The sequence below is a fragment of the Kitasatospora sp. NPDC056327 genome, assembly GCF_042261735.1.
Lineage (GTDB): Bacteria > Actinomycetota > Actinomycetes > Streptomycetales > Streptomycetaceae > Kitasatospora.
Window position 1 is genome coordinate 1 of record NZ_JBHJRC010000028.1, and the last position, 47,595, is coordinate 47,595.

Consider the following 47,595-nt stretch of genomic DNA (forward strand, 5'->3'; position numbering starts at 1 on the left):
GCACCGCACGGTGCGGGCCGTGGCCCGTTCGCGCGCCCCACGCCCGCCCGGCGGGGAGCCGCGCGGCCTCGCACGCGCCGGGCCCACGCGTCCTCGTCCTGGTAGTACCGGTCGCAGTCGGCCGAGAACCCCGCCACCGAGAAGCCCTGGAACGCGCCCTCCGCCCCGAGTCCGCGCAGCCGCTCCAGCGCAGCCGCCGCGGCCGGCGAGGGGTGGGCCGCGAGGTGGGCGGTGGTCGCGCCGGGCCCGTGGCCGAGCAGCAGCTCGGCCTCGATCGCGCAGGCCGCGTCGCAGCTCGCGTTCTTGGCGCTCCGGACGAGGAGGACGTCGTCCGGGCCGCCGCTGTTGAACAACTGGACGCAGCAGAGCCTCAGCAGCCCGGTGTCGCCCCCACCCTGGGTGTGCCGTTCACGTGCCGTGTGCTCGCCGAGCAGTGCGCGGATCGCGTCCAGGTCGGCCGCCGCGGGCCGGAGCCCGTAGCGGCGCAGGCTCGTCTCCTCGTCCATCGGGGTCCCCCTGGTCGTCCGGCACCGGTCGCGGCCGTCCTCCCCGACGCGCCCCGCGCCGGACTGCCCGGGGTGCGTCGGGGCGCTCCGGCGGCCGGGGTGCCGGCGGCGGGGTGCTCCGGCGGCCGGGTGACGGGTCTGCGGTCGACCGGTCACGGGGCGGTCCCGGTCCGGTCGGTGGCGGTTCCCGGGGCGGGCGGACGGGTAGTCCCGGGGCGGACCGGGGCCCGGCGGGACCGAGGAGGACCATGGCGCTCTTCTGCGAACTCTGCGGCAGCCGCACGGACGGTGCCGAGCGGCTCGCCGTCTACTGCCCGGGCGAGTACTGCGGCACCGACCTCCTGGCCGGGCCGGACGCGGGGGTCCGGGCCTGGTGCGAACCGCCGCGCCGGTTCGGGGCCGGCGGCGGCACGGTCACCCTGGACCTGCTCGTCCACAACGCCGGCCCGCGGGCGACCGGCTTCCGCGCCGAGCCGGTCGAACCCGTCCAGGGGCGGCTGGACTTCGACCGCAGGGCCCTGGAGGCGACGCTGGCCCCCGGGGCGACGCGCCGGATCGAACTGCGCTACACCGTGCCGTTCGACGCCGTCGGACCCGCCCTCGACATCGCCTCCCGGTTCGGCGTGCCCGGCGCCGCCGCGGCGGGTCAGGTGCAGGGTGCGCGGTACTCGCGGTTCGGGGTGGCACTGCGGGTCGCCGCGATCACGGCCCGCCAGGGGGCGGCCTGCGCGGCGTTCGCGGTCGACGTGCCGGGACAGCCCGCCGGCGACCCGGACGACGACGGGGAGCGGGACGGAACGCGGGCCCGGGAACGGGACGGCGGCGGCAGCGGCAGCGGCAGCGGCAGCGGCAGCGGCAGCGGCGGGGACGAACGGTACCGGGGCGGGCGCAGCCGCGGCCGGGAGACCCACGACGGCCGGACCCCGCCCCCGCCGGGCGGAAGGACCGGCGGCCGGACCGGCGGCGGCTGCGCGCCCCTGCTGGTCGCCGTTGCGGTGGCGGTCGTCGCGGTGCTCGTCGCGGTCGTCGTGGCCCTCGCGCTCGGCCGCGACGGCGGCACCTCCCCGGCCGGCTCCGGCGGCGCCACCGCCTCGCAGCCGGGCCCCGCCCCGGCGCCCACCCCGCCCACCGGCCCCGCGGCGGGAACCGCGACGGGAACCGGCCCGACCGACCGGCCCGGCGGGACCGGCACGTTCGGGGTCGGGAACGGGAACGGCGGCGGGGTGCGGCCCACCCCCGCACCGTCGACCCGCCGTTCCTCCTCACCCCCGCCCTCCCCCACGCGCTCACCTGCGCCCACGCCCACACCGACGCCGACGCCCGCACCGAGCACCTCCTCCCCCGTTCCCCAGCCGGTCGTCCTGCCGCCGTTGACCGGGCTCACCCAGGCCGCCGCCGTCGCGCGCCTCAAGGAGCTCGGCCTGCGCTCGACCTCCCGGACCGTCAGCCCCGGCAAGGCGCCCGCCCTCCAGGTCCTCGGCACCGATCCGGCCGCCGGAACTCCCGTCCCGGCCGGCAGTGCCGTCCTGCTGCAGGTCTCCGACGGCCTGTTCCCGGTGCCCGCCGTCGCCGGGCTCACCCGTGACGCCGCCGAGAAGCTCCTCCGGGACTCCGGCTTCACCGCCGTGACGTCCTCCGGCACCCCCGACCCCGCCGCCCCCGTGAACCAGGCCCTCCGCACGGATCCGCCCGCGGGCGCGGCGGTGGCCCCGGGGACCCCGCTCACCCTCTGGTACGCCGCCAGGCCGGTCATCCGCTGAACCGGCGCCCGCCGCCCCCTCGGTCCACCGGCCTTCGTGGGACCGGGGATCCGCCCCGCTCCCCGGACGCTAGGCTGCGCTCCGCGGATGATCACGGACCGAGGGGGCGGGATGCCGACGTACCAGGACCTGACCGGGCCGGAACAGCGGCTCTGGGACGCCTGCGCCACCGGCGCGGAGGTCGACCTGCGCAGCGGCGACCCCGGTGAGGACGACCCGGTCGGCGGCGCGGCGTGGGGCCCCGGACGGACGGTGCGCGCCGAGGTGATCACCTCCGCGCTGCTCGGCGCCGGAGGGGACGGCCCGGTGCGGGCGCTGCGTCTGACGGGTGCCCGCGTCACCGGCCGCCTCGACCTCGGCGGGCTGGCGGCGACCGGCGAACTGCGCCTGGAGGGCTGCCACTTCGAGGAGCAGGTGGTGCTGCGGGACGCGACGCTGCGGTCCACCGCCCTGGTCCGCTGCCGGATCCCCGGGCTCGACGGCTGGCTGCTGAAGGTCGACGGCAACCTCTTCTTCGAGGACTCGGTCTTCGACGGACGCCTGACCCTCACCCGGGCGCACATCACCGGCGAACTCCGGCTCAGCGGGGCCCGGATCACCGCCACCGAGCTGCTCGGCACCGGACCGCGGGGCGCCGGAGCACCCGCCGCCGGAGCACCCGCCGCCGGACCGCTGGAGTCCGAGGCCCCCGACCCGGCCGGCGCCCCGGGCGTCTGGGCCCTGTGGGCGGGCGGCCTGGTGATGGAGGGCGGCTGCTTCGCCCGCAAGGGCTTCCACGCCCGCGGCGGCCTGCGGCTGGTCGGCGCCCGGTTCGGCGGCGGGCTGTTCATGGAGCGCGCCCGCATAGACAACGCGGGCGGCGACGCGCTCACCGGCGACGACCTCACGGCCTCCACCCTCGTCCTCGCCGACGGCTTCACGGCCAACGGTTCGGTCCGGCTCCCCGGGGCGGCGATCCGCAGCAGGCTCTCGTTCGACGGCGCCGTCCTGAACGGCGGGGCCGCCGCGCCGGCCGCCGGATCCGTGGCGCTGGACGGCACCCGGCTGACCACCGGCGACCTCCACCTGACCCCCGCCGCCGTCCCGAACGGCACGGTCGACCTCCAGGACGCGCAGACCGCCGTCCTGCACGACAACGCGCACAGCTGGCCCGCCGACACCCGCCTCGACGGCTTCGCCTACACCTCCCTCCAGGGCCCGCCCGCCGGACCGGAGGCCGTCGCCGACCGTCTGGCCTGGCTGGCCCGGCTGCCCGGCTACTCGCCCCAGCCGTACGAGCAACTCGCGGCCTGGTACCGGAGGATCGGCCACGACGACGACGCCCGCCGGGTGCTCCTGGAGAAGCAGCGCCGGCGCCGGCGCACCCTGGGCCCGGCGGGCAGGGTCTGGGGGCGGCTGCTGGACGTCACCGTGGGGTACGGCTACCGCCCTTGGCAGGCTCTGCTGTGGCTGGCCGGGCTCGCACTGCTCGGCACGCTCGTCTTCCGCCACGGCGTGCCGCACGAGATCAAGCGCGGCGAGAGCGTCCCGTTCAGCCCGCTCGTCTACACCCTCGACCTGCTGGTCCCGATCGGCGGGCTCGGCCAGCGCACCGCCTGGTACTGGACCGGGCCGCAGCAGTGGTTCGGCTACTCGCTGACCGCCATCGGCTGGCTCCTCACCACCGCGGTCCTGGCGGGCATCAGCCGCACCCTGAACCGCAGCTGACCGGCCGCACGGCGTCAGCCCGGCAGGCCCGTGCGGCGTGCGGGCCCGGCGAACGCGGCGCGGCCCGGCGGGGAGATCCACCGGGCCGCGCCGCACCGTCCGTCCGACCGTCCGGTCAGCCCGCCGCCGGACCCGCCAGCACCCCGTTGACCAGGGTGCGCGCCTCCTCCTGGACCCGGGCCAGGTGCTCCGGGCCGTGGAACGACTCGGCGTAGATCTTGTAGACGTCCTCGGTGCCGGAGGGCCGCGCCGCGAACCAGGCGTTCTCGGTGCACACCTTGATGCCGCCGATCGCCGCGCCGTTGCCCGGGGCCTCGGTGAGCACCGCGGTGACCGGCTCGCCGGCCAGCTCGCCGGCCGTGACCTGCTCGGCCGACAGGCGGGAGAGCAGCGCCTTCTGCTCGCGGTCCGCCGGGGCGTCCACCCGGGCGTAGGCGGGGGCGCCGAAGCGGTCGGTGAGGTCGCGGTAGTACTCGCTGGGGGTGCGGCCGGTCACGGCGGTGATCTCGGCGGCCAGCAGGGCGAGCAGGATGCCGTCCTTGTCGGTGGTCCAGACCCCGCCGTCGCGGCGCAGGAACGACGCGCCGGCCGACTCCTCGCCACCGAACGCGATCGAGCCCTCCAGCAGGCCCTCGACGAACCACTTGAAGCCGACCGGCACCTCGGTCAGCTCGCGCTTCAGGTCGGCGGCGACCCGGTCGAGCATCGAGGAGGAGACCAGCGTCTTGCCGACGGCCGCGTCCGCGGGCCAGTCGGCGCGGTGGCGGTAGAGGTAGTCGACCGCCACCGCGAGGTAGTGGTTCGGGTTCATCAGGCCGCCGTCCGGGGTGACGATGCCGTGCCGGTCGGCGTCGGCGTCGTTGCCGGTGGCGATGGCGTACTCGTCGCGGCGCGCGATCAGCGAGGCCATCGCGGCGGGCGAGGAGCAGTCCATCCGGATCCTGCCGTCCCAGTCCAGCGTCATGAAGCGCCAGGTCGGGTCGGTGGCCGGGTTGACCACGGTCAGGTCGAGGCGGTGGGTCTCGGCGATCCGGCCCCAGTAGGCGACGGACGCGCCGCCCAGCGGGTCGGCGCCGATCCGCAGGCCGGCCGCGCGGACCGCGTCCAGGTCGAGGACGGCGGGCAGGTCCTCGGTGTAGGTGGTGACGTAGTCGTAGCGGCCGGTGGTCGGCGCGGTCAGGGCGCGCGCGTACGGGACCCGCTTGACGCCGCGCAGGCCCTCGCGGATCAGGGCGTTGGCGCGGTCCTGGATCCAGCCGGTGGCCGCGGAGCCGGCCGGGCCGCCGCTCGGCGGGTTGTACTTGAAGCCGCCGTCGCGGGGCGGGTTGTGCGACGGGGTCACCACGATGCCGTCGGCGAGCGACTGCGGGCTGCGCCGGTTGTGGGTCAGGATCGCGTGCGAGACCGCGGGGGTGGGCGTGTAGCCGTCGGCACTGTCCAGCAGGACGGTCACCCCGTTGGCGGCCAGCACCTCGACCGCGGTGGCCCGGGCCGGCTCGGACAGCGCGTGGGTGTCGACGCCCAGGAACAGCGGGCCGGTGATGCCCTCGATCGCGCGGTACTCGCAGATCGCCTGGGTGGTGGCGGCGATGTGGTCCTCGTTGAACGCCGCGTCCAGCGAGGAGCCCCGGTGGCCCGAGGTGCCGAACGCGACCCGCTGGCCCGGCTCCTCCGGGTCCGGGTGCAGCGTGTAGTACGCCGTCACCAGCCGTGCCACGTCCACCAGGTCGCCCGGCTGCGCCGGCTGTCCGGCCCGTGCGTGTGCCATCGTCTTCTCCCACTGGAATTCTCGCCGTGCGCCGGCCCGCGGCCCGGCGCTTCCTTGCCCCGTGCTCACCGATCGTAGCCAGTGCACGACCCGTCGCCGAACCGGGGCCGGAGCGCGTCGGGGCCCGGTCGGCGCCGCCGCGGGGACCGGCCGGGCCCGGGAGCGCTCCTCGGACGAGCCGTCCGGGGGCTCAGGCGGGGAGCTGCTGCCGGTGGTCCGCCAGGGCGGGGGCGACGGTGGTGGCGAGGAACTCCGTCACCCGGTACTCGACCAGGCCCTCGACGGCGAACGGGTCGGTCCGGACGATCGCCTCGACCGCCGCCCGGTCCTCCCCCGCGGCGATGATCACGCCGCCGTCGCGCGGCACCTTGCGCCCGGAGGCCAGGAAGGTACCGTCCTCGTAGTGGCGGCCGAGCCACCCGACGTGGGCGGGCAGCAGGGCGTCGATGCGGTCGAGCGGCGCGGTGTAGGTCAGCTCCAGTACGAACATGGGACGGAGCCTATCGGGGACGACGAAGCCCCGGACCACGCTCGCGGTCCGGGGCTTCCCGAGGGTGGGCGAGGGTGGATTCGAACCACCTCAGCCGAAGCGGGGGCTTTACGGGCCCTTGGGCTCTCCCGGGCCCAGCTCGCCCTCGGTCGTCGGTTCCCACTGCTGTCGTTCCTTGATCCCGACACCTCCACCCTCTCCTGGATCATCAGGGCGGACAACCGGGTTTCCGGTCACCGCGGCGCCGTTCCGGCACCCCGCCGGACGGCCGTTCCCCCTGGTCGGGGCCACGACGGCGGCTGTCCGCAACTGTCCGGATCATGCCCCCGGGCTCCCCATGAGGTATAGACCACTCGCCGATCGCGGAGACCGCGGCCGTCCCGACGGACCGTCATCGGACCGTTCTCGACCGGGCCGTTGCGCGAGCGCGCGCCGACTGCGATACAAACACTGCTCATATGACGATTGATCGGAGATTTCTGCCATGAGCCAGTCATCCCTGCCCCGCCGCAGCGTGCTCGCCGGCGCGGCGGCAGCCGTCGTCGGCTGGAACACCGTCGGCCGCGCCTGGGCCGTCGAGGCCCCCGCCGACGCGCCCGCCGGAGCCGCCGGGGCGTCGTCCCTCGCGGCGCTGCCCCCGCTCGACGGCACCGTCGTGACCGACGCCGGCACGCTGACCCGGTTCGGCGGGGACTTCGGCCACCTGGTGACGGCCGCCCCGCGCGCCGTCCTGCACCCCGGGTCGGTGCGCGACGTCGCCACCGCGGTCCGCTTCGCCCGCCGCCACCGCATCCCGGTCGCGATGAACGGCCAGAGCGGCACCGGCGCCGCCGCGGAGCTGGAGTCCCACTCCAGCTACGGCCAGGCCGGGGTGCGCGGCGGCCTGGCGATCGACGCCCGCGGGCTGGACCGCATCATCGGCGTCACCCCCGGCCGCGCCGTCGTCGAGGCCGGCGTCACCTGGGCGCAGCTGACCGACGCCGCGCTCGCCCAGGGCTGGATGCCGCCCTGCCTGACGGACTACCTGCACCTGACGGTCGGCGGCACGCTGAGCGTCGGCGGCATCGGCGGCGGTGTCCAGCGGTACGGCTTCCAGGTGGACACCGTCGAGTCGGTGGACGTGGTCACCGGCACCGGTGAGCTGGTGACCGCCTCGGCGCACGCCAACCGCGAGCTGTTCGAGGCCGTGCTGGGCGGCGGCGGGCAGGCCGGCCTCATCGTCCGGGCCACCCTGCGCCTGGTCCCGGCCCGCGAGCGGGCGCTGGTGGTCAACCTGTTCTACGACGACCTGACCGCCTACCTCGCGGACCAGGAGAAGGTGATGACCGAGCGGCGCTTCGACCTCCAGGTCGGCGACGTGGAGCGCAACGCGGCGGGCACCGGCTGGCGGTACAAGGTCGAGGGCGTCGTCCTCCACGACGGCGCCGACGTGCCCGACCGCGCGGCGCTGGTGCGCGGCCTGCGCTGCCTCGCCGCCGAGACGACGTTCGCGGACCAGACGGCGCGCGAGTACGCGTACCGGGTGGACGGCTTCGCCGGGTACCTCCGGGCGGCCGGCCTCTGGTCGCAGCCCAAGCCCTGGATGAGCCTGTTCCTGCCCGCCTCGACCACCGAAACGTTCATGCGCGAGGCCGTCGCGCTGCTGACCCCGGAGGACCTCGGTGCGGGCCTGCTGCTCTTCTACCCGTTCCGCACGGACGTGTTCACCCGCCCGATGACCGTGATGCCGCGGGAGCCGGTCGGCTTCCACTTCGACCTGCTGTCGTTCCCGTTCCCGGGCGCCGACCACGCCGCCGCGCTGCGGCGCAACCGCCGCCTGTACGACCGGGCCGTGGAGCTGGGCGGCAAGCGCTACCTGATCGGCGCGATCCCCGACGTGACGCGGGCCGACTGGCGCCGGCACTACGGCACCCGCTGGGGCCGCGTGGTGGCGGCCAAGCACCGCTTCGACCCGGCCGGCATCCTCACCCCGGGCCAGGGCATCCACTCCTGACGGCGGCCCGCCGCACCCCCGCCGCCCGGTCCGGGGTGCGGCGGGCGGGCCCGCGGCCGGGGGCCGCCCGGCGCGACCTACCAGGTGGCCCCGGCGGGCTGCCGGGTGGTGGCGTTCACCCGGTTGAAGAAGTTGGTCAGGCCGATCCACAGCACCAGCGAGGCCAGCTGCCGTTCGTCGAAGTGCGCCGCCGCCGCGTTCCAAACGTCGTCGGGGACGACGCCCCGGTCCGCGAGCCGGGTGACGCACTCGGACAGCTCCAGCGCGGCCCGCTCGGCACCGGTGAAGTACGGCGCCTCCCGCCAGGCGGCCACCGCGTGCAGCCGCTCGTCGCTCTCGCCGTTCTTCCGGGCGCTCGCGATGCCGCCGACCACGCAGTAGCTGCAGCCGTTGATCTGGCTGGCCCGCAGGTGGGCGAGTTCGAGGACGCTCTCCGGGACCCCGCCCTTCCTGGCCGCCCTGATGACGCCCAGGATCGCCGGCATCGCCTCGGGGATCACGATCGCCGGGTTGGTCATCCGCGCGTCGGTGTTCATGGGGTGCTCGCTTCCGTTCGGGTTCCTGTGGTGTTCCCACCGCACTGACGGAACCCGGCGGAGGAATGTGACGGCCGCCCGGCCCCGGGCCCGCCGCACCCGATCGCACCGAAGCCGTCCGAAGGCCAAGTCAAGCTCCCTGGCGATGATTTGACCGCGTCCGGCTTCCTCCGCCCGGCTGGGCGCTCCGGTCCTCCGGACGCATCCCGCCGACCCCCGCAGGACGACGCGCAGGGCGGCCGCGGATGTCATCGTGGTGACGACGGCCCGGCGCAGGGCCGGAAGGGGCGGAGACCATGACCAACATTCGGACTCGGGCACGGCACCGGCGCGGCCGGCTGGGGGCACGGCTCGCCGCCGTCACCCTGGCCGGTGCCACCGTCGTCACCCTCGCCCCGGCGGCGGCGGTGGCGGCCGGCAGGGACGAGGCGGCCGCGGCCGGGCCGGCGGGGGAACGTCGGCCCCGGGTCGACGGGCAGCTGGAGCTGCGCGAGCTCGTGGAGCACGGCGGGGCGACCGCCGCGCTCGCGGAGATCCGCCTCCCCGGCCACACCCGCTGGCGGGGCGCCGCCGGCACGTCCGACCTGGCCACCGGGCAGCCGGCCAGGCCGGACGGCCGGTTCCGGATCGGCAGCGTGACCAAGACCTTCGTGTCCACGGTGGTGCTCCAGCTCGTCGGCGAGGGCCGGCTCCGTCTGGACGACCCGGTCGAACGGCATCTGCCGGGCGTCGTCCCGAACGGCTCCGCGATCACGGTCCGGCAGCTGCTGAACCACACCAGCGGCCTGTTCAACTTCACCGAGGACGAGCGGTTCCTCGTCAAGAACCAGGCCGAGCTGGAGGACTACGCCTACGGGCGGTGGCGCTTCCGGAACTACCGCCCGGAGCAGTTGGCCGCCGTCTCCGCCGAGCACCCGCCCTACTTCGCCCCGGGCCAGGGCTGGAAGTACTCCAACACCAACTACGTCCTCGCCGGGATGATCATCAACAAGGTCACCGGCCGCACCTGGCAGCGCGAGGCCGAACGCCGGATCATCCGGCCCCTGAACCTGGACGACACCGCGTTCCCCGGCTCCGAGACCGGCCTCGGCGGCCCGCACGCCCACGCGTACGGCGACATGCCGGCCGGGCCGGCCGACATCACCCGGCTCAACCCGAGCGTGGTGGACGCGGCCGGGAACGGCATCTCCACCACCGCGGACCTCAACCGCTTCCACGCCGCGCTCTTCGGCGGAAAGCTGCTCCGCCCCGCCGAGATGGCCGCGCTGACGGACACCGTGCCGACCGGCGCCGAGGGCTCGGGGTACGGGCTCGGCGTGGTCCGGATCGATCTGGGCCCGGGCTGCGAGGCCGCCTGGGGCCACGACGGCGGCCTCCCCGGCTGGTCCACCCTGCTGCTCGGCAGCCGCGACGGGCGGCGGCAGTTCGCGCTGTCCCACAACCCGTTCGTGGGCAAGGACGACTCCGCGAGCGGACCGGCGATCGGGTCGCTGGTCGTCAAGACGCTGTGCGACCCGGCGACACCCGCGGGCGCCCTGGCCGGCCCCGTCGCGGGACCGGCCGGGATCCCGGTGAACCTCCCCCTCACCGGCCCGGACCTGCGGATCGGCACCTCCCCGGCCGGCCACTGAGCCCGGCCCCTCCCGCCGGGGGCGGACGGGCGCCCCCGAACGGTGATGTCGCGAAGCCGCCAGCCCCGCACCGGCGCGACCGGCTGGACTGGTCCGGCACCGCAGACCCGCTCACCGGACGGACTCCATGACCGCGACCACCACCGCCCCCGCACGCCCCGAGGGAACCGACGGAACCGGCGCCCCGGCCCGATCGGCCACGGTCCAGTGGCTGGCCGTGCTGTCGGTCATGCTGGGGATCTTCTCGATCGTCACGACCGAGATCCTGCCGATCGGCCTGCTCACCGCGATCGGGGCCGACTTCACCGTCTCCGACGGGATGGCGGGGCTGATGATGACCATGCCGGGGTTCCTCGCCGCGCTCGCGGCTCCCCTGGTCACCACCGCCACCGCGCGCGTCGACCGCCGGTCGGTGCTGTGCGCGCTCCTGCTCCTGCTGGCGGTGGCCAACGGCCTGGCCGCCGTGGCGCCGGACTACTGGCTGGTCCTGGTGTCGCGCGTCCTCGTCGGCGTCACCATCGGCGGGTTCTGGTCCATCGGGGCCGGGCTCGCCGGCCGCCTGGTACCGGCCCGGAAGGCGGGCCGCGCCGTCTCGGTGATCTTCTCGGCGGTCCCGCTCGGTTCCGTGCTCGGGGTCCCGGCCGGCACGTTCGTCGGCGAGGCCGCGGGCTGGCGGGCGGCGTTCGCCGTCATGGCCGCCCTCACCCTCGGGGTGCTCGTGCTGATGCTCGCCGTCATGCCGCCGCTGCCGCCGGGCGGCGCCACCCGGCCGGGCGTGCTCGGCGGTCTGCTCCGCACCGCGCGCACCCGCTCCGCGCTGCTGCTGACCTTCCTCGTCGTCCTGGCCCACTTCGGTGCGTACACCTATGTGACGCCGTTCCTCCAGCAGGTCACCGGCGCCGGGGCCGGGCTGGTCACCGTCCTCCTGCTGGTCTACGGCGCCGCCGGGATCGCGGGCAACTTCCTGGGCGGCGCCCTGGCCGCCCGGCACCCCCGGACCGGCCTCGGCGGCGCGGCCGCGCTGCTCGGCTGCGCCACCCTGCTGCTGCCGGTGCTGGGCGGCTCGACGGCCGGGGCGGCGGCACTGCTGATCGTCTGGGGCGTCGCCTACGGGGCGGTTCCCGTCGCGTCCAGCACCTGGTTCGCCCGGGCGGCCCCCGGTGAGCCCGAGGCGGCCTCGGTGCTGTTCACCGCCTCCTTCCAGGCCACCGTCTCGCTGGGCGCGCTCGTCGGCGGAAGCGTCGTGGACCGCACCTCGCCGTCCGCGGTCATGACGCTCGGTGGCCTCACGGCCGCCCTCGCGACCCTCGCCGTCGCGGTCGACTTCGCCATCGTCCGTACCCGGTCGCGGACCTGAGGGACTGTCATACTTTTGCGCCGCCGGGCTTGGCGGCGCACGGCCACGGGCAGCCTCCGGGCGGACCGTACGGGCACGACCAGGAGGAGCACCGCATGCTGCAGAACGAGGACCCGACCGCCGACGCCCCGGAGGCGGACCTGCGACGCTCCGCCGCCTTCCTCGTCGACGAAGCCCTCGGCTTCCTCTTCCCGGCCGCCCTCCGGGCCGCCGCCGACGTCGGAGTGGCCGACCACCTCGCGGCCGGGCCCGCCTCGCCCGCCGAACTGGCCGCCGCGACCGGGACGGACGCCCGCAACCTGTACCGGGTACTCCGGCTGCTCGCCACCCGGGGCGTCGTGGCCGAGGACGAGCTGGGCCGGTTCACGCTGACGGCGGCCGGGCAGGCGCTCCGGAGCGACGTCCCCTGCTCCGCGCGGGAGGCGGTCCGGATGCTCACCGACCCCACCATGTGGCGGCCGGCCGGAGAGCTGACGCACTGCCTCACCGAGGGCACCGCCGCCTTCGACGGGCTGTTCGGGATGCCGTTCTTCGACCACTTCGCCAAGGACGAGCGGACCGCCGCCGTCTTCCACGTCGGCATGGCGGCGATGTCCGACGGCGAGAACGCCCCCATCGCCGCCGCCTGCGAACTCCCGCCCAGCGGTACGGTCGTGGACATCGGCGGCGGTCACGGCGGACTGCTGCGGGAGGTGCTGCTGCGCAACCCCGGCCTGGAGGGCGTCCTGTACGACCGCTCCCACGTCCTCGCCGGGAACCGGCTGGGCGCGGACGAACGGATCGCGGGCCGCTGGACGGAGCGGGAGGGCGACTTCTTCTCCTCCGTACCGGCCGGGGACGTCCACCTGCTCAAGCGGATCACCCACGACTGGCCCGACGAGGACTGCGTCACCCTGCTCGGCCACTGTCGCCGCGCACTGCGGTCGGGCGGGCGGGTCCTGGTGCTGGACGCCGTGGTCCCCCCGGGCAACACCCCGCACCAGTCGAAGACGCTGGACCTCATGATGATGGCCTCGCTCACCGGCCGCGAGCGCACCGAGGCCGACTTCGCGGAGCTCTTCGCCCGGGCCGGCCTGCGGCTCTCCAGGGTGCTCCCCACCGCGACGGTCCTCTCGGTGGTGGAGGCCGTCGCGGCCTGAGCGGCCTGAGCCGTCCGCGCACGACCGTGCCCGGGACCGTCGGGACGGTCCCGGGCACAGTCACGGTCCGTCAGGCGAGCGCGAGGCTGATCTGGTCGCCGAAGAGCACCCAGTGCTGGCCGCGGTCGTTGACGTCGCACGGCTTCGTCGAGACGTTCGGGGTCCCCCACTCGTTCGCGAGGCAGTAGCCCGGCGCGAAGGTGAGGACGACGGCCTGGCCCGAGACGCTCCAGTACTGGCCCTGGCGATCGTCAACGAACCGGGGGAGCTGTGCGACGGATTCATCCCAATGGAGAGCCATCGGCCGGCGGTGCTGAACCGAACGGCCGACCGGACGTCAGTCCTCGTCGGTGAGGGCCAGCGCGTCGGTGATCAGACGGGTGGCGAACTCCTCGTCGTCACCGGCCATGCGGTTGATGTGCTCGGCGAGCAGGACCGAGGTCGCCTCCAGGGGGTTCATCTCGGCGCGGGTCCAGTCGCCGTACTGCGCACGCCACAGGTTGGGACTCAGACCGGTACCGGCGGCGATGAGCAGACCGGCCATGGTGGGGATCACCTCGGGCCGGAAGGTGTTGGGCATCATCCGCATGGTGGTGACGAGGGTGGGCACCACGTGGTCGATGACGTCCTTGTCGTGCCGCTCGCAGACCGTGCGCAGCCAGTCCATGTACATGTAGATGAGCGTGCACACCCCGTCGAGCAGCGCGTCGGCCTCCGCCCGACCCATCGAGGCGGCGAACTGGTCGGCCATCCGCCTCTGCTCCGGGTCGGTGCGGCTCTTCCCGTCGTAGATGGCCTTCAGCCGCGAGTCCATCACCATGACGGCCGTGCTCACGTCGCCGGCGGGAGCGTACGAGGGGTCACAGGGCGATGACATGGCAGTCCTCCTCAACCTGCCACAGTGGGTAGCGTGGCATATTCGAAGCGTAGACCAACTGAGCGTGCGCGTCCGGTGTTTCCGGGCAGCGGAGGACTGCTCAGCGGGTGGTCGTGCGGAGGTTCGCGAGCAGGGTGGTGCCGTCCGCGGAGGTGGCGAGGACCCGGCCGGAGCGGTGCCGGTAGGTGACGGCGTCGCCGTGCCGGCGCACGCCGACCCGGGGGCCGGTCGCGTCCGGGACGAGCAGGGTGAGCGCCGGGGCGGAGAGCGGCCCGGCGCCGGCGTGCGCGCGCAGGCCGTTCCCGCCGGCGAGCGGAACGGTGAGCGCCCGATGGTCGGCGCGCCCGGTGGTCAGCGGCCGAGGTCCGGCCGGCCCTCCCGGTTCGAACAGGACTCGTAGTCGTAGCGGGTGACGTGCTCCCGCTCCTCCCCCGTCAGCGCCTCCCACGCGTCCTCCTCGGCGCACAGCAGCCGCTCCCCGCTGCGGAAGGGGTGCGCGGCGAACCGCGCCGGGTCGGCGAGCACCCGCTCGTACGCGGCGCGGCCGGCGGCGACCACGGCGGCGCGGGCGTAGAGGAAGCCGTCGTCGCTCAGCGGCCGCGGCAGGTCGCCGGGGTCGTCCGGGTCCGCGGCCGACCGGGTCCCGTACTCGGCGCGGTCGAGGCGGTACGGGGCTTCGGTGAGGCGTTCGGCGAAGCCGGTGATCTCACCGGCCCCGCCGGCGACGAGTGCCCCGGTGAGCCGCCGGCGCCGCGTCGGTGGTGCTCATGGTGGTGCCGTCCGTTCCGTGCTCGGGTGCGATCGGAACGGATCCTGTCACGGACCACCGACAGGAGGCCCTCAGTCCTCGATCCCCTCCCAGCCGCGGCGGGGCGGGGCACCGGCGGGCTGGTGGGGGTCGCGGCTGCGGTAGACGATGTAGGGGCGGAAGAGGTACTGCACGGGGGCGCTGAACATGTGCACCAGCCGGGTGAACGGCAGCAGCGCGAACAGCACCAGGCCGACCACCGCGTGCGCCTTGAAGGCGACCGGCACGTCCGCCATCCGGCTCACGTCCGGGCTCAGGGTGAACAGGCTGCGGGCCCAGGGCGCGATGGTGGAGCGGTAGTCGTACCCGGAGTCGAGCGAGGAGTGCATCAGCTTGGCGACCAGGCCGAGCACGATCGCCGCCAGCAGCACCACGTACATCAGTTTGTCGTTCCGGGTGGTGGCGCGGAACACGGCCGGGGTGCGGCGGCGCCGGTAGAGCAGCACCAGGATCCCGGCGAGTGCCAGGAGGCCCGCCGCGCAGCCGGCGAACAGCGAGAGCAGGTGGTAGGCGTGCTCGTCGAGGCCGACCGCGTCGGTCCAGGAGGCGGGCACGAACAGGCCCATGAGGTGGCCGGCCAGCACGAAGAGGATGCCGTAGTGGAACACGGGCGAGGCGATGTTCAGCAGCCGGGACTCGTAGAGCTCGGAGGAGCGGGTGGTCCAGCCGAACCTGTCGTAGCGGTAGCGCCAGACGAGGCCGGAGACCAGCAGCGCGAACGCGACGTACGGCAGCGCGCCCCAGAGGAAGGTGTCCATCGGCGGTCTCCGGTCGCAGGGAGTGGGCGGTCTCAGGGGGTGGGCGGTCAGGTCGTGGACACCACGGGCAGCAGGCCCAGGTGTCCGTACGGCGGGGTGTCCAGGCCGACCTGTTCGCTCGGCGGGCCGCCGCGGGCGAGGGCCAGCGCGGCGGCGCGGTCCCCGGGCGACGGGCCCGGCAGGGTGGCGCAGACCGCGGCGAGCACGTCCGCGTACGGGGTGCCGTGCTCCGTCAGCGCGAGCCGCAGCAGTTCCAGGGCGGGCCGGTGCCCCCGCAGTAGCGAGTCGTCGCCGGTGGTGGCGGTGAACTCCAGGACGGCGGGCAGGAAGTCGGGCAGGTCCTCACCGGTGAACTCCAGGCCGTGCGCGCGGTAGGCGGTCTTGAAGCGCAGCAGGGCCTCGCCGCGCCGGCGGGTGTCGCCGTCGGTCCACCAGCTGAGGTGGAGGCTGTGGCGCTGCCGGAAGTCGAAGACCTCGACGTAGTGGCGGGCCAGTTCGCCGGCGGGGCGCCCGTCGGCCCAATCGAGGAAGGTGCGCAGCGGTGCGGCGGCGGCGTGCCGGACCGGCCCGAGCAGCGCGGTGAGGCCGCGCAGCGGCCCGGGGCCCTGCGCCGTGCCGGGGCCGTGCGCCGTGCCGGGCCCGGACGGGTGGCTGTCGGGGTAGCAGAGGCATTCGGCGGCGGCCCGGCGCACCAGGGCGCGCTCACCCTCCGCCCGGCTCGCGGGAGCGGTCTGGGCGGCGGTCACCGCGGTGGCTCCTCTCGGTCGGCGGTCTGGCGGCGGCGCATCGCGTGGAAGCTCTCGACGGTGACCAGCGGCAGCGACCGCCGTCCGGAGCCGGCGCCGAACGGACCGTCGGCGTCCCCGGGCTCCCCGTCCCCCTGTTCCAGACCGTGGTCCAGGCTGCAGCCGGTGGGCACCGCGGACTCCTCCAGGCGTTCGGCGTCGGCCCGGGCGGCGGTCGGGATGACGTACCGGTCCTCGTACTTGGCGATGGCGAGCAGCCGGAACAGGTCCTCGATCCGGTCGGCGTCCAGGCCGACCGACTCCGCCACCGCCGGATCGGGCGCCTGCCCGAGGTTGACCGCGCGCATGTGGGCGCGCATCGCGGCGAGCCGGTCGAGGGCGTCGCGCACCGGCCGGGGGTCGCCGGCGGTGAAGAGTTCGGCGAGGTACTCGACGGGGATCCGCAGGGCGTCGATCGCGCCGAAGAGGTTTCCGGCGTCCTCGCCGTCGTGGCCGCTCGCCGCGACCTCCTCGACGACCGGGGAGAGCGGCGGGATGTACCAGACCATCGGCAGGGTGCGGTACTCGGGGTGGAGCGGCAGCGCGACCCGGTAGGTGCTGACGAGCGCCCGCACGGGTGAGCGCCGGGCGGCCTCGATCCAGTCGTGCGGGACGCCGTCGCGCTCGGCGGCCCGCCGCACCTCGGGGTCCTCCGGGTCGAGGAGGACGCCCAGTTGAGCCTCGTAGAGGTCGTGCTCGTCCTCGACGGAGGCGGCGGCGGTGACCAGGTCGGCGTCGTAGAGCAGCACGCCGAGGTAGCGCAGCCGGCCGACGCAGGTCTCCGAGCAGACGGTGGGCAGGCCGACCTCGGTGCGCGGGTAGCAGAAGGTGCACTTCTCGGCCTTGCCGGTGCGGTGGTTGAAGTAGATCTTCTTGTACGGGCAGCCGGTGACGCACTGGCGCCAGCCCCGGCAGCCGTCCTGGTCGACGAGGACGATGCCGTCCTCGGTCCGCTTGTAGATGGCGCCGGAGGGGCAGGCGGCGACGCAGGCCGGGTTGAGGCAGTGCTCGCAGATCCGGGGCAGGTAGAACATGAAGCTCTGCTCGTACTGGAAGCGGATCCGCCGGCCCACCTCCTCGCGCATCCGCTCGACGTTGGGGTCGGCCGGCGCGTGCTCGGGGGCACCGCCGAGGTCGTCGTCCCAGTTCGGCGACCACTCGACGGCCATCGGGCGTCCGGTGATCAGCGAGTGCGGCCGGGCGACGGGGTAGTCCTCGCCGAGCGGGGCGTCGGTGAGCGCGCGGTAGTCGTACGTCCAGGGCTCGTAGTAGTCCCGGAGGGTCGGCATGACCGGGTTGGCGAAGATCGAGGCGAGTTTGAACGCCCGTCCGCCCTGGCGGAGCCGGAGCCGTCGCCGCCGGTCGAGCCGCCAGCCGCCGCGCCACTTCTCCTGGTCCTCGTAGCGGCGCGGGTAGCCGAGCCCGGGGCGGGTCTCGACGTTGTTGAACCAGACGTACTCGGTGCCCTGCCGGTTGGTCCAGGTCTGTTTGCAGGTGACCGAACAGGTGTGGCACCCGATGCACTTGTCGAGGTTCATCACCATGGCGAGCTGGGCCATCACACGCATCAGTACCGCACCTCCTGGCCGCGGCGGCGGATCACCGTCACCTCGTCGCGCTGGTTCCCGGTCGGGCCGAGGTAGTTGAAGGCCCAGGAGAACTGGGCGTAGCCGCCGATCAGGTGGGTGGGCTTGAGCAGCACCCTGGTCAGCGAGTTGTGGATGCCGCCGCGCCGCCCGCCGGTCTCGGCGCGGGGGACGTTGACGGTGCGCTCCTGCGCGTGGTGCATGTAGACGGTGCCGGGCGGCATCCGGTGCGAGACGACGGCGCGGGCGACCACGACGCCGTTGCGGTTGACGGCCTCGATCCAGTCGTTGTCGGCGGCGCCGATGGCGGCGGCGTCCTCGGTCGACATCCAGATCACCTGCCCGCCGCGGGAGAGCGCGAGCATGAACAGGTTGTCCTGGTACTCGGAGTGGATGGACCACTTGTTGTGCGGGGTGAGGTAGCGGACCGTCACCTCCCGTCGGCCGTCCGGGCCGAGGGCGGGCTCGCCGAAGAGCCGGCGGATGTCGAGCGGCGGCCGGTAGACGGGCAGCGCCTCGCCCAGTTCGTGCATCCAGTCGTGGTCGACGAAGAAGTGCTGACGGCCGCTGAGCGTGTGCCAGGGCTTGAGGTGCTCGGTGTTGAGGGTGAAGGGGCTGTAGCGGCGCCCGCCGGACTCGCTGCCGGACCACTCGGGCGAGGTGATGACCGGGGCGGGGGCGGCCTGGGTGTCGGCGTAGGAGATCCGGCGGCCCTCGTGCTCGGCGGCCAGGTGCGCCAGCTCCCGTCCGGTGCGGCGTTCCAGGGTGCGGAAGCCCTGGGTCGCGAGCCGGCCGTTGGTGGTGCCGGAGAGCGCGAGCACGGTGTCGGCGGCCTTGACGGCGGTGTCCAGGGCGGGGCGCCCGTCGGCCGGGCCGCCGCGGACCACGCCGTTCCTGGCCCGGAGCCGCTCGACCTCCTCGTCCGGGTGCAGCACCACGCCCTTGGCGGGCAGGCCGAGCCGTTCGACGAGCGGGCCGAGCGCCGCCATCTTCGCCGCCACCGCGGTGTAGTCGCGCTCGACGACGGTGAGGCCGGGCATGGTGGCGCCGGGGACGGGCTCGCACTCGCCGGCCCGCCAGTCCAGGTCGGTGCCGCCGGGCTGCGCGGTCTCGCCGGGGGTGTCGTGCTGGAACGGGGTGGCGACCAGGTCGTGGCGGGTGCCGAGGTGGTCGCGGGCCAGTTCGCTGAACCGCGCGGCGATCGCGTGGAAGGCGTCGAAGTCGGAGCGGGCCTGCCAGGGCGGGTCGACGGCGGGGGCGAAGGAGTGCACGTAGGGGTGCATGTCGGTGGAGGACAGGTCGTGCTTCTCGTACCAGGTGGCGGCGGGCAGCACGACGTCGGACAGCAGGGTGGAGGAGGTCATCCGGAAGTCCAGCGAGAGCAGCAGGTCGAGCTTGCCCTCGGGGGCCTCGGGGTGCCAGCGGACGTCGCGCGGGCGGGTGTCCTCGCCCGCCTCCCGGGCGCGCAGCGAGGAGTGGGTGCCCAACAGGTGCCTGGTGAAGTACTCGGCGCCCTTGGCGGAGGAGCCGAGCAGGTTGGCCCGCCAGAGGGTCATCACCCGGGGCCAGTTGGCGGGGGCGTCCGGGTCCTCGCAGGCGAACCCCAGCCGCCCGGCGCGCAGTTCCGCGACGACGTGGTCCTTCGGGTCGACGCCCAGGGCGCGGGCCTCGTCGGCGAGGTCGAGCGGGTTGCGGTCGAAGGTCGGGTAGGAGGGCATCCAGCCGAGGCGGGCGGAGCGCGCCAGCAGGTCGACGGTGGCCAGGCCCCGGAAGCGGCCGGTGCCCAGCGGGGAGGCGAGGACGTCGGCGGGGTAGGTGTCGTAGCGCCACTGGTCGGTGTGCAGGTAGAACCAGCCGGTGCCGATCGCCTGCCGGGGCGGGCGGGACCAGTCGCCGGCGCCGGCCAGGGTCGCCCAGCCGGTGACCGGCCGGCACTTCTCCTGGCCGACGTAGTGCGCCCAGCCGCCGCCGTTGCGGCCCTGGCAGCCGGTGAGGGCGAGCAGGGCGAGGAAGGTGCGGTAGATCGTCTCAGAGTGGAACCAGTGGTTGGTGCCGGCGCCCATGAGGATCATGCAGCGGCCCCCGGACTCCTCCGCGGTGCGCGCGAACTCCCGGGCCACCCGGACGGCCTGGGCGGCCGGCACCGAGGTGTGGCGCTCCTGCCAGGCGGGCGTGCCGGGGGTCTCCGCGTCCTCGTAGGAGTCCGGCCAGCGGCCCGGCAGACCGGCGCGGCCCACCCCGTACTGGGCGAGCAGGAGGTCGAAGACGGTGGTCACCAGCGGGCCGGTCCCGTCGAGGCGCAGGGCGGGCACGCCCCGGTGGACGGTCTCGCCGCGCCCCTGGCCGTGCTCGCCGCCGTCGGTGTCGAAGCGCGGGAGCAGCACCCCGACGGGCGTGGCGGCCGGGTCGCCGTGCAGGGTGAGGCGGGGGCGCAGGCCCTGGAGGTCGAGGTTCCAGCGTCCCTCGCCGGAGCCGGTCCAGCGGAAGCCGAGCGAGCCGTTGGGCACGGCGGGGCGGCCGGTCGCCTCGTCGAGGACGGCGAGCTTCCACTCGGCGCCCTCGCCGGTGTCGCCGAGGTCGGCCGCGCGGAGGAACTTCGCGGGGACGTACCCGCCGTCCCGCTCGGTCAGGGTGACCAGGAACGGCAGGTCGGTGAAGCGGCGGACGTAGTCGTCGAAGAACGGGGTGGTCCGGTCGACGAAGAACTCCCGCAGGATCACGTGGCCCATCGCGAGGGCGAGCGCGCCGTCGGTGCCCGGATGGGGGTGCATCCACTCGTCGGCGAACTTGGTGTTGTCCGCGTAGTCCGGGGAGACGGCCACCACCTTCTGGCCCCGGTAGCGGGCCTCGGCCATCCAGTGGGCGTCCGGGGTGCGGGTGACGGGGACGTTGGAGCCCCACATCATCAGGTAGGCGGCGTCCCACCAGTCCCCGGACTCCGGGACGTCGGTCTGGTCGCCGAACACCTGCGGGGAGGCCACCGGCAGGTCCGCGTACCAGTCGTAGAAGGAGAGCATCGCCGCGCCGATGAGGGAGTGGAAGCGCGCCCCGGCGGCGTGCGAGACGATCGACATCGCCGGGATCGGGGAGAAGCCGGCGATCCGGTCCGGCCCGTGCCGCTTGACGGTGTGCACGTGCGCGGCGGCGACGATCTCCACCGCCTCGTCCCAGCTCGTCCGCACCAGGCCGCCCTTGCCGCGGGCCTGCTGGTAGGCGCGGCGGCGCCGCGGGTCGTCCTGGATCTCCGCCCACGCCAGCACCGGGTCCCCCAGCCGGGCGCGCGCCTCCCGGTACAGCTCCAGCAGGACGCCGCGCACGTACGGGTAGCGGACCCTGGTGGGCGAGTAGGTGTACCAGGAGAAGGCGGCACCGCGCGGGCAGCCGCGCGGCTCGTACTCGGGGCGGTCGGGGCCGACGGAGGGGTAGTCGGTGGCCTGGGTCTCCCAGGTGATGATGCCGTCCTTGACGAAGACCTTCCAGCGGCAGGAGCCGGTGCAGTTGACGCCGTGGGTGGAGTGGACGACCTTGTCGTGGCTCCAGCGGTCCCGGTAGAAGGCGTCTGCCGCCCGGCCGCCGGTGCGGTGGACGCTGTGCAGGTCGGGCGCGGGGGTGCCGGGGCGGAAGAAGCGGCCGGCCCGGAGGAAGGCGGCGCCGGGCTCGCTCGTCGGGGCGGTGGGCGGCGGGGCGGTCCGTGCCGGGCCGCCGGGCGGTGGACCGGTCGGCGGCGGCGCGGCCCCGGATCCGTTCGTCGGTTCCCGCACGTGGCACCCTCCGTCTCCGGGCCGGACCGTGTGCCCATCGAAACCGCGCGCCCGCGCCGCCGCATCCGGACGGGACCTCCCGGGTGACCCCGCTCCCCCGACCGCCCCGGTCCGGCGGTCCCGGCTGGCCGGAGCGGGGTGCGGGCGGTCCGATGGAGCCATGGCAGCCAGGCACAAGCGCAGCGGCCCGCGGTGGGACGCCGTCCCGCCGGCCACCGGAGCGGCCGTGATGGCGACCGGCATCATCTCGATCGGCTTCCACCTCGCCGGGTTCGACGCCCTGTCGATCGCGGACCTCTGGATCGCCGGGCTGCTCTGGCTGCTGCTCGCGCTGGCCTTCGTCGCGCTGCTGGTCGGCGACCGGCGCGGCTGGACGGCCCGGTCGCAGACCCCGCCCGCGCTGACCGCGGTGGCCGCGACCACGGTGCTCGGCGTCCGCCTCGACCAACTGGGCTGGACGGGCGGGGCGGTGGCCCTGCTCACGGTCGCCGCCGTGGCCTGGCCGGTGCTGCTCACGGCCGTCCTGCGCCACCTCGGGCGGCGGCTGCCTGGCGCGGCCTTCCTGATCTGCGTCGCCACCCAGGGCCTGGCCGTGCTCGCCGCGACCCTCGCCCCGCACACCGCCGACTGGCTCGCCTGGGCGGCCCTGCCGGTCTTCGTGCTGGGCCTGGTGCTCTACGTGGACGCGCTGCTGCGCTTCGACCCCGGCCAGGTGACGGCGGGGGCCGGCGACCACTGGGTGGCGGGCGGCGCCGTGTCGATCTCCGCGCTCGCCGCCTCCAAACTGCTCGCCTCCGGGGTGTGGAGCGGGGGCGCGCACACCGTGCTGCGCGTGGTCACCCTGGTGCTGCTCGGGCTCGCGCTCGCCTGGTACGCGGTACTGGCCACCGCCGAGGTGATCCGGCCGCGCCTGCGCTACGACCTGCGCCGCTGGTCGACGGTCTTCCCGCTCGGCATGACGGCGGTGGCCTCGCTGTCGGCCTCGGCCGCCGCCCGGGTGGACGGGCTGGAGCCGCTGGGGCGGGCCCTGCTGTGGGTCGCGGCGGTGGTGTGGCTGTTCACCGCCTTCGGCGCTCTGCGCCGGGTGGGGCGCGGATCCGGCCGGGCCGCCGGCACTGCCGCCGGGCCCGCGGGGGCCGTCCCGGCGCGGGAGGACTGACGGCCCGGCGGCGCGGGAGGAGCAGCGGCACGGGAGGAGCAGCGGCACGGCGGCTCCCTGCGTGAACCACCCGTCCGGTCACGCGTGCACCGGGAGCCGTCCGCCGCCGGTCGCGTCGACGGCATGCGTCGACGGCGTGCGTCGGCGCCGGTGCCGTCGCGCCCGGGGCCGAACCCGCCCGCCCGGACCCACCGCACCGCCCCGCACCGGCCGCCCACACCTGCCGCCCGCCCCGTCACCCGCCCACCGGGAACCGTCCAGCCGTCACGTCGAAGGCGTGCGTCACCACCGGCACCGTCCCCGGGAGCAGCAGGGCGCGGGCCGCCTCCTCGTCGCGGCGGTCGCCGGCGGTGAGCCGCCCGGCGTGCTGCGCCAGGTGCTCCGTCCAGGACGGGACCAGGTACGTCTCGACGAACCGCTCGGGCTCGCCGCCGTCCTGGTAGAGACCCCAGGTGAGCGCCCCGGTACGGCGGCGCGAGCCGGCCACCCGGCGCATCCGTGCGGCGAAGGCGGTCCGGTGCTCCGGCGCGACCCGGTGGACGACGGTGACCAGGACCGGCCCGTCCGCGCCGCCCGGTTCGACCGCCAGGGGCGGTACCGGCCAGTGGGCGGAGGGCGTCGGGTCGACCCCGTCGGCGTCGTGCAGCGGCAGCCGCAGGGCCGCCGCCGCCCCGGCCAGCAGCAGGGCGCCGGCCGCCAGCAGCGCGGTGGTCGTCCCGGGACCGTCCGACAGCACGCCCCACAGCGGCGCCGTCACCGCCTGGCCGCCCTGGAACACCAGGAGGTGGACGGCCAGGGCGCGGGCCCGCACCCAGCCGGGCAGCCGGGTCTGCACCGCCGCGTTCAGGGTGGACAGCACCACGATCCAGGCCACCCCGGCGGGCAGCAGCACGAGACCGACCAGCCAGGGGACGCGGACCGTCGCGAGCACCGCCAGCACCCCGGCGAGCACGAGCGTGCCCGCGGTCAGGGTGCCGTCGGCGCCGAGCCGGCGGCGCAGCGCCGGCAGCGCGAACGCCCCGCCCACCGCGCCGACGCCGACCGCACCCAGCAGCAGTCCGTAGCCGCCCGGGCCGAGGCCGAGCGACCGGCGCGCGACCAGTGGCAGCAGCGCCCAGAGCGCGCCCGCGCCGGGCACGAACAGCGCGGTGCGGAGCAGCACCCGCCGCACGCCGGGCGCGTTGCGCACGTAGCGGCGGCCCGCCTGGACGGCGGCGAGCAGGCCCTCCTCGCGCGCCCCGCCCCGGCCCCCGGACCGACCGCCGGACGAGCCGCCCGTCGGGCCGCCGGGTCCGCCTTCGGGCACCGGTCCGCGCCAGCGCTTCAGGACGAGCGCGACGCCGAGGAAGGAGGCGGCGTTGAAGGCGAAGACCCAGCCCGCTCCGGCCGCCGCGACCACCGCGCCGCCGATCGCCGGCCCGACCGCGCGCGCCGTGTTCATGCTGACGGCACCGAGCGCCGCCACCTGACCCAGCTGTCGGCGGTCCACCAGCGAGGGCTGGACGGCCTGCCAGGCCGGGCCCATCACGGCGGTGCCGCAGCCGAGCAGGAAGGTCAGGGCGAGCAGCGGCCCAGGTGTCAGCGCACCGGCGAACGCCAGCACCGCGAGGGCGGTGGCGACGGCGGCCATCGCGGCCTGGGCGGCGAGCAGCACCGCGCGGCGGTCGTGCCGGTCGGCCAGGACGCCGGAGGGCAGGGCGAGCAGCACGACGGGCAGGCTCGCGGCGGTCTGCACCAGAGTCAGCAGCGCGGCGTCGTGCCCGACCAGCAGCCACTGGGCACCGACGGTCTGCATCCAGCCGCCGACGTTGGAGACGAGTTGCACGATCCACAGGGCGCGGAAGACCCGGGACGTGAGCGGGGCCCACGCCGAGTCGTCCGCCGGGCGTCGGGCGGGGGTAGTCGCTGTGCTCATGGTGGTCCGTCGCTGGGTGGGGGCGGTTCGGGTGCCGCCGCCCGCTCCCGGCGGACCGGTGGGCAACGGCACGACGGACGCTAGGCCCGGCCGGGCCCCTGCACGCGCCCGGGCGTGCACGGCCGATGGCCCCGCAGCGCACGGAGGGGCCGCCACGCCGGGCGCCGGACGTGCGGCGGGCCCGGCAGGCGGCGGGCCGTCACCCCCGGGGCCGATGGACGCGGTACCGGGGCGGCGGGGGCCGCCCGATCCCGGGGCCGGACGCCTACGGGGCCGGAAGCCTCCGGGCCGCCCGCGTCTACCGGGCCGGGGCCGGGCGGACCGGGTGCTTGCTCAGGATGGACACCCGGTTGAAGGAGTTGATGGTGATCGCCACCCAGATCACCGCGGAGATCTCCTCCTCGCCCAGGACCGCGCGCGCCACCCCGTATGCGGCGTCCTGGAGCGCGGCGTCCGCCGGGGAGGTGGTCGCCTCGGCGAGCCCCAGTGCGGCGCGCTCGTGCTCGGTGAACACCTCGGTGTCGCGCCAGGCCGCCAGCACGCCGAGGCGCTGGGACGTCTCGCCCTCGCGGATCGCGGCCCTGGTGTGCACGTGCAGGCAGTAGGCGCAGCCGTTGATCTGCGACACCCGGAGGTTGACGAGCTCGATCAGCCGCCGGTCCAGCCCCGCGGCGGCCGCCGCCTCGCGCGCCGCCTCGGCGGCGGCCAGCAGGGCCTTGTAGGCACCGGGGCTCTGCTTGTCGACGAACACCCGCCGGTCCGCCGGGACCACCGTCACATCACTCACCTGGACTCCTTGGGCCGATCCTGCTGTCGCCCGCCACTCTGTCACGCCCCGGCCCCCGGCCCCGACCCCGACCCCGGCACTCTGGCGGCACCGGGGGCGGCGGCCGGACCTTCCGCAGCGGGATCCCCGGCCCGGGCGGCGCGCCCCGGGACGGGCCGGAGCCGAGACGGTAGTAATGGAAGGCGGGGACCGGACCAGCGACGCGGAGGCCGTACATGCCGACGATTCAGCCGATCGAGCAGCAACTGCGCGACCTGCGGGCGGAGTTGACCCCGGCATCGGAAGCGCCCCCCGCCGTGGTCACGGAGTTCGCGGCGGGGCGGGGGCGACTGGCGACGCTCGCCGTCCTGGCGGCGCAGCAGGGCCGGGTCATCGTGTCCGACCGGAACAGTCTGCAACTGCTGGCCGCCCGGTCCACGGAGGCCCCACTGCGGCGGTGGTTCGCCGGGCTGGCCGACGGCGAGGGCGCCGCGCTGCGGACGCTGCCCGCCCTGGCGGACGCGTGCGGGCCGGCGGCCGGCCCGGAACCGCTGGCGGGGTGCCAGGCCTACCCGTCCTACCTGGCGTGGCTGGCGCTGAACGGCCGGCCGCCCGGGGTCGCGGCGGCGCTGGTCGCCAACTTCGCGGCCTGGGGCGGCTACTGCGCGACCCTGGCCGCGGCGCTGCGGCGGTTCCACGGTTTCGGGGAGGAGGCCTGCGCGTTCTTCGACTTCTTCGCGCAGCCCCCCACCGGTCTGGAGCGGGCGGCGGCCGAGGCGCTGGGACCGGAGGGGCTCTCCGGTCCGGACCTCGCCGCCGCCCGCGAGTACGGCCGGCTGCTGCAGGCCTACGAGCGGCTCTTCTGGAGCACGCTCGCCGGGCTGCCGCCCGGTGGGTCGCACTCCTGAGGTCAGGCCTGCCAGTGCGGCTTGCCGCTGACCATCCGGCAGGTGATCACCCGGCCGCCCGCCTCGTGGGTGCTCCTGCCGAGGTCGGCCTCGCGGCAGAACTGACCGGCCTTGTAGCAGTTTCCGGCGTTGGACTTGATCTCGCAGTCGCCGGTGGCGGCGGGCTTGCTCTCGGCGGGCGCGGGGTCGGGGTCGGCCGGCGGCTGGACGGGCGTCGGCGTCGTCCTGGGGGCCGGCGTGGCCTTCGTGGGCGTCGGCTGCGCCTTGGGGGTGGTCACCGGCGCGGCCGGGGCGGTGGGCTTGACCGGCTGGGCGGCCGACGGCTCCGGCACCGTGGTCGGCACGGGTGCGACGGTGGCGGGCGCGGGCGCCGGGGGCGGCGTCTGCACCGGCGTGCTCTCCGGCGTGACCGCGGGAGTGGGCGCCTGATCGGGTGCGGCCGGCGTGGGTGCGGTGGTGACCGCGGCGGCGGGCGTGGAGACCGCGGAGGTGGCGGTGTCACCCGTCGTGGGGTCACAACCGGTCAGTGCGAGGCCGACCGTGAAGACGAGTCCGGCGACGGCGGCCAGACCGCGACGGCCGCCGCGCATCCGTGAAGACATGGACGTGAACACTCCGTTCCGCTTGAAAGAGGTTCGTGAGTCAACCAGATCCGTCACACGATCTGTCCATACTTCAAGCACTTGTAAGCAGATCGAGATCTGGCGATCACGGAACGTCGATCAACGGACCGATGTGATCACCTACCGCCAAACCCGGTCACGGCCGCTCGGGATTCCCGGCAGTCTCACGGCCTCACGGCCTCACGGCGCCATTGCCTCACGGCGTCACGGGGATGTTGGTCAGACCGGCCGTCGCCCGGGTCACGGTGTTGGACGCGTACACCACGTTGGGCCGGCCCGCGCAGGCGGAGACCGAGGTGATCCGGATCGCGTAGGCGCCGACGCCGCCGAGGTCCGAGGTGTTGCCGCGCCACACGTTCCCGCACCCGTTCGGGAAGGACGGGGTGGTGGCGGGATTGTGGGTCTCGTACCCGTTGGCGAAGGTGCCGGGGGCGGCGAAGGTCCCCCGGTTGTCCTCGACGAGGTAGCCGCTGCCCTTGACGTCCACCCAGGAGTCGGCGGAGTTCTCACCGCTGATGCCGCGCCCGTCGAAGGTGTTGCCCCGGATCGTGCCGCCCGAGGTGCCCTCCTTGACGTCGATCCCCTCGGCCGTCACGTAGGGGCCGATCCGGTTGTTCTCCACCAGCACCCGGTCCGAACGGTCCGCGCCGCCGGTGTTGCCGTGGCATCCCCAGTTGGAGTTCGCCGAGCCGAGGTAGACCCCCTCGCCGTAGGCCGGCTGGACCCGGCCGGTGTACTCCACGACCGAGTTGCGCAGCACCCCGTCGGCCGAGGAGCGGCGGAAGTGCACGCCCTCGTCCTCGATGTGGTGCACGTACAGGCCGTCGATCACCACGTGCGGCGAACCGTCCAGCACCACGCCCTTCTTGGAGTCCCTGACGGTGAACCCGGTGAGGTTCCAGTACGGCGCCCCGGCGAGCCAGAGCCCGTAGCCGGAGTCCCACCCCGGGGTCGGCGCCGGACAGGACGGCGCGGACCCGGACGGGCCGTCGTTGACCAGGACGGCGGTGCGCGGCCCGGTGAGCGTGACGGGCTCCGCGGCCGTGCCGGCCCGCTGCGCGACGAAGGAGCCGCGGTACTCGCCGGGCGCCAGCCGGATCGTCCGCCCCGGCACGGCCGCCGCCAGCGCGGCCCGCAACTGGGCGGCGGTGGAGACGTCCACGGTCTGCGCGGCCGGGGCGGTGGATCCGGCGAACGCGGGAGCGGCGGGGGCGAGCAGGGCCGCCACGGCAACGGCGGCGGTGAGAGCGGAACGCGGGTGCACCGGACCTCCAGGGGTACGACGGTGATCTGGTAAGGATTCCTTACTTGATTCCCTCCGCCGCCGCCCCTCACTCCCCCGGGACCGGCCGCCCTCCGCGGGGGCCGTCGCAGCGCCGGCCGGCCGCGGCGAGGGCGCTCCGCCGGATGAGGCCGACACCCGGGCGGATCAGGACCCAGTAGGCCGCGAACCGGCGCCGGGCGCGGGCATCGGTCCCCTGGATCCGGGTCTCGGTCACCAGCCGCGAACCGGTGCCGTGCGCGATCACCTCGTGGGAGATCACCGCCTTCGCATAGCCGGGCGCGCCGAAGGCCAGGAAGCCCTCGCCGTCCCGCAGCGGCGCCGGCTCCTGCGGGACCGGGCTCCAGAAGCGGGCGACCCGGCCCAGCACCAGGATCCGGCCGGGCTCCTCGGCCAGCGTCACCCAGCGGTCGCCCCGACGGAACAGGTCGGCCAGCGGCACGGACCGGTCGAGCAGGTCCGGACCCCTGCCGCGCAGCCGGGAGGGCAGCGTCCGCAGCGCCAACAGCACACGGGGGAGCGGGAGATCGGCCAGCGTCACCGCGTTCAGCGCCGCCCACACCTCCTGCGGCGGCGCCGCGAGGGTGATGCCGTGGACCGTGCGGTGGCCGTAGGCGGGCAGGAACCGGTCGAGCGTCTCGTCCATCGGGAGCCTTTCCGGTTCCGGGTTCGATGACGGGGATCGGGGGCACCCCGGCGCCACCGATCCCCGGCCCGCCCGGCGAACCGTGCGGCGGCGACCAGCATCCCCGGCCGGCCTCCCCTCCCACCAGCCCCTGGAGGCCGAACACCATTGCTACTGAAGGGGGTTGACAGTAGGAGTCCGACCCTCCACCCCTGCCCCTCCCGCCCAGCTCCCTCCGCCCCGGCCCCTCCACCCCGGGCTCCGCCCGGCGGACCGGCTCCCCCCGGCTCCCCCGCGCACCCCCGTGGGACCGGGTCGCATCAGGTGACGGCGAGTGCGCCCGCGGGGCAGGTGCCGACGGCGAGACGGACGGCCGGGTGCGCCTCCCGCGGCGGGTCGGCGTCCAGCAGGACGACGAGGCCCTCGTCCTCGTCCTGGTCGAACACCTCCGGGGCGATCAGGGCGCACATCCCGGCGCCGATGCAGCGGGTTCGGTCCGCGTGCGGTTCCATGCGGCTCAGTCCTCGCCCCAGGCCACGGGCAAGCGGTGCACGCCGTAGATGTTCATGTTCGTGCGCAGCGGCACCTCCTCGGCCGGCACGGCGAGCCGCAGCGTCGGGAACCGCTCGAACAGGGCGGGCAGCGCGACCGTCAGCTCGACGCGCGCGAGCTGCTGCCCCAGGCACTGGTGGATGCCGTGACCGAAGCCCAGGTGTCCGGTCGCCCTGCGGCCCAGGTCGAGGGAGTCGGGATCGGGGAAGCGCTCCGGGTCGCGGTCGGCCGCCTGCAAGGAGAGGGTGACGCTCTCCCCCGCCCTGATCAGCCGGCCCGCCAGCTCGACCTCCTCCAGCGCGGACCTGACGCCGGTGTGGGCGACCGTCAGATAGCGCATCAGCTCCTCGACGGCCTGCGGCGCCAGGGCCGGGTCCCTGCGCAGCGCCTCGGCCTGGGCCGGGTTCTCAAGCAGGGCGAACGTGCCGTGGGCGATCATGTTCGCGGTGGTGTCGAGCCCGGCGGCGAGCAGGAAGCCTCCGAGGCCGACGAGTTCCCCGTCGGTGAGGCCGGAGTCGCGGGCGAGGTCACCGAGCAGGTCGTCGGTGGGCTCCGCGCGTTTGGCGGTGACGAGTTCCGCCATGTACCGCTCCAGCCCGGTCATCGCGGCGTACCGCTCCTCCGGCGCCGCGTCCGCGGTCAGGATGGTGTCGGCGTGCCCCTGGAAGCGCTCCCGGTCGGCATAGGGCACACCGAGCAGTTCACAGATCACCACCGCGGGGATCGGCCGGGCGAACACCTCGACCAGGTCGGCGCCCGGACCCCTGCGCTCCATCGCGTCCAGGCACTCGGCGGTGACCTCCTCGACCCGCTCGGTCAGCAGGCGCATCCGGCGGACGGTGAACCGGCCCGCCAGGAGCCGCCGGTAACGGGTGTGCTCCGGGGCGTCCATCCCGGTCATGTCGCCGACGGGGGCGGGCGGCAGCGGCTCCTCGGGGCCACCGGGGAACGGATGGTGCAACAGCTCGTAGCGGGAGCTGAAGCGGGGGTCGGCCAGGATCGCGCGGACCACGGAGTGACCGGTGGCCAGCCAGCCGGCATGGCCGTCCGGGTAGGTCATCCGCGCCAGCGGATCGCGTTCGCGCAACTCCGCCAACCCGGCAGGCGGGTCGAAGGGACACCCGGCGGCACGCCGGGTGGGGACCGTCACCGGCGGGACGGCCGCGCGGGCACCTGCCGCGCGGCCGTCGGCCGAGGAGCCGTCGGTGGAGCGGTGAGCGGTCGAGCGGTGAGCGGTCGAGGGGTCGTGCACCATGGGACCCTCCAGCGGGGAGCGACGTGCGGCCTGTCGCGGGCGAAATGGCACCATCGGCACCACAGATGGCGCCATCGCCCCACGGCGACGACACCACCACTCACCGGGCGGAACCGCCCACCCGGAAATCGCCCGCACACGCGGACGTCCACCCGGGCGACCGCCCCCGGAGAGCGCCCGCACGGGCCATCATGATGCCGCCATGGCACCATGGCAAGTCATTATTGGCACCGAATGACGCCACCGCGACATCGGCACGGCGCCGGCACGGCGCCGGGCGCCAGAACCCCGGCCGCGCCCGCCCGGACACCCCGCACCGGCACCCCGGAGCAACCGCCGGACCGGCCCCCGAACCGGCCCTCCCCCCTCGGTCAGTCCACCAGGGCCGAGCGGCGCTCGAAGATCTCGGGACGGGCACGGTCGAGAGCCGTGGCGACGGCACCGAGCAGGACGGCCTCCTCGCCGAGCCGGCTCGGCGCGAGGGTGGGCCGCATGGGGCTGAGGCGGTACAGCGCCTCGCCGAGCGGTTCGAGCAGCAGGTCCGCGCTGGCCCCGATGCCACCGCCCAGCACGATCAGGTCCGGGTCGAGGACGGCCGACAGCACCGCGAAGGCGTAGGCGAGCTGACCGGCCGCCCGCTGCACGGCGGCGGTGGCGACCGGATCGCCCGCCCGGGCCGCGTCGAAGACCTCCTTGGCCGTGACCGGACCGGTCATGCCGAGGTCGAGCGCGGTGCGGACGACGGCGTCCGCCGCGGCGGCCTGCTCGACGGTGCCGCCCGGGGTGCCGTCGGGGTGCGGCGGGAGCGGGACCAGACCCACCTCGCCGAGCGCACCGTGCGCGCCGACCAGCGGCTCGCCGTCCTTGACCACCCCCACCCCGAGCCCCGTGCCGACCAGCACGTAGGCGAACATCCGGCTGCCGCTCCCCCGACCGGCCCCCGTGGTGTACTCGCCGAGCGCGGCGAGGTTGGCGTCGTTGCCGACGGTGATCGTGGTCTCCAGCCCGGCCGCTATGCGGTCGAACAGGCCGGGTCTGCCCCAGCCGGGCAGGCTGGTGGCGTACCGCACACCGCGCCGGGCCTCGTCCCAGACGCCGGGCGTGCCGATCACCGCGTGGACGATGTCCGCGGCCGCGACGCCGGCCTCGGCGGTGGCCTCCCGCGCGGCGGCCACCACCGCGTCGGCCACCGCGTCGGCGGTGCGCCCCTGGTTGGGGATGTTCCGGCGGGCCACGACGTCCCCGGCGAGGTCGGCGACCGCGACCCGCAGCCGGGCCCGGCCGATGTCGACACCGAGTACGTGTCCGGCGAGCGGGTCGGGCTCGTAGAGGACGGCGGCGCGCCCGCGCTCGGGGATGAAGCGCCCGGCCTCGCGGGCCAGTCCGGCCTGTTCGAGGGCGGCCAGGGCGGCGGAGACGGTGGGCTTGGACAGGCCGGTGTCACGGGCGAGTTGGGCGCGCGAGGACGGGCCGCCGAGGCGCAGCCGTTCGAGCAGCAGCCACTCGTTGTTGCTGCGCAGCCGCTGCCGGTTCCACGGCTGCGCCGGCGCCGGGCCCGGCGGAACGGTGGTCGGCAGCTCGTCGCTCATGCGGGTCCTCCGGTCTGGGGCGCGGTCCCGGGGCACGCCGGTGCCCCGGCGCCCGGGCCCTGGGCATCAAGCCAGTATGACCGGTCGTCACAGCGCTCACCGGAGGGTTCTCGCCCGCGGTCGGACGGCGCCCGGGGAGGGAGGGAGTAGGGGCGGCAGGGGCGGTGGGACGTCACGCTCCTCTTGCCACTCTCAACGTATAGCGCACGGGGGGCCTTGCCGCAAGGCCCTGGTCCTGGCGCACAATCGTCGGCCTGAGCCGGAACCAGCCCACCCGGGAGTATGCGAAGTGCACCAGCTTGCGTCGGACGCCAGGACCGGATCCGCGGCCGTGAACCCCGTGACCACCAGCGTGTTCGATCTTCCCGACCGCCTCGCGCCCAAGGCCGACCCCGCGTTGACCGCCCAGGACGAACGGCACTTCGCGGCCGTCGCGAAGAGCCTGGAGCAGGCGGTCGCCGAGACCTCCGGCCGCCTCGACGCCGCCCGCCGGGCACCCGGGGGCGCCGGGCGGGCCGCGATGGACCGCGACCTGGAGGTCCACCGGCTGACCGGCCGTCTGCGCGCCCTGCGCCGCTTCGGCCTCGACCTGTGCCTCGGGCGCATCGTCCCCGCGCACGGGGCCACCGACGGGACCGCGAACGGCACCGGCACCGGAGAGGGGACCGGGGTGGGGACCGCCACCGGCGACGACGACAACGGCGGGCCGGTCTACATCGGCCGCCTCGGCCTCACCGACAGCGAGGGCCGCCGGCTGCTGCTCGACTGGCGCTCGCCCGCAGCCGCACCGTTCTTCGCCGCGACCCACGCCGACCCGATGGGCCTGGCCAGCCGCCGCCGGTACCGCTGGACGAACGGCCGGATCACCGACTACTGGGACGAGGTGTTCGCCGCCGAGGGCCTCGAAGGGCACGCCGCCCTCGACGACCAGTCGGCGTTCATCGCCACCCTGGGCGGCAGCCGCTCGGCGCGGATGCGCGACGTGCTCGCCACCATCCAGGCCGACCAGGACGCCGTCGTGCGGGCCGGTTCGCGCGGCGCCCTGGTGGTCGACGGCGGTCCGGGCACGGGAAAGACGGTGGTCGCCCTGCACCGCTCCGCCTACCTCCTCCACTCCGACCCGCGGCTCGGCCACCGCCGCGGCGGCCTCCTGTTCGTCGGCCCGCACCAGCCCTACCTCGACTACGTCGCCGATGTGCTGCCGAGCCTCGGCGAGGAGGGCGTGCGCACCTGCACCGTGCGGGACCTGGTCCCGGAGGGCGCGGGCGCGCCGGCCGAGAGCGACCCGGAGGCGGCCCGGCTGAAGGCGTCCGCGGACATGGTCCGGGCGGTGGAGAAGGCGGTGCGGATCTACGAGGAGCCGCCCACCGAGGGGATGGCCGTCTCCACCGACTGGGAAGACCTCTGGCTGAGCGCCGAGGACTGGGCCGAGGCCTTCGGGGCCCCCGACCCGGGCACCCCGCACAACGAGGCGCGCGAGCAGATCTGGGCGGAGCTGGCCGAGATCCTGCTGGCCAAACTGGACGGCGGCGAGGACATCCCGGTCGAGACCTTCCTGCGTTCGCTGCGCCGGGACGGCGACCTGGTCGACGCCCTCCACCGCGCCTGGCCGCTGCTGGAGGCCGCCGACCTGGTCGGCGACCTCTGGACGGTGCCCGCCTACCTGCGGCTGTGCGCGCCGTGGCTCGCCCCCGAAGACGTCCGCCGCCTGCGGCGCGCCGACCCCCGGGCCTGGACGGTGTCCGACCTGCCGGTCCTGGACGCGGCCCGGCGGCGGCTCGGCGACCCGGAGACCGCCCGGCGCAGGCGCCGCCAGGACGCCGCCCTCGCCGCCGAACGGGAGCGGATGGCGGAGGTCATCGGCGACATCCTCGCCGCCGACGACGACGGCGAGGGCGCGGTCACCATGCTGCGCGGCCAGGACCTGAAGGACACCCTGGTCGACGGGGGCGCGCTGCCCGCCGAGGACCCGGACCGGCTGGCCGGGCCGTTCGCCCACGTCGTCGTCGACGAGGCCCAGGAGCTGACCGACGCCGAGTGGCAGATGCTGCTGGCGCGCTGTCCGTCCCGGAGCTTCACCATCGTCGGGGACCGGGCCCAGGCCCGGGACGGCTTCGCCGAGTCCTGGCAGGAGCGGCTGGCGAGGATCGGCATCGACCGGAGCGAGGTTGCCTCGCTGAGCGTCAACTACCGCACGCCGGAGGAGGTCATGGCGGAGGCCGAGCCGGTGATCCGGGCCGCCCTGCCGGACGCCAACGTGCCCACGTCGGTGCGCCGCAGCGGGGTTCCGGTCACCCACGGGTCGGTCGCGGAGCTGGACGGCGTGCTGGACGGCTGGCTCCGGGAGCACGCCGAGGGGACGGCGTGCGTGATCGGCGACGCGGCGTTCACGGCGGCGTTCACGGCCCCGGCCGCGGGGAGCCCCGGGGCGGACCGGATCCGCGCCCTCACGCCGGAGCTGGCGAAGGGGCTGGAGTTCGACCTGGTCGTCCTCGTCGACCCGGCCTCGTTCGGCGAGGGGGTGGCGGGTGCGGTGGACCGGTACGTGGCGATGACCCGCGCGACCCGGCGGCTCGTGGTCCTCACCCCCGCCTGACCGGACCGCCGCCGGGTCGCGCGACGACCTCCGGCGCGTCCGCTCCCGGGCCGGGCGCACTACCGCAATCGCGGCGAAGGGTCAAACATTCACCCCTTCCCGGGCGAGCCGCGCCCCGGGGCGTGATCATGGGACCCATGCGGTCCCGGCACGACGGAGCAGGCGACGGCGGCACCCCCGCGAGCGCGGACGACACGGCGCTCACGGCGGCGGCCGCGGCGCTCGCCGGAAGCACCGCGGGCACCACGGACGGCGACGCCCCGGACCCGCTGCGTGAACTCCTCGACGTGCTCCCCACCGGGGTGGCCCTGCTCGACGCGGAGCTGCGCTGGCTCTACCTCAACACGGCGTTCGCCGAGGTCACCGGCGTGCGCCGGGCCGATCTGCTGGGCCGGCCGGTGGCGGGGACGGCGTTCGCGGGCACCGCCGGCACGCTGCGCCGCGTCCTGGCCGACGGACGCGACCGCGAGCGGACCGCAGGCGGGCCGGACGGGCCGGACGCCCCGGTGCCGACGGGCCTGCGGGTCCGCTACCGCGCGCTGACCGCCGGAGGACGCGTCAGCGGTGTGCTGGTGGTGGTGCCGGACGATCCCGACCCGGCCCGGGAGGCGCGCCGGGAGCTCGCGCAGGCCCGCCGGCGGCTGGCCCTGCTGGAGGACGCCGCCGAGCGGATCGGCACCACCCTGGACGTCGACACCACCTGCGCCGAGCTGGCCGCGTTCGCCGTGCCCCGGCTGGCCGAGCTGGCCACCGTCGACGTGCTGCCGCAGGACGCCCCCGACCGCGGCGGCCGGGCGACGGGGCTGCGCTTCCACCGGGCCGCGCTGCACTGCGCGGACGGCATCCGCCCTGCCGTCGGGGAGCTGGCCCGGCCCGGCGAGACGGTTCGCCACCGCGAGGGGTCGGTGGCGGCCCGGGCCCTGGCCTCCGGGGTCGCCGTGCTGATCGGGCCGCGCGCCGCCGGGGAACCGACCGGAGCCGCGGCCGACCCGGCCACCGCGGCCGCCTACCGGGCCGCCGGGGTGAACTCGCTGCTGGTGGTGCCGCTGACCGCGCGCGGCCGGCTCGCCGGGCTGCTGACGCTGGCCCGCACCGGGGCCTCCCCCGCCTTCGGGCCCGACGACGCGGTGCTGGTCGGCGACCTCGCCGCGCGGGCCGCCGCGGGCATCGACAACGCGCGCCGCTACAGCCGCTCGCAGGGCATCGCGCTCGACCTGCAGCGGGCCCTGCTCAGCGAGCCCCGCCGCCCCCACCAGAACCTCGGACTCGCCGCCCGCTACCGGCCGTCCGGCGCCAGCTCGGTGGTCGGCGGCGACTGGTACGAGATCGTCCGGCTGCCGTTCGGGCGGACGCTGCTGGTGATGGGCGACGTGATGGGCCACGGCGTCGAGGCGGCCGTCGACATGAGCGGCTACCGCTCCACGCTGCGCGACATCGCCGGCACGGACCTGCCGCCGCACCGGATCCTGCGCCAGTTGGACGCCGTCATCGCCGCCGACGAGTCCGCCCGCCCCGCCACCTGCCTGCTCGCCCTCGCCGACCCGGGCCGGGGCCGGTGGACCTTCGCCGGAGCGGGCCACCTCCCGCCCGCCCTGATCGCGCCCGGCCGGCCCACCGAACTGCTGCGGGTCCCGACCGGCCCGCCGCTCGGCACCGGGCTCGGCGGCTACGAACCGGTCACCCGCCGCCTGCGGCCGGACGAGACCCTGCTGCTCTACACCGACGGCCTGGTGGAACGGCGGGGCGAGGACATCGACACCTCGCTCGCCCGCCTCGCCGCCCTGCGCCTGCCCGCCACCGGGACGCTGGACGACCTGCTCGACGCCGTGCTGCACGCCCTCGGCCCGGCCCCCGGGACCCCGGCGGAGGACGACGTGGCCCTGCTGGCGGCGCGGCCCCGGGCGCGCTCCCGGACGTAGACCGCACCGGCTTCCCGACGCCCCGGTATCCCGACAAGCCGACATCCCGACAAACCGGCATCCCGACGCACCGCCACCCGACCGCGCCGAAGCGGCCCGGTCGGGCGCCGGGCAACGGTGCGCCCACGGACCGCACCGCCGCCGCCCCGCCCGGTTCCGCGCCCGGCGCGCCCGGCGGATGGCCGGAAGCCGCCGCGCTCCCCCGCCGCCCCGGAGGCTCCCGGACCACGCCGGTGCGGCCACCGCCACCGGGCCGAATCCGCTGCTCGGACGCCGTCCCTCCGGCGGGCCGGCGCACCGGCGGAACCGCCCGGCCGCCCCGGCCGGGGCGGCCGCGGCGTGGACCGGATCCGGTCGTTCCGCCGATCACGCTGCCAACCGGTCTGCCGGGCCCGACACTTGAGCCCGCAGCACGGGCCCCACCCGACCTGGGTCTGATGACGCGGCACCTCACGTTTCCACGTGTGCACCAACGTCATTGACGAGACAGGAGAATCCGGATGGCTCGCTCGCGCATTACCCGACCTGCGGCCCTCGCCGCCGCGGCGGCAACCGTCGTCCTCGTCGCGGGGACCGCCCCGGCGGCGGTGGCCGCCCCCGCCGACCGGCTGCCCGCGGCGCAACTGCTCCCGGTCCCGCAGGGGGCGCTGCACAGCCTCGTCTCGGGGCTGAACAGCGGCGGCACGGTGATCGGCCAGTACTTCCTGGAGGGTTCCGACGGTCCGCTCGCGGTCCGCTGGAAGGCCGGCCGCCCCGGCTACACCCGTCTGGCGCCGCTGCCCGGCGAGCAGTACAGCCGCACGAGCGCGCTCAGCGACTCCGGCACGGTGGTCGGACTGTCCTACAACAGCCTGCTCGCCTCCCACCCCGTCCGCTGGGCGCCCGACGGCACCCCGACGCCGCTGACGCTGCCCGCCGGGTCCAGCGGCGGCAACGCCTCCTCGGTCAACGACGACGGCGTGGCGGTCGGTGACGCCTTCGACGCGGGCAACCGCTACTCCCCGGTCCGCTGGCGGCCCGACGGCACCGGGACCGGCCTGCCGGCGCTTCCGGGCGACGACAGCGGGTCCGCCGCCGCGATCAACGACGCCGGCACGGCGGTCGGGTGGAGCGGCCGGCACGGCGCCGGCGGCACGGCGCACCCCGTGGTCTGGAACGCGGCGGGCCGGGTGCGCGCGCTCCCGCTCCCGGCGGGGATCACCGACGGCAAGGCGACCCGGATCACCGGGAACGGCGTGGTGCTCGGCCAGGGGCGGACCGCCGGGAACACCGAGTACGACCGGGTCCTGGTCTGGGCGGCCGACGGAACCGTCCGCGACGCCGGGTTCGGCCTGGCCCGCTCCGTCAACCGTCGGGGCACCGCCGTCGGCACCTCGCTCGAAGGCACCGTCTACGGCAACCCCGCCCGCTGGGCCGCGGACGGCACCCAGACGGTGCTCGCCAACCCGGCGGCCCCGGCCGGCGAGGCCCTGGGGGTCAACAACCGGGGCACCGCCGTCGGGTACGGCTGGCCTCCGGGCGACAACCCCGCGCTGGACAAGGCCCTGCTGTGGAAGCCCGACGGCACGGTCGTCCCGCTGCCGCCGTCGCCCCTCGGCCCCTACTCGGCGGCCACCTACGTCAACGACTCCGAGGTGATCGCGGGCGTCGCCGTCGGCACCGACGCGGCCGGCCGGGCTTCGGTCTGGCGCGCGGCGGTCTGGAAGCGCTGACACCCGCGCGAGCGGTCCGGCCGACGGGGAGGGCGCACCGCCGGCCGGGCCGTCCGGCTCTTAGCGCAGTCGCGGGCCCGGGCCGCGCCGGGCACCGCCGCCGCGGCCCCGCCGCCCGGGCGGGTCAGAGCTTGGCCAGGGCCTGCTCCAGGTCGGCCCAGAGGTCCTCGGTGTGCTCGATGCCGACGGCGATCCGCACGGTGCCGGGACCGATGCCGGCCGCCGTCAGCTCCTCGTCGGACAGCTGGCGGTGGGTGGTGCTGGCCGAGTGCAGGATCAGGGTGTGCACGCCGCCCAGCGAGGGGGCGAGCGAGGCCAGGCGGACCTCGCCGACGAAGGTGCGGGCGGCCTCCCGCCCGCCCGCCAGGTCGAAGGCGAACACCCCGCCCTGGCCGTCCGGGAGCAGCCGGCGGGCCAGCTCGTGGTCGGGGTGCCCGGGCAGCCCCGGGTGGTGCACGGTGCCGACCGCCGGGTGGGCCGCGAGCCGGCCGGCCAGGTCGAGCGCGGACGCGCAGTGCTGCCGGACCCGCAGGCCGAGGGTCTGCATCCCGCGCAGCGTCAGCCAGGCGGCGAACGGGTCGAGGGCGGCGCCGAGTTCCACCGAGTGGTGCCAGACCCGGTGGTACAGGTCGGCGTCGGCGAAGACGGCGACCCCGGCCAGCACGTCGGAGTGGCCGCCGAGGTACTTGGTGGCCGAGTGGATCACGATGTCCGCGCCGTGCTCGATCGGGCGGCAGAGCAGCGGGGTGGGGAAGGTGTTGTCCACCACGCTCAGCACACCGGCCTCGCGGGCGACCGCGATCAGGGCCGGCAGGTCGGTGACCCGGGCGACCGGGTTGGAGACTGTCTCCAGGTAGAGCAGCCGGGTGGTGGGCCGCAGTGCCTCCCGCACCTCCTCCGGGTCGTCACCGCCGACCCGGGTGACCTCGACGCCCCAGCGCGCCGCCAGGTCCGCGAGCGTCGCGAAGGTGCCGCCGTACAGGCTCCGCTGGGCGATCACGTGGTCGCCGGAGCGGAGCAGGCCGAGCAGAACGGTGTTGATCGCGCCCATCCCGGAGGAGGCGGCCAGCGCGGCTGCGCCGCCCTCCAGGTCGGCCACCGCGCGCTCCAGCGAACGGACCGTCGGGTTGCCGTGCCGGTTGTAGAGGAAACCCCGGTCGGGGCCGTGGAAGGCGTGGGCCAGGGCGTCGCTGTCGGGGAAGGCGAAGACGTGTCCCTGGTGCAGCGGCACGCCCAGTGGCCGGCTGACGGCCACCTCCTCGACGGACGGGTGGACGATCCGGCTCTCGGGGCGCAGCCCGCGGTGGAGTTCGCTCATGCCTCCCATGCTGGCCCGGGCGGCGGGCCCGGACCAGGTCCAATCGAAGGCAGGTGGCCTGCAACTCGGGGTCCGGCGTCGACCTCATCCTCGCCCGCCATGGCCCGGCCCGGGCCCCTCACGGCACGGCCCGGGCCCCTCGGTGGCACGGGCCGGCCCGAACCGGCCCGCCGGGCCCGCCGGGCGGCGGGGCATCAACGCCCCTGCCGCGGAAGGCGGACTCCCCGGCGCCGCCGGGCCCTACCGGCGACGCCGCCGGATCGCGACCGGGACGACCGCGGCCAGCGCGACGGCCGCCGGCGCCGGGGGCCCGCCGAGCGGGTCACCGGTCCGGGAGCCGGCACCACCACCGGAGGCGAGCCCCCGCTGGTCGAAGGTGTCGGGCACCGGCAGGGTGTCCCAGCGGCCCACCGGCCAGGCGATCACGAACGCCCGGCCTACCACGTTCTTCACCGGGACGAAGCCGCCGCCCGGCTCGGTGACGTGGAAGCGGGAGTCCCGCGAGTCGTTGCGGTGGTCGCCCATCACCCACAGGTGGTCCTTGGGCACCTTCACCTCGCCCACCGGCGCGTCGCCGCACGGCGAGGCGCCCGGGAACAGGTAGGGCTCGTCCAGCGCCACGCCGTTGACCTTGACCGGGCCGCTCTCGCGGCACTCGACCGTGTCGCCGCCGACCGCGATCACCCGCTTGATCAGGTCCTTCTCGTCGTCGGAAGGCAGCAGGCCGACGGTGCTGAGCACCGTGCGGACACCCTCGGCGAGGACGTTGCCCTTCTCCCGGGGCACCGAATCCAGCCAGCCGCCGGGATCCCGGAAGACCACCACCTCACCGCGCTCCGGCTCGGCGCCGAACCACGGTGTCAGCTTGTCGACCAGGACGCGGTCGTTCTTCTCCAGCGTGTGCTGCATGGAGCCGGAGGGGATCGAGAACGCCTGGACGAAGAAGGTCTTGATGCCCAGTGACAGCAGCAGCGCCACACCGACGAGGATCGGCAGCTCCTGCCAGAGCGGCCGTTTCCGCTTCACCGCTCTTCCCCCGGCCCCGGCGTCCCCGTCGCCGGACCGCGGGTCGCCCGCCCCCGGCGCGTCCACGTCCAGCACCACCGCGTCGCCCGTGCCACCCGGGTGCCCCGGCTGTCCCGGAGTCCCCGGACCACCCGCCGCACCGGAGCCCGTACCGACCTGACCGCTGCCCGCCGAACCGGCGGTCTCCTCCACGCTCATCCCTGGCCCCCTCCGGACGGCCCGGCGGGCCCCGCCGCGGGACCCCCCGTTGTCAGCTAACGAACGGTGGTTCCCGCCACCGGCCCGTCAGAACGTACACCCACGTGTTCCCCGCCGCCCCACCGGCCGCGGCATCCGCCCCGCACCGGCTCCCGGACCGCGCCCGCGCCCGTCGGGGCCGCTCCTGCGGACCACGACGGGCGGTCGCCGCCCGTTCCTGCGGAGAGGCCCTACGCCCCGCCGCCGAGCATGATCCGGGCGACCAGCTCGCGACGGCCGGCCACTCCCGTCTTGGCGAACACCGACTTCAGGTGGTCCTGCACGGTGTACGGCTTCATCGCCAGCAGCCGCGACACGTCCCGGGTGGCGCACCCGCGCACCAGCAGCAGCGCCACCTCCTGCTCGCGGGCCGTCAGCCCGTAGGCGGACAGGTAGAGCGGCATCGCGTCGGCGGGCGTGGCCGGGGCCGCCACCACCGTCACCTCGCCGCCGCCCCCGGCGCCCTTGAGCGCCGAGCCGTGCAGCACGTACCAGCGGCCGCCGCCGTCCTGCACCCGGCGACCGGCCCCAGCTGCTCGCGGAAGCGCACGCTGTCCGCCGGGCGGCCGCCGGTCGCCCGGCTGAGCGTCTCCGCCCGGACGCCGCTGCGGCGGATCGCCGGGAAGGTCGTCACGTCGTCCGCCCACACCTCCAGGTGCACGGCGGCCTCGAACCCGTCGAGGCTCAGGTCGTCGCTCAGCACCGAGGTCACCAGCCCGGTCGCCGGGTCCGCCGAGTGCCGGCAGACCGCGTCGTACTCCAGCACCCCGCGCAGGATCCCGTCGGCTCCGCGGAACACCCCGTCGACGGTCAGGCCCGCGCCGGCGAGCTCCCGGATCCCCTCGATCGCCTGTCGCGCCGCCGCCCCGCGTGCCGCACGTGATCCCATGGGGCGGAAGCCAGCACGCACACCGACCACCGGCCCATGCCCCGGCGGTCGGATCCCACCACCCCCTCCGGGCGGGTCGCGCGGGGCCGGGGCGGCCGGCCGCCCCGGCCCCCGAGGGCCGTCAGAGCCAGTCGCGGCGCTTGAAGACGAGGTAGAGGCTCGTGCAGACCAGGGCCATCAGGGCGATCGCGAACGGGTAGCCGAAGGCCCAGTGCAGTTCGGGCATCTCGTCGAAGTTCATGCCGTAGACGGTGCCTATCAGGGTCGGCGCGAAGAGGATGGCCGCCCAGGAGGAGATCTTCTTGATCTCGTCGTTCTGGGCGTGACCGGCCTCGGCCAGCTGCTTCATCTCCTCGTTCTGCCGCTGGGACACCAGGGTGGCGTTGACGGTGAGGATGTTCTGCAGCATCTGCCGGAAGCCGTCGACCCGCTCGGCGGCGTAGGTGGCGTGGTCGGTGACGTCGCGCAGGTAGCGCTGGAGCTCCTCGTCGGTGCCGTACTTGCCGAAGCCGGCCTCCAGGCTCTGCATGATCTCCAGCAGCGGGCGGGTGGCGCGCTGGAACTCGATGACCTCGCGGGAGAGTTCGTAGATGCGCCGGGACACCTGCGGGTCGCCGCCGAAGACCTCGGTCTCGATCTCGTCGATGTCGTGCTGGAGGCCCGCGATGACCGGGGCGTAGCCGTCCACGACGGCGTCGAGCACCGCGTAGAGGACGGCCTCGGGGCCGAGGGCCAGCAGCTCCGGGTCGGACTCCAGGCGGCGGCGCACGGCGGAGAGGTCGGGGGCCTGGGAGTGCCGGACGGTGAGCACGAAGTCGGGGCCGACGAAGAGGTGGATCTCGCCGAAGTCGACCTCCTCCACGTCGTCCAGGTAGCGGGCGGCCCGCAGCACGACGAACAGGGTGTCGCCGTAGCGCTCCAGCTTGGGCCGCTGGTGGGCGACGATCGCGTCCTCGATGGCCAGTTCGTGCAGGTTGAAGCGCTCGGCGGCCTCAAGGAGCTGGGCCTCGGCGGGGCGGTAGAGCCCGATCCAGGCCATGGCGCCGGGCTTGCCGGGCAGTTCGCTGTAGACGTCGGCCAGGTTGGCGGCCGACTGGACGCGGTGTCCGTCGCGGTAGACGGCGGCGTCGACGACGGAGCGCTCCAGGCTGACGTGCTCGACCGGCTGGTCGGGGCGCGGGTCCATCGAGTGCTCGGGGGCGGGTTCGACGACCGTGCTGCAGTCCTGGGTGGTGACGGGACGGGTGAAGGGACGCTTGCTCGCGCGCACAGCGCGCACACGCCAGTCGGACATGGTGGGGTACCTCCGCGGTTCTGGGGCCGCCGCCCCCGGACACGACGGGTCGCGGGTGCGGGGCGGGCGGGAGGCGCCCGGCCGTCCTCCACCGCGCACGGCGCCCGGGCCGCGCGGGGCCGGCCGGGTCAGCGGCGGGCGGTGCGACGGCGGGGGTCGGGAGCGGTACGGGAGGAGGGTTGCCGGGTGCCAGGAGATGTGGGGGACGTCCTGGGTCGGGGCCGACTTCGACCCGGACTACTACTGCACTCCACCGCTCTCACCTCCTCGCCGCCGGGGCGCCCGCGCGGGGTCGCCGGTACCGGGCCACCAGGAGGCTCCACACCGCCGTGCGGGCGCACTCGGGCGCCGCGACGTCGGGTGGGCACCCCTGATCTCGTCAGAGCTTTGGCACGCCACGGCGTAGCACCCCCGGAGTCCCGGGCGGTGCAGCCACTTGGGGTCACCCCTTAGGCCGGGGAGACCTGTCCTGACCCTGGGCGTCTCTCGACGTCGTGGGGTCAGTGGCCTGTGTCCGTGGCGACGCCTCACCGAACGAGGTGCCTTCACAACCTCCACGAGTCTAGTACCCGCCGGGGGGTTCCTTCGACCGGGGGTACGGTTCCGGCGCTCGACCGGATGGGGTGCGACGGGCCTCCGGGGACGCGCCGAGGCGCGGAAGGGGGCGCGCGCCGGCCTCCCGCACTCCGGGTGCGCTACGGCGCGCAGCCTCCCGGCAGGGCGTCAGCCACCCTGCGGAGGGGCCGGGTTCGCGCGGACGCGCGGACGCGTCCGGCCCGGCCCCGGGGCCTACAGGTGGGCGGCCACGTACGGCAGGGCGACCGCCTCCAGCGCGCCCGGCGAACCGAACGCGGGGTGCACGTTGACCTCGAAGACCACGCCCCCGCTCTCGGCCGCGAGGTCGACGGCCGCGAACGGAAGCCCGACCGCCACGGTGGCGGCCACGGCCAGGTCCGCCAGCCCGGCGGGCAGCTCCGGCAGCGGCAACGGGGTGGAGACGGCGCCCCGGGCGAGGTTGCACGGCTCGTCCGGATCGTCCTGCACGTGCTCGACGGCGCGGATCGCCCGCCCGGCGAGCACGGTGATCCGGTACTGGTGGCGGCGGCCGTCCGCGGTGAAGTTGCGGGCGTCCTGCGCGAGCAGCCAGTCGGTGCCGGTCTCGGCGTAGCACTCGGCCGCCTCGGCCAGCTGGGCGGCGGTGGTGACGTGGAAGACGTCCTGCCCGCTCATCCCGACGGCCGGGCGGGCCCAGACGTCGCCGCCGAGCCTGGCGAACACCTCGCCGGCCTCGGCCGCGGTGGGCCGGGAGAGCGTTGCGGTGGGCATCTGGCGCACGCCGTCACGGGCGAAGCGCTCGACGGCGAGGCGCTTGTCGGTGGCCGTGCGCCAGCCGTCGACGGCGGTGCCGAGCGAGCGGACCGGGTGGGCGCCGATGGCCCGCTGGCAGTCGGCGAGCTCCAGGCGCCGGTGCGGCGGGATCTCGTAGAGCAGCACCGCGGTGGCGGCGACCGCGAGCCCCTCGGCCGGGACTTCGAGCGAGACGCCGTCGCCGCTGCCGCGCACCCGGCCGCCGCCCGCCGGACCGCCCGGGCCGCCGCTCATGAAGTGCCGCGCGTCGAGCAGCACCGGCGCACGCCCGGTGAGCCTCCGCACGGCATCGGCCAGGGTTTCCCGGCTGCCCTCGTTCGAGCTGTGATCGGTCATCAGAACGAGCTCACTACGCCCCATGGGCACATGGAACATGTCGCGGACATGCCTGGGCAAGGGCTTCCCGGGATTCCGGCCCGAACCGAATCCGGATGCGGCCGACCGGTGCCGGGCGTTAACCTCGGTGCCATGTCGACGCCCCGCATCTCCTAGCCGACGGACCCACTCCCACGCCACCCGTGTGTCCATCCGCTGTTACGGAGCGTCATCCCCTTGATCGCCACCCGTGGTGTCGACGTGCGCGTCGCCGCCCGTCTGCTGCTGTCCGACGTCACCCTCCACATCGCCCCCGGCGACCGCATCGGCCTGGTCGGCCGCAACGGGGCCGGGAAGAGCACCCTGCTCGCCACCCTCGCCGGGCAGCTGCCGCCGGCCGCCGGCACCGTCACCCGCACCGGCCCGGTCGGCCACCTCGCGCAGGACCCCCGCGCCGCCGACCCCGCGACGACCGTCACCGAGCGGATCCTCTCCGCGCGCGGCCTGGACACCGCCGTCCGGGAGCTGAACGCCGCCGCGGCCGCGATGGCCGCCGGCGGCGACGAGCGCGCCCAGCGCCGCGCGACGGCCGCCTACACCCGGGCCGAGGCCGGATTCCAGGCGCGCGGGGGCTACCAGGCGGAGGCCGAGGCCGCCCGGGTCGCGGCCGGTCTCGGCCTGCCCGACCGGGAGCTGCACCGCCCGCTCGGCGAACTGTCCGGCGGCCGGCGGCGCCGGGTCGAGCTGGCCAGGCTCCTCTTCGCCGGCCGCACCACCCTGCTGCTGGACGAGCCCACCAACCACCTCGACGCCGACGCCGTCGCCTGGCTCCGCGGTCACCTGGCCGGCCACCCGGGCGGGCTGGTGCTCATCAGCCACGACGTGTCGCTGCTCGCCGCCACCGTCAACCGGGTCTTCCACCTCGACCCGCAGCGCGCCACCGTGGACGTCCACAACACCGGCTGGGCCGCCTACCTCGCCCAGCGCGCGGCCGACGAGCGCCGCCGCGCCCGCGAACGGGCCGGCGCCGAGCGCAAGGCCGCCGCCCTGCACGCCCAGGCCGCCCGGATGCGGTCCAACGTGGCGACCGCCGTCACCGCCCGCTCGATGGCCCGCCGCGCCGACCGGATGCTCGCGGCGCTCGAACCCGAGCGCCGGGCCGAACGCACCGCCCGCATCCGGCTGCCCGAACCCTCACCCTGCGGAAGGATGCCGCTGGGCGCGGTCGGCCTGACCAAGGCCTACGACGGGCGCACCGTGCTCGAAGGCCTCGACCTCGCCGTCGACCGCGGCAGCCGGCTCGTCGTGCTCGGCGCCAACGGCGCGGGCAAGACCACGCTGCTCCGGATCCTGGCCGGCCGGGAGGCCCCGGACGGCGGGCGCGTCGTCCCCGGCCCCGGGCTGCGGATCGGCTACTTCGCCCAGGAGCACGACACCCTCGATCCCGGGCGCACCGTCCGGGAGAACCTCGCCGCCGCCTCACCGGGCCTCACCGACGGTGAGGTGCGGAACGTGCTCGGCGCGTTCCTGTTCCGCGGCGACGACGCCGACAAGCCGGCCGGGGTGCTCTCCGGCGGCGAGAGGACCAGGCTCGCCCTGGCCGGGCTGGTCCACTCGGGCGCCAACGTGCTGCTCCTCGACGAGCCCACCAACAACCTGGACCCGGCCTCGCGGGCCGAGGTGCTGGCGGCCGTGGGCGGCTACCCGGGGGCGATCGTGCTGGTCACCCACGACCCGGGAGCGGTGCGGGCGCTGCGCCCGGACCGCGTGCTGATGCTGCCCGGCGGGGACGAGGACCTGTGGAGCGACGACCTCCTCGACCTGCTGACCGGCGGGTGAGCACGGCCGGAGGCCGGACCCGGGGCGGGACCGGGCCTGCGGGACGGGGCCCGGGCCTCCACCAGGGGGTCGGACCTCCGGGACGGGGCCGGGTGCGGCGTGCGGCGGACGGGCTCAGGGCCTGCGTGCCTCGATGAGGAAGCGGGCGGCGTGGGCGGTGAACGGCCCCTCCGCCCGGATCAGCGCGTCCAGTGCGCGCAGGCGCTCCCGGTACCCGTCGACCGTGAAGCCCGGCACCATCCAGGTCACCTTGCGCAGGAAGTAGACCACCGCGCCGATGTCGCGGAACTCGATCCGCAGCCGCTCGGAACGCAGGTCGACCACCTCCAGCCCGGCGGCCCGGGCGGCGTCCGCGTCGTCCTCCGGCCGCCGGGCCCGGCGTGCCTCCGGCTGCGGGCCGAGGAAGAACTCCACCAGTTCGAACACCGAGGCCGGCCCCACGTGCTGCGCCAGGTAGCTGCCGCCCGGGCGCAGCACCCGGGCGATCTCCGGCCACCGGACGGTCACCGGGTGCCGACTGGTGACCAGGTCGAAGGCGTCGTCGGCGAACGGCAGCGGCGGTTCGTCCGAGGCCGCGACGACGACCGCGCCGAGCGGGTGGAGCAGGGCGGTCGCCCTGGCGATGTTCGGCGGCCAGGACTCGGTGGCGACCATCGTGCGCGGGAAGCCGTCGGCCACTCCGGCCAGCACCTCCCCGCCCCCCGTCTGCATGTCGAGCGCCGCCGAGGCACCCGCCAGCCGCTCCCCCAGCAGCCGCTGGTAACCCCAGGACGGACGCTCCTCGGTGGCGCGGCCGTCCAGCCAGGAGAAGTCCCACCCGTCGACCGGAACCTCGGCCGCCTCGTCCACCAGGTCCTCGAACGTACGGTCCATAACGCCCATCCTGCCCCGTCCGTCCGCGGTCCGCCCGTGGTGCCCCCCGGGCCCCGGGGGGCCCCCCCCCCCC

The 47,595-nt window shown here is 75.7% G+C and carries 38 protein-coding genes, 1 tRNA gene, 1 pseudogene and 1 riboswitch; of the genes and pseudogenes, 12 read left to right on the plus strand and 28 right to left on the minus strand.

The window, feature by feature from the left end; genetic code table 11:
* Positions 1 to 506 (minus strand): hypothetical protein (locus ACFCX4_RS06860; protein WP_376139502.1); only part of this gene is annotated, 506 nt, incomplete at its 3' end.
* 248 nt (positions 507 to 754) lie between these two features.
* Here ACFCX4_RS06860 and ACFCX4_RS06865 point away from each other — a divergent pair.
* Positions 755 to 2,266: a PASTA domain-containing protein gene (locus tag ACFCX4_RS06865; protein ID WP_376139504.1), complete on the plus strand. Its 1,512-nt coding sequence runs from the start codon at positions 755 to 757 to the stop codon at positions 2,264 to 2,266.
* A gap of 111 nt (positions 2,267 to 2,377) precedes the next feature.
* Entirely contained in the window at positions 2,378 to 3,973 is a 1,596-nt protein-coding gene (locus tag ACFCX4_RS06870) for an oxidoreductase (protein ID WP_376139506.1), read from the plus strand.
* Positions 3,974 to 4,088: 115 nt separating this feature from the next.
* Here the strand turns inward: ACFCX4_RS06870 and pgm are convergent, their stop codons facing one another.
* From pgm to ACFCX4_RS06885, 3 genes are all read right to left on the minus strand, one after another.
* Positions 4,089 to 5,741, minus strand: a complete 1,653-nt coding sequence (gene pgm / locus ACFCX4_RS06875) for a phosphoglucomutase (alpha-D-glucose-1,6-bisphosphate-dependent) (RefSeq protein ID WP_376139508.1) — start codon at positions 5,739 to 5,741, stop codon at positions 4,089 to 4,091.
* Positions 5,742 to 5,931: 190 nt separating this feature from the next.
* Positions 5,932 to 6,231, minus strand: a complete 300-nt coding sequence (locus ACFCX4_RS06880) for a YciI family protein (protein WP_376139510.1) — start codon at positions 6,229 to 6,231, stop codon at positions 5,932 to 5,934.
* A gap of 65 nt (positions 6,232 to 6,296) precedes the next feature.
* Positions 6,297 to 6,376, minus strand: a tRNA-Tyr gene (locus ACFCX4_RS06885).
* A 339-nt stretch (positions 6,377 to 6,715) separates the two neighbouring features.
* On the opposite strand from ACFCX4_RS06885, the gene ACFCX4_RS06890 reads away from it, so the two are divergent.
* On the plus strand, positions 6,716 to 8,224 hold the full coding sequence (locus ACFCX4_RS06890; protein WP_376139512.1) for an FAD-binding protein: 1,509 nt from the start codon (positions 6,716 to 6,718) through the stop codon (positions 8,222 to 8,224).
* 77 nt (positions 8,225 to 8,301) lie between these two features.
* Here the strand turns inward: ACFCX4_RS06890 and ACFCX4_RS06895 are convergent, their stop codons facing one another.
* Positions 8,302 to 8,760: a carboxymuconolactone decarboxylase family protein gene (locus ACFCX4_RS06895; protein WP_376139514.1), complete on the minus strand. Its 459-nt coding sequence runs from the start codon at positions 8,758 to 8,760 to the stop codon at positions 8,302 to 8,304.
* Positions 8,761 to 9,056: 296 nt separating this feature from the next.
* On the opposite strand from ACFCX4_RS06895, the gene ACFCX4_RS06900 reads away from it, so the two are divergent.
* From ACFCX4_RS06900 to ACFCX4_RS06910, 3 genes are all read left to right on the plus strand, one after another.
* Positions 9,057 to 10,391 (plus strand): serine hydrolase domain-containing protein, encoded by a 1,335-nt coding sequence (locus tag ACFCX4_RS06900; protein WP_376139516.1) that lies wholly within the window; start codon positions 9,057 to 9,059, stop codon positions 10,389 to 10,391.
* 127 nt (positions 10,392 to 10,518) lie between these two features.
* Positions 10,519 to 11,748 carry an MFS transporter gene (locus tag ACFCX4_RS06905; RefSeq protein ID WP_376139518.1) on the plus strand — a complete coding sequence of 410 codons (1,230 nt, stop codon included), beginning with the start codon at positions 10,519 to 10,521 and terminating at the stop codon, positions 11,746 to 11,748.
* A gap of 95 nt (positions 11,749 to 11,843) precedes the next feature.
* The gene (locus tag ACFCX4_RS06910) at positions 11,844 to 12,887 is read left to right on the plus strand and encodes a methyltransferase (protein ID WP_376139520.1); all 1,044 of its coding nucleotides are present in this window, start codon (positions 11,844 to 11,846) and stop codon (positions 12,885 to 12,887) included.
* Positions 12,888 to 12,957: 70 nt separating this feature from the next.
* Here ACFCX4_RS06910 and ACFCX4_RS06915 read toward each other — a convergent pair whose 3' ends face one another.
* From ACFCX4_RS06915 to ACFCX4_RS06950, 8 genes and pseudogenes are all read right to left on the minus strand, one after another.
* Positions 12,958 to 13,188, minus strand: coding sequence for a hypothetical protein (locus ACFCX4_RS06915; protein ID WP_376139522.1), 231 nt, complete (start codon positions 13,186 to 13,188; stop codon positions 12,958 to 12,960).
* A 36-nt stretch (positions 13,189 to 13,224) separates the two neighbouring features.
* Entirely contained in the window at positions 13,225 to 13,764 is a 540-nt protein-coding gene (locus ACFCX4_RS06920; protein ID WP_376139524.1) for a hypothetical protein, read from the minus strand.
* Positions 13,765 to 13,864: 100 nt separating this feature from the next.
* Positions 13,865 to 14,212, minus strand: a complete 348-nt coding sequence (locus tag ACFCX4_RS06925; RefSeq protein WP_376139526.1) for a hypothetical protein — start codon at positions 14,210 to 14,212, stop codon at positions 13,865 to 13,867.
* Positions 14,116 to 14,496: pseudogene (locus ACFCX4_RS06930) on the minus strand (DUF4240 domain-containing protein); the annotation flags it as partial. The gene ACFCX4_RS06925 and the pseudogene ACFCX4_RS06930, both read right to left, overlap by 97 nt.
* A 108-nt stretch (positions 14,497 to 14,604) precedes the next feature.
* Positions 14,605 to 15,330: a respiratory nitrate reductase subunit gamma gene (gene narI / locus ACFCX4_RS06935; protein WP_376139528.1), complete on the minus strand. Its 726-nt coding sequence runs from the start codon at positions 15,328 to 15,330 to the stop codon at positions 14,605 to 14,607.
* 47 nt (positions 15,331 to 15,377) lie between these two features.
* Positions 15,378 to 16,076, minus strand: a complete 699-nt coding sequence (gene narJ / locus ACFCX4_RS06940) for a nitrate reductase molybdenum cofactor assembly chaperone (protein WP_376139530.1) — start codon at positions 16,074 to 16,076, stop codon at positions 15,378 to 15,380.
* A complete protein-coding gene (narH, locus tag ACFCX4_RS06945) occupies positions 16,073 to 17,683 on the minus strand; it encodes a nitrate reductase subunit beta (RefSeq protein WP_376139532.1) in 1,611 nt (536 codons plus the stop codon). The genes narJ and narH overlap by 4 nt, the downstream gene beginning before the upstream one ends.
* Positions 17,683 to 21,462, minus strand: coding sequence for a nitrate reductase subunit alpha (locus tag ACFCX4_RS06950; RefSeq protein ID WP_376139534.1), 3,780 nt, complete (start codon positions 21,460 to 21,462; stop codon positions 17,683 to 17,685). Before ACFCX4_RS06950 ends, narH begins: the two co-directional genes overlap by 1 nt.
* 160 nt (positions 21,463 to 21,622) lie before the next feature.
* Here ACFCX4_RS06950 and ACFCX4_RS06955 point away from each other — a divergent pair, with 160 nt between their 5' ends.
* Positions 21,623 to 22,621 carry a tellurite resistance/C4-dicarboxylate transporter family protein gene (locus tag ACFCX4_RS06955; RefSeq protein WP_376139536.1) on the plus strand — a complete coding sequence of 333 codons (999 nt, stop codon included), beginning with the start codon at positions 21,623 to 21,625 and terminating at the stop codon, positions 22,619 to 22,621.
* Between the two features lie 235 nt (positions 22,622 to 22,856).
* On the opposite strand, the gene ACFCX4_RS06960 is transcribed toward ACFCX4_RS06955, so the two are convergent.
* Together ACFCX4_RS06960 and ACFCX4_RS06965 are read right to left on the minus strand one after the other, a co-directional pair.
* Positions 22,857 to 24,536: an MFS transporter gene (locus tag ACFCX4_RS06960; RefSeq protein ID WP_376139538.1), complete on the minus strand. Its 1,680-nt coding sequence runs from the start codon at positions 24,534 to 24,536 to the stop codon at positions 22,857 to 22,859.
* 298 nt (positions 24,537 to 24,834) lie between these two features.
* The gene (locus tag ACFCX4_RS06965; RefSeq protein ID WP_376139540.1) at positions 24,835 to 25,323 is read right to left on the minus strand and encodes a carboxymuconolactone decarboxylase family protein; all 489 of its coding nucleotides are present in this window, start codon (positions 25,321 to 25,323) and stop codon (positions 24,835 to 24,837) included.
* 215 nt (positions 25,324 to 25,538) lie between these two features.
* On the opposite strand from ACFCX4_RS06965, the gene ACFCX4_RS06970 reads away from it, so the two are divergent.
* Positions 25,539 to 26,210 carry a transcriptional regulator gene (locus ACFCX4_RS06970; RefSeq protein WP_376139542.1) on the plus strand — a complete coding sequence of 224 codons (672 nt, stop codon included), beginning with the start codon at positions 25,539 to 25,541 and terminating at the stop codon, positions 26,208 to 26,210.
* Positions 26,211 to 26,212: 2 nt separating this feature from the next.
* Here ACFCX4_RS06970 and ACFCX4_RS06975 read toward each other — a convergent pair whose 3' ends face one another.
* The 6 genes from ACFCX4_RS06975 to ACFCX4_RS07000 form a co-directional block, all read right to left on the minus strand.
* Positions 26,213 to 26,812: a hypothetical protein gene (locus tag ACFCX4_RS06975; RefSeq protein WP_376139543.1), complete on the minus strand. Its 600-nt coding sequence runs from the start codon at positions 26,810 to 26,812 to the stop codon at positions 26,213 to 26,215.
* A gap of 217 nt (positions 26,813 to 27,029) precedes the next feature.
* Positions 27,030 to 28,097, minus strand: coding sequence for a right-handed parallel beta-helix repeat-containing protein (locus ACFCX4_RS06980; RefSeq protein WP_376139545.1), 1,068 nt, complete (start codon positions 28,095 to 28,097; stop codon positions 27,030 to 27,032).
* Positions 28,098 to 28,164: 67 nt separating this feature from the next.
* Positions 28,165 to 28,761 (minus strand): hypothetical protein, encoded by a 597-nt coding sequence (locus tag ACFCX4_RS06985; protein ID WP_376139546.1) that lies wholly within the window; start codon positions 28,759 to 28,761, stop codon positions 28,165 to 28,167.
* A gap of 299 nt (positions 28,762 to 29,060) precedes the next feature.
* Positions 29,061 to 29,252 carry a ferredoxin gene (locus ACFCX4_RS06990; protein WP_376139548.1) on the minus strand — a complete coding sequence of 64 codons (192 nt, stop codon included), beginning with the start codon at positions 29,250 to 29,252 and terminating at the stop codon, positions 29,061 to 29,063.
* 5 nt (positions 29,253 to 29,257) lie between these two features.
* The gene (locus ACFCX4_RS06995; RefSeq protein ID WP_376139550.1) at positions 29,258 to 30,352 is read right to left on the minus strand and encodes a cytochrome P450; all 1,095 of its coding nucleotides are present in this window, start codon (positions 30,350 to 30,352) and stop codon (positions 29,258 to 29,260) included.
* A gap of 566 nt (positions 30,353 to 30,918) precedes the next feature.
* Positions 30,919 to 32,136: an ROK family transcriptional regulator gene (locus ACFCX4_RS07000; RefSeq protein WP_376139552.1), complete on the minus strand. Its 1,218-nt coding sequence runs from the start codon at positions 32,134 to 32,136 to the stop codon at positions 30,919 to 30,921.
* A 331-nt stretch (positions 32,137 to 32,467) separates the two neighbouring features.
* On the opposite strand from ACFCX4_RS07000, the gene helR reads away from it, so the two are divergent.
* The 3 genes from helR (at position 32,468) to ACFCX4_RS07015 (ending at position 38,363) form a co-directional block, all read left to right on the plus strand.
* A complete protein-coding gene (helR, locus tag ACFCX4_RS07005; protein ID WP_376139553.1) occupies positions 32,468 to 34,732 on the plus strand; it encodes an RNA polymerase recycling motor ATPase HelR in 2,265 nt (754 codons plus the stop codon).
* Positions 34,733 to 34,869: 137 nt separating this feature from the next.
* Complete coding sequence (locus tag ACFCX4_RS07010; protein ID WP_376139555.1) at positions 34,870 to 36,651, plus strand: SpoIIE family protein phosphatase; 1,782 nt, start codon at positions 34,870 to 34,872, stop codon at positions 36,649 to 36,651.
* 500 nt (positions 36,652 to 37,151) lie between these two features.
* Entirely contained in the window at positions 37,152 to 38,363 is a 1,212-nt protein-coding gene (locus tag ACFCX4_RS07015) for a hypothetical protein (protein ID WP_376139557.1), read from the plus strand.
* Positions 38,364 to 38,487: 124 nt separating this feature from the next.
* On the opposite strand, the gene ACFCX4_RS07020 is transcribed toward ACFCX4_RS07015, so the two are convergent.
* The 6 genes from ACFCX4_RS07020 to ACFCX4_RS07045 all read right to left on the minus strand — a co-directional run bounded on the left by ACFCX4_RS07020 (position 38,488) and on the right by ACFCX4_RS07045 (position 44,831).
* A complete protein-coding gene (locus tag ACFCX4_RS07020) occupies positions 38,488 to 39,681 on the minus strand; it encodes a trans-sulfuration enzyme family protein (protein ID WP_376139559.1) in 1,194 nt (397 codons plus the stop codon).
* 240 nt (positions 39,682 to 39,921) lie between these two features.
* Positions 39,922 to 40,707, minus strand: coding sequence for a signal peptidase I (lepB, locus tag ACFCX4_RS07025; protein WP_376139561.1), 786 nt, complete (start codon positions 40,705 to 40,707; stop codon positions 39,922 to 39,924).
* A 428-nt stretch (positions 40,708 to 41,135) separates the two neighbouring features.
* The gene (locus tag ACFCX4_RS07030; protein ID WP_376139563.1) at positions 41,136 to 41,459 is read right to left on the minus strand and encodes a helix-turn-helix transcriptional regulator; all 324 of its coding nucleotides are present in this window, start codon (positions 41,457 to 41,459) and stop codon (positions 41,136 to 41,138) included.
* Positions 41,384 to 41,833 carry a hypothetical protein gene (locus ACFCX4_RS07035; RefSeq protein WP_376139565.1) on the minus strand — a complete coding sequence of 150 codons (450 nt, stop codon included), beginning with the start codon at positions 41,831 to 41,833 and terminating at the stop codon, positions 41,384 to 41,386. The genes ACFCX4_RS07030 and ACFCX4_RS07035 overlap by 76 nt, the downstream gene beginning before the upstream one ends.
* Before the next feature lie 121 nt (positions 41,834 to 41,954).
* Positions 41,955 to 43,127: a magnesium and cobalt transport protein CorA gene (locus tag ACFCX4_RS07040; protein ID WP_376139567.1), complete on the minus strand. Its 1,173-nt coding sequence runs from the start codon at positions 43,125 to 43,127 to the stop codon at positions 41,955 to 41,957.
* A 361-nt stretch (positions 43,128 to 43,488) separates the two neighbouring features.
* Positions 43,489 to 43,673, minus strand: a riboswitch (M-box (ykoK) riboswitch).
* A 243-nt stretch (positions 43,674 to 43,916) separates the two neighbouring features.
* Positions 43,917 to 44,831, minus strand: a complete 915-nt coding sequence (locus ACFCX4_RS07045) for a RimK family alpha-L-glutamate ligase (RefSeq protein WP_376139568.1) — start codon at positions 44,829 to 44,831, stop codon at positions 43,917 to 43,919.
* 216 nt (positions 44,832 to 45,047) lie between these two features.
* Here ACFCX4_RS07045 and ACFCX4_RS07050 point away from each other — a divergent pair, with 216 nt between their 5' ends.
* Complete coding sequence (locus ACFCX4_RS07050; RefSeq protein WP_376139570.1) at positions 45,048 to 46,649, plus strand: ABC-F family ATP-binding cassette domain-containing protein; 1,602 nt, start codon at positions 45,048 to 45,050, stop codon at positions 46,647 to 46,649.
* Between the two features lie 114 nt (positions 46,650 to 46,763).
* Here ACFCX4_RS07050 and ACFCX4_RS07055 read toward each other — a convergent pair whose 3' ends face one another.
* Positions 46,764 to 47,522, minus strand: coding sequence for a methyltransferase domain-containing protein (locus ACFCX4_RS07055; protein WP_376139571.1), 759 nt, complete (start codon positions 47,520 to 47,522; stop codon positions 46,764 to 46,766).
* Positions 47,523 to 47,595: the final 73 nt, after the last annotated feature.

Coding starts and splice junctions, on each gene's coding strand:
- ACFCX4_RS06865 (WP_376139504.1), top strand. CDS start 755: ATGGCGCTCTTCTGCGAACTCTGCGGCAGCCGCACGGACGGTGCCGAG.
- ACFCX4_RS06870 (WP_376139506.1), top strand. CDS start 2,378: ATGCCGACGTACCAGGACCTGACCGGGCCGGAACAGCGGCTCTGGGAC.
- pgm (WP_376139508.1), bottom strand. CDS start 5,741: ATGGCACACGCACGGGCCGGACAGCCGGCGCAGCCGGGCGACCTGGTG.
- ACFCX4_RS06880 (WP_376139510.1), bottom strand. CDS start 6,231: ATGTTCGTACTGGAGCTGACCTACACCGCGCCGCTCGACCGCATCGAC.
- ACFCX4_RS06890 (WP_376139512.1), top strand. CDS start 6,716: ATGAGCCAGTCATCCCTGCCCCGCCGCAGCGTGCTCGCCGGCGCGGCG.
- ACFCX4_RS06895 (WP_376139514.1), bottom strand. CDS start 8,760: ATGAACACCGACGCGCGGATGACCAACCCGGCGATCGTGATCCCCGAG.
- ACFCX4_RS06900 (WP_376139516.1), top strand. CDS start 9,057: ATGACCAACATTCGGACTCGGGCACGGCACCGGCGCGGCCGGCTGGGG.
- ACFCX4_RS06905 (WP_376139518.1), top strand. CDS start 10,519: ATGACCGCGACCACCACCGCCCCCGCACGCCCCGAGGGAACCGACGGA.
- ACFCX4_RS06910 (WP_376139520.1), top strand. CDS start 11,844: ATGCTGCAGAACGAGGACCCGACCGCCGACGCCCCGGAGGCGGACCTG.
- ACFCX4_RS06915 (WP_376139522.1), bottom strand. CDS start 13,188: ATGGCTCTCCATTGGGATGAATCCGTCGCACAGCTCCCCCGGTTCGTT.
- ACFCX4_RS06920 (WP_376139524.1), bottom strand. CDS start 13,764: ATGTCATCGCCCTGTGACCCCTCGTACGCTCCCGCCGGCGACGTGAGC.
- narI (WP_376139528.1), bottom strand. CDS start 15,330: ATGGACACCTTCCTCTGGGGCGCGCTGCCGTACGTCGCGTTCGCGCTG.
- narH (WP_376139532.1), bottom strand. CDS start 17,683: ATGCGTGTGATGGCCCAGCTCGCCATGGTGATGAACCTCGACAAGTGC.
- ACFCX4_RS06955 (WP_376139536.1), top strand. CDS start 21,623: ATGGCAGCCAGGCACAAGCGCAGCGGCCCGCGGTGGGACGCCGTCCCG.
- ACFCX4_RS06960 (WP_376139538.1), bottom strand. CDS start 24,536: ATGAGCACAGCGACTACCCCCGCCCGACGCCCGGCGGACGACTCGGCG.
- ACFCX4_RS06970 (WP_376139542.1), top strand. CDS start 25,539: ATGCCGACGATTCAGCCGATCGAGCAGCAACTGCGCGACCTGCGGGCG.
- ACFCX4_RS06975 (WP_376139543.1), bottom strand. CDS start 26,812: ATGTCTTCACGGATGCGCGGCGGCCGTCGCGGTCTGGCCGCCGTCGCC.
- ACFCX4_RS06985 (WP_376139546.1), bottom strand. CDS start 28,761: ATGGACGAGACGCTCGACCGGTTCCTGCCCGCCTACGGCCACCGCACG.
- ACFCX4_RS06990 (WP_376139548.1), bottom strand. CDS start 29,252: ATGGAACCGCACGCGGACCGAACCCGCTGCATCGGCGCCGGGATGTGC.
- ACFCX4_RS06995 (WP_376139550.1), bottom strand. CDS start 30,352: ATGACCTACCCGGACGGCCATGCCGGCTGGCTGGCCACCGGTCACTCC.
- ACFCX4_RS07000 (WP_376139552.1), bottom strand. CDS start 32,136: ATGAGCGACGAGCTGCCGACCACCGTTCCGCCGGGCCCGGCGCCGGCG.
- ACFCX4_RS07010 (WP_376139555.1), top strand. CDS start 34,870: ATGCGGTCCCGGCACGACGGAGCAGGCGACGGCGGCACCCCCGCGAGC.
- ACFCX4_RS07015 (WP_376139557.1), top strand. CDS start 37,152: ATGGCTCGCTCGCGCATTACCCGACCTGCGGCCCTCGCCGCCGCGGCG.
- ACFCX4_RS07020 (WP_376139559.1), bottom strand. CDS start 39,681: ATGAGCGAACTCCACCGCGGGCTGCGCCCCGAGAGCCGGATCGTCCAC.
- ACFCX4_RS07035 (WP_376139565.1), bottom strand. CDS start 41,833: ATGGGATCACGTGCGGCACGCGGGGCGGCGGCGCGACAGGCGATCGAG.
- ACFCX4_RS07040 (WP_376139567.1), bottom strand. CDS start 43,127: ATGTCCGACTGGCGTGTGCGCGCTGTGCGCGCGAGCAAGCGTCCCTTC.
- ACFCX4_RS07045 (WP_376139568.1), bottom strand. CDS start 44,831: ATGACCGATCACAGCTCGAACGAGGGCAGCCGGGAAACCCTGGCCGAT.
- ACFCX4_RS07055 (WP_376139571.1), bottom strand. CDS start 47,522: ATGGACCGTACGTTCGAGGACCTGGTGGACGAGGCGGCCGAGGTTCCG.